This is a genomic window from Atlanticothrix silvestris CENA357 (genome assembly GCF_016056295.1).
GTDB lineage: Bacteria > Cyanobacteriota > Cyanobacteriia > Cyanobacteriales > Nostocaceae > Atlanticothrix > Atlanticothrix silvestris.
In genome coordinates, this window is record NZ_JAECZB010000093.1 from 57,672 (window position 1) to 101,843 (window position 44,172).

Genomic DNA, 44,172 nt, shown 5'->3' on the forward strand with positions numbered 1-44,172 from the left:
GGACCGAAACGATAATCGATCATTTCGCGCTTGTGATAATTCTGCGCTACATTGGTGTATTCTGTCCAATTTATACTTCCATCAGCATTGAGAATCCTCTCTTTCCAGGAAGTACTGCTACTAGGTGTTGGAGTCGGTGTCGGAGTCGGTGTCGGTGTTGGAGTCGGTGTCGGAGTCGGAGTCGGAGTCGTTGTTGATTGGGCAACAGCAACAAAATTGATGTCACGAAAATAGTTGCTATTACGGTAGGAGCTATTCGGGAAATTTCCGCGAGTTGAGTTATACACTCCATTGTTAAGGTCAGCAACTGAGCTAAGATTACCATTGACTATGGAACTAGCTAATTGATTTTCTGTGTAGGCATAATGGCTATTCGCGTTCACAGAAACCACATAAGTCGTATTAGCTCGAATATTCAATGGTGTACTTAGAGCCTGTTTCTGCCAACCAGAAGCAGTTTCGTTACTAAAAGTGACGCTGGACAGGAGAGTTCCTGTTGCTGACCAGATTTTACCAATATGAGTTCCTGTCTCGCTGGCAGGTTTCCAATAGCGAATGGAGCTAATCTGTCCGTCTGTGGTACTGCGGAATTTCATCCCTAATTCGTAGGGAGCTCCATCAGTCTTGGAAATACTAGGAACTTGAGTTGTAAAAACTGTGCTTGTGGATGAAGTTGTCTGTGCTAATTTTATGTTGGTTAAAAATTTCTTTAGACTACCACTCTCAACAGAGTTAGTGTTCTTGTCTTTGACTGTGATTGAATAGGTTGCTATTGGGGATGTATTCGTTTGAGTTAGAGTAGCTGCATTGGTTGTAACCGCACCAATGAAAGCAATACAAAATAGAACAGCAGGAGAAGATACTGCTGTCAGAACGTTATTAAAAAGCTTCATAAGAACCTCATCCGCCGATTATCTATGATGTTGCGAACACACTTCTATATCCAGAAGTTCAGAAGTATTTAGGGGTACACACCGAAAACTTGAATTGCATGAAAAAGTTAACTACTTTTGGTAGCTTTTTAACAGTAGGCCAATTATGGTAAGCCGTAAAACTTACCTACAGAACAAACTTGAACTAAACCTTAAATTGTGGCTAACACTAAGTTAAATCGATGAAAAAACTAGGTTTTGGGAGAGTGGTTTTGAATCTGATCGCACAAATTCAAGAAATGCTATGAACAGTTAACTGCTACCTCCTCAGTAAAACTTGAAAGTTTTTTATTCCGCATGGGTAAATTTACCATAAATTCACATAACGTCAATAGTATTACAGTAAAATTACGTGCATTTAATCGCATGAAAAAACCGTAAAAACTATAACTAGCAAGATTTTTGACAAAAAATAAATTTAAATTTATCGTGCTAAACCACTGATTATTTCGTATGTAACACATACTTCAATAGGAAATATTTTGTTTATTTAAAAAGACAATAGTAGAGTTTTTGTAAGGATTTACATCATTTTAATATTGCCCAAACTGTTGCCATGTAAGCATTGGCATCAAATTTTGAAAATCCAATTATTAATAACTTGCGGAAAATAGCTTGACTTCCTAGCTGATTGCAAATAAGATTTAAATCCAATGATGAAATAAAATTAAAAGCCTTTCTGTGACTCACTTTTAAACATCTGAATCCTCAAGACTTTTTTAAAAATCATAAGTTAAATTTATGAGAGGATGGGTAAAATTATCCAAGTGTCAACTTACAAAATATTTGATTTTGGCTCCAGTAATTTTTATCCTGACGATACTGCTTATCATTCCTGCACGTCTAGCGATCGCCTTTTATCAAGCACCACAACCCCAAGCTATTCTTATGCTTGGTGGCACCACCCTAGGAGAACGAGAAAAATTTACTGCCGAATTTGCTCGTTGGTATCCATCCCTAAAAATTTGGGTTTCTTCTGGTATCCCTTCCAATAAAATACGCAAAATTTTTAAAGATGCAGATATTTTAGATAGCCGTCTTTACTTGGATTATCGTGCTGTTGATACAGTTACTAACTTCACTACCCTCGTTCAAGATTTTAGACAACGCAAAATACAGCACTTATACCTGATTACTTCCGACTTTCACATGGCCAGAGCTGAAGCGATAGCTACTCTTGTCCTAGGTAGCCGAGGTATTGCCTTTACTCCACTTTCTGTGCCATCAGACCAACCCAAAGAAACCACCCTTCATATAATTCGTGATATTGCTCGCTCTCTACTTTGGATTTTTACCAGTCGTACAGGTGCGAGTTTTAATCCGAATGTTGATTGAGTATAAATATGCGTTTAGATAGCTACACTTTAGGTACTTATACTCCAGGCGCACCCTATTGGAAGCAACTTCTTTGGTATTTTGTGGGTTCGCCCTTCGTTGAGAGTTACTGGCTCCCGATATCAAGCTTAAAAGTTTGGATACTCCGTTGCTTTGGAGCGCAAATTGGTCAAGGTGTCCGTATCAAGCCAGGGGTAAGAGTAAAGTTTCCTTGGCGGTTAACTGTAGGCGATTATGTTTGGATTGGTGAAGGTGCCTGGATCGATAACTTGGCTGCTGTCACTATAGAAAATCATGTTTGCCTATCTCAAGGTGTCTATCTCTGCACCGGCAATCATGACTGGAATCATCCTGATTTTCAACTAATTCCTGCCCCAATTCATATTCAGGAGAGTAGTTGGATTGCAGCCAAGTCAGTAATTGGGCCTGGAGTCACTGTTGGTAAGGGTGCAGTACTGACTTTAGGTGGAGTTACTGGGCGATCTTTAGAACCAATGATAATTTATGCAGGTAATCCAGCTCAACCCATAAAAGAACGAAAACTTTGATATAAATTTTGCGATCGCATTGGCTGGCGCAGTCACAACAAGGCGTTTAAGGTACACTTTTGAGTACATTCAATTTTTTATTTGTGCCTTTACTTGAGAAAATAAACATGTATGCGACCAGCCTTGTAATCAAAATATTTTAAAATGGCTGAATTTTTCTCTACTTACGGCTCGCTGATTGTCTCAATGGTATTAGGGGCACTACTGGGACTATCACTTTATTTACCCTTGATGACTGGGCAACTATCATTAGCAAGTCCTGGCTTTTATGCTTTAGGTGGATATATTGCAGCAATTTTATCTACAAAAATTTTTATATCTAGTAGTAGTTTATATCCCATTCCATTATTATTATTGGAGATGTTAATTGCTGGTGTAATTTCAGGTTTACTGGGTGCAGCAGTGGGAATTCCGGCGTTGAGATTACGAGGAATTTATTTAGCGATCGCTACCATCGCTTTTGTAGAAATCCTGCGAGTTGTATCCTTAAATTTAGAAATTACAGGCGGTGCTGTAGGTATTTTTGGCATTCCTCAGCCCTTCGCAACTCAAATTGAATATTTGTGGATTGCTCTACCATTACTATTAATAAGTATGGTAGTGTTTTATCGTTTGGAGCGTATTCGCGTAGGCAGAGCGTTTACAGCTATCCGCGAAGATGAATTAGCAGCAGGAGCAATGGGTATTAACCCCACTTACTATAAAGTTTTAGCCTTTACCCTAGGAGCAATTGTCGCAGGGGTTGTAGGTGCTATTAGTGCCCATTTTCTCAACACTTGGAATGCTCGTCAAGGCACTTTTGATGCTAGTATTATATACTTAACTTTTGTATTAATTGGTGGTTCAAGAACTTTTTTAGGTTCTGTAGTAGGTGGTATGGTATTTACAGCCTTACCTGAAATTTTGCGAGGGCTAGCTGATACAGGTGGTTTACCTAATTGGTTAGCACAATTTTTACGTGATGGAAGATTAATTATTTTTGGCTTACTAATTGTTGTAGGAACAATCTTCTTTCCTCAAGGTTTGGTGACTCCAGATATTTTTAAAATAGTTAAATTTAGAAATAAGTCAAGCAGGTAAATTCCAAATATGTAACTTGTCAATAATGTCGCATAGTAATTCAATAGATAGCAACAATATAGCCTTAGAAGTAAAATCTTTGACTCGCCGCTTCGGGGGTTTGGTAGCGGTGAATAATGTTTCTTTTACAGTCAATAAACATGAGATTTTTGGATTGATTGGCCCTAATGGTGCTGGAAAAACAACACTATTTAATTTGATTACAGCCTTAATACCAGCTTCTAGTGGAGAATTGCGTTACCAAAATACATTAATTTCTCAGTTGCGTCCCCATCAAATTGCTGGATTAGGTATTGCTCGAACATTCCAAAATATCCGTTTGTTTGGGGAATTATCAGCATTAGAAAATGTGATAATTGCTCGGCATTTACATACTAAAAGCAACATATTTACAGGAATTTTGGGATTACCACCTGCTCCTGGGGAGGAATATAAAAGCAGACAGAAAGCTTTGGAATTATTAGATTTGGTGGGTTTAAGCGATCGCGCCAAAGAAAAAGCCAAAAACTTCGCTTATGGTGATCAACGCCGCTTAGAAATTGCCCGCGCCTTAGCCTTAGAACCACAAATCTTACTTCTTGATGAACCCGCTGCTGGGATGAATCCCAGTGAAAAGCAATATCTGAGTAAATTTATCCGCAATCTCCGCGATCGCTTCAACCTGACAATTATCTTAATTGAACATCATGTCCCTTTAGTTATGGGCTTGTGCGATCGCATTGCTGTTTTAGATTTTGGACAATTAATTGCCTTGGGTAAACCATCTGTAGTGAGAAATGATCCGGCTGTGATTGAAGCTTATTTAGGAAATGAGTAAGGTAGCAATATTTCATTACCTAATTCTGATCTTTTAGAATGTAAGACTTACTTTCTTGCTCTATTTGCTCACTAATAATTTCTGTTCCCATACTGGGTTTTTCTAGATTAACTCTAATAAAATTAATTTTATCTTCTGCTGTAAATTTTTTGTTATTATCAGAATCCTTAATAATTTTTAGGAAAATTGCATTTTGACTAGGCACTACAACCCAGTTGATAATTTTAGTATTATTTGGAGTAATTTGTTGGAGATTCTTGCCTGACAAATCGGAAATATATCCAATAATTGCATCTTTGTTATTGACTTTTTGATCTTTATTTGTGTCTTCATCCAGGATTTTATATAACCAAACTCTAATAGGAGCTTTCCCTGTAGTCTTTACTTCTAATAAATCGAAGGAACTAATAATAGCTTTTCTATTTAATAAAAGGTGAGACACGCCATCTTGTTTATGGTAAAAAATAATATTGTGTAGTTGGCTATTATTTCTTTCATAAGAACGCGAAAAATCCCAACTTTTATCTTGCTTTTGATTTTGCACTGCAAGATTAACTGGAATCATCAAATAATCTGATTGTTCTTTAATAACCAAGTCACCATAAATAATACTTGGTTGTGGCTGTGGCTCGCCAGTCGCCTTTGCCTGTTCTACTTTTTTGGTAACGCTTGGCTCACAGGAACAAGAAAAGGTGGCTATACTGACAGCTATAAATATTTTCTTCCACATAAGACAGTTATTCATTAAATTATTCCACTCTAATATGTAACCGTCCTATTGTATTCGCTGCGGAACAATCGTCCAGAATCATATTGAAAATCAAAACTCTTATAAAATTTAAAAACCCGGTCTAGGTTGACCAGGTTTCTAAAAGTTTAGAGATTTCAAATTGTTAAACTTGTTAGTTAATTAAGAGATTCAACAACTAAGGTGGACATAACAACTAGCAAACTCAGCATTTTTTGTTTTTCCGCTTTGGGATTTGGCGTTGCCTTGAAAATCAGGCTTTTTGCCACTTAACTATTGGTATGCCGATATTTGCTTGGGCTGATGACAGGGGACACAAAGTCATTTACCCGTTTAGTTTGTTTACGCTTTGTTTGGTGTCCTGCTATTTAATTTAGCACTCACTTGCAGATGATCAACCCTCAGTTTACTAAAGTTGACGTTTTGTAGAATTTTGCAATATACATGCTGATATTCTATAAAGCATCAACGCTTTGATCCCCAGCTACCTTTTAAAGATATTAAGACTGATATTCAAGAGACAACACTGCTAAATATACGGAATTTTACCAGTTCCACATAACTGGATTGTCATCAAGATGGTCGGTTACAATGCGCCCGATCGCATCTATTTCGGCAATTTCATCGGCAGAAAGTTTCAGATTGCCTGCTAGGGCGTTGTCTATTGCTTGTTGGGGATAACGCGCACCTGCGACCGCATTGGTTTGAGGTTGAGCAATTAACCAAGCTAACACCAACTGAGCCAATGTAGAATTATGTCGCTTAGCGATCGGACGTAATTTTTCTAAAGCTTTTTGGGCGCGTTCAAAATTTTCGCCTTGAAACAGTTTATTCTTAGCACAGTTATCTTCTGGATCAAATTTCTGATCGGCAGCAAATTTTCCTCCCACCAGTCCAGCATTGCTTGTTCCCTTTAGCACCCAATTTCAATTACTGTACCGTATTTGCTGTGCTGTTTCTTAAACCCTTTGCCAGCAAGTCTTTCAAGGCTTAACGGGAAAAGTCAGATCGCCTGCCAGCTAAAAATACATGGCATCCACTTGCAGATGTGGTTTCTGTGCCAGGAACATCTTGGTCAGGTCGAATTATTTGCTTTGTGACTAATCCAGTTGAATGTACATTGCTTGCCCGTTGGGATATTGGCTACAAAAACTCTTGGTTGATTCTGACTGACCTTGAGCCAACGCGCGCATCTGCACTCTGGTAAGGTTTACGTCCTTCTACAGAATGTGTTTATCGGGATGTGAAATCTGATGGTTGGGATTGGCATCATACTCGTTTGCTTGACCCACAACGTGCTGAACGTTTGTGGTTAGCTATCGCTGTTGCCACACTTTGGATGGTGATGCTAGGGCAGGGCTGATTCATTCGATCTCTTAGAGATTTTGTCAAGAGTATGAATCAGAAATTTGCTTGAGTGGGAAAAAGAAAAACTACCACCTCAACCAGCAAATTTAAGTGCGTTCACCATTTTCTTGCCCAATCAGATTTTTTAGTCACCTGCTTTTTTTGCTTGAAACGCTTGTAAATCAGCGCCTTTTAGGGAATGAAACAGCCCTGGATGCTAGGGGGCGAAGCTGAAAATCAATCTTCTCCCCCAAGTCTCGAACAACTTCCTGCTCAACATATTGTATTTTCTCGACCTTTTCACCTTCATCCTAACCGTCAGATTTCTTGTTTTCTGTTAGGCTTATTGACCTTGATTGCTGATTTACTCAACCATTTTCCTCTTCGTCTTCCGAGTTGGAGTGCTTTTCCTCATACTCCTGCTAACGATTTCTATTGCTTCAATTCCTCCTAATTGTAAAAAACCTACACCTGTCAGATCGCGGACACCCCTTGAAGAAGTGGGCTTGCCGCCCCATTGGTGACTATTGACGTGTCAATATGCCCATACACAATATTTCACAAATCATTTCAGATTGCTATACAAACGGAAACAATTAATTATGATTGTTCTGCCTGTAAGCCAAAGTAGGTAAGAACAAGTTCAGTTGCACCATTATTAATCACTTCATGAACTTCTCCTGGTTCTACCGCTACGCAGTTACCTGGAACTAGGGGATATTCTTGACTATCAATACGAATTACTCCCGCACCAGTTTCCACAAAGAATACTTCAAACATATCTTGATGGGCATGTGGTATTGCTGTTTGTCCAGGGGCAAAACGTGCTTGAGAAAAGTTGGTCAGGTGAGGTAAATCGCCACAGCGTAACATCACCTTTTTGGTAATTTCCCTATTGTGAGAACTGACTCTTCTGGTAATTCATTGAGGGAAGTAGTAATCATACCAAATTAAGATTCGATTTATTGTTTGAGAATTACGAATTACGTTAGCGCAGCGTAGCTTGCTTCCCCGCAGGGGTACGCTTAGAGCGACGCAGGAGCGTCATTACGAATTACGAATTACGAATTACTATCATTCTGGTCGCAAATCGTTAGATAATTCCACAATCCCCCTAGAGCCATCAATCCGTACCCGCTGACCATCTTGTAATAGCCATGTTGCACCTCTGACATCCATGACAGCGGGAATGCCGTACTCACGAGCGACGATCGCACCGTGAGAAAGTCGTCCACCAGCCTCAGCGATGATGCCTCCAGCCCTGACTAATAAAGGGGCCCAACCAGAATCTGTATAAGGTACTACTAAGATTGTCTCGCGGCCAATCTCTGGCAAGTCTTGTAAATTTCGCACCACTTTGATCCGTCCTTCAGCTTGTCCGTGGCTAGCGGGAATACCCTGTAAAAATTGGTCAGCATAGAGTTCTGAGGGAGCTAGGGGATGAGGCGGTGTATTGCCATAGACTAAAATGGGAATTTGAGAAATTTGACTATCTTGAATAAATTGCGATCGCCTTGATTGCACTAATTCCCATAAACCGTCTTTTAATTCAGCATCAGACTCTGCAACTAAACGCCGCACTTCATCCAACTCTAGAAAAAAGATATCTCCAGTTTCTTTAAGTAAACTAGACTGCAACCAAATCTTTTCTAAAGCCACAAATCTCCAGCGCAACTCAGCTAATAGCCTAGAATAAACTTCGGTGACTCGTCCTTTGATGTCTACACGTCTTTGCACCATTCCCCGCTGGCGTTTTCCTGATAAAGCCCGATTTATTGGGTCTATACCGCCTGTCTGGGGTTGGTTCCCCTGAATCAACTGTACAAACAATTGCTTGATTGGCTGGGGGTCTTCCTTCCAAGTAGGAACGGCAATATTAGTGCCGACATCACTTAAATAACCGTAATCTTCTAAAAGTTCGTTAAATTCATACAAAATCTTTTCTCCTTCTGGGCTTTGCGCCAATTGCTCAAACACTTGATCTGGTTCACACTCAGGTAATAATTGTTTGGCTTGTGCGGCTACAGCACTCAGCGATCGCAATGCTGCTACTTCTGGAGTAACACTATTATCAATTTTTCCATCTTTGACGCGAAAAATGGCTTGTCTGAGGGCTGCACTCAATGGAGCTAAAATGCTGTAGTAAGTCCCACGATGCAATAATTCCAAAGTGAAATCTACCCTTTCTAATATTTGGGGTGGTTCTAGTTCATCTATCGATTCGTGAGCTAATTGCGACAGACCTGGAATAAATAGATTGCTGTAGTCTTGTTTAAAGTCTTTTTCTAAATTCATTTCTTGCCGCAATAGCCGCAGCAATCCTGGTAAATTCTGCAAAGTAGACTTTAACGGCGGTTTACTTAATTTTGCTCCTCTAGTTAAAAATTCCAAACTTTCCGGCGGTAATCCCATCCGCAGGAAAATTTCACCTAAAAGCGATGCACTAAAATAAGCTCTGGAATAATGTAATGTCGCCGTTTCTGTAAAATCTAACCCAAAAGCGCGATCGCCTAAAACAACACTAAAAATATCTCCCCAAACTCCACAAGTTAAAGGACGATTAATCGACCAAGTCAAGGGGTGAACTACGCCAGGAATCACTTCAGCGGCAATTTTCCGTGTCCAGATGGGTAGCAAGGTAGTAATTGGTCTAGATTGCAATACCCAAAGCGTTTGACCGTCGTAACTCCATTCAATGTCTTGGGGAATACCATGATATCGTCTTTCGAGGCGGCGGGCTAAATGTGCCACTTGTTTGATAATTGCTTGTGGTATTTGCCCTGTACCTTCTAATTGCACAGATGATATTTTCTCGGTTTCGACAACAAAAGCGCGATATTGTTCTGGGGTAACGTGTCCAGAAACAACTTGAGTGGGGCTACCTGGAAGGGCTTCAATGACAATCGCATCGCCCTGCTGAGTAATGGGATCACGAGTAAAAGCTACTCCCGAATAGACACTCTGGACTTGTTGTTGCACGAGTACAGCCATTGCTGTATCTATTAAACTGCGATCGCGACGATATTGTACCGCAGATGGATGATTGTAAGAATCTCGAACTTGGGCGATCGCATCTTGTAATTGCTGTTTACTGGTAACGCTCAAAATTGTTTCATATTGTCCAGCAGCGGAAGCTTGTTCCGAGTCTTCCCCAATAGCAGAAGAACGCACCACCAAAGGAGATAAATCCGAAGGCTGGAGAATGTCAATCAATTCTTGGGGATCATCAACTGGAGAAACTACCCATCCCTTTGGTACTGGGTAGCCCCATCGCTTAATTTGAGCTAGTGTGGCGGCTTTTTGACCGATTAAGGCAGGATCTAACTCTTCATCTAAAGTCAGGATAGAGCGATCGCCGCGTAAATATTCAAATGTTGCTTGTGAGTCTGTGGCTGCGTCTTGGGCTGGTAGATTTAAATCATCACGAATTTGTGTATAAATCCACCCTATTAAGACAGCTAAGGCAATAGCAGCAAGTATTCTGGGAAAATCGTCAGCGTGCAGGATAATCACAAACAAAGGAAATAGAAATAAGACTCCATATTTTACCAGCCGTTTGGATTGCAGGACTGTGAAGCTGATCAGTGCAAAAAAACTGACGAATGCCGCTACCAGTGGATCATGTACCACAAATCCCCAGACGACATTTGTTGTACCTGCTCCTTTGGCAATCCAGTATCTACCAAGCACTAAGGCAATTAAAGCTACTATTTCCCAAGGCGAACCGTTAGGAAAAAAAGCACGGGAGATGAAAACTGCCGCGATTCCTTTTAAAGCCTCTGATAATACTGCCAAAACTCCTACCAGTGTGCCACCGTGGTAAAAAGCGGCGGAGACACTGATATTTCCCGTACCAATTTTTGCCAATTGCTTCCGCTTCAGGGCGTAGGTAATCCAGGCAATTAGCGGTAAGCTGCCCAAGAGAGGGCAGGCAATTAAAATAACTAAAGCACCCCAAAGTTCAATCATTGTAGATTTTAGAACCACTGCATTGCTTTGATTCCCAAAGTTGTAGCAAGTGGCGTGATTTTAGATTCATCTTCCACCTAAAATCTCAAATCTCAAATTCTAAAAGTTTTCTGAAATTTTTTGATGGTTGTGAGGGCGCTTTTATTTACGCTACGCGAGTCAGTTGTCAGTTGTCAGTTGTCAGTTGTCAGTTGTCAGTTGTCAGTTGGTTTTTGATCTGGTTTAATACCTTATCCCCTTTGGGGTGGTCTTAAAAATATTTTTGCTACTGACTACTAACCACTGGCGGTAGAGTTTTTATTTAGTGGCTTGATGGACACTTAGCTTATGCGGAAACCGTTTTTGCCAGTGTCCCTCTAAAGCTACTAATGGTTTTAGTTTAGCGCGTAAGCGGCTTGTAGTGCCCAAATAATCAGTGCAGCAATAGATCCCAACAGCAACACGGTAGAGATAGTGACTACTTTTGGGGAATCTGCACCCTTAAATTTCATAATGCCTCGATTTAAGTCGGACATAGCTTCCTAATCCTCCTCTGTTACAGGGCTAATTTGTCCGTTTTGATTGTAGTCCTTCTATTTGCATATAGAGCGAAATTCCTGATTATATTTTGTTTAAGCTTTGCAAAAATTACATGCTTAAATTTGCTTATTGTTCCAGACATACTATCTATATTTATACAAGTGTGCAACTCACCCTAAGTTATATTCATTTGCTGATGTGGTAGATAAATTACCGTAAATTCACTGAATGTGCGAACATCTATTTGCTAGTTAATTACAGTTTAAGAACTATAGTATAGTTCACAACTTAATTTTTAGTTAAATTTTTCCAAATTATGGGAGTTTTAGCGGGTGAGAGTAGCACTGATTGCAATTTTGGCAGTGGTTATTGGCTTGTTATTGGCAATAGAGGTAGGACTGCGATCGCTATTTGGTTTTGGTAATCCCTTGATTTACATTGGCGATCAACAAATTGGTTATTTATTAGCCCCTAACCAGCGCACCCGTCGTTTTGGTAATCGCATTGAGATTAACGAATATTCTATGCGGAGTGCGGCAATCTCGAAAACGCCTGCACCTTCTACATTGCGAGTGCTGCTTTTAGGAGATTCTATATTGAATGGTGGTTGGTGGACAGATCAAACAAATACAATTTCTAGCCTGATGATGCGTGATTTAGCGTCAGTTAGAGCTGATAATTATCAGGAAGTAGAAGTATTAAATGCTTCAGCTAACTCCTGGGGGCCAAGAAATCAATTAGCTTATTTACAGAAGTTTGGTCATTTTAACGCTCAGGCGGTGGTGTTATTAATTAACACTGATGATTTATTTGCGACTGCTCCCACAGCTTTACCAGTAGGGCGCGATCGCAACTATCCAGATACTAAACCTCCCCTGGCATTAGTGGAAGTTTGGCAGCGTTATGCCAAGCAGCAAAAGTCAATTCCCGAACTACAAGCCGTACAAAAAGAAGCAGGCGATCGCGTGGGGATTAATCTCGAAGCAATTAGTAAAATTCAAGCGCTAACTCGTCAAAACAACAGTAAGTTTCTGCTGGCTATGACTCCCTTACTGCGAGAAATTGGCGAACCAGGCCCCCGCGATTATGAAATTACAGCCCGTCAACGCTTAAAGGATTTTACCAACGCTCAACAAATTACTTATATTGATTTTTTACCTATATTTAATGCAAATACTAATGCACGCAGGTTATATCAAGACCACATACACCTCAATCTACAAGGAAATCAACTTGTAAGTGAAGTTATGAGGCGATCGCTTTTACAAATATTGAGTGAGTCTAATACTAATTCGTAATTCGTAATTCGTAATGACGCTCCTGCGTCGCTCTAAGCGTTCGTGTTAGCGTCTCGTAGAGAAGCTATGCCGCAGGATTTATGCTGCGCTAACGTAATTTGTAATTCGTAATTAAGAAACTCAGATTATATGGGGGTTTGGAGTTGGTCTAGTTGATTCATCTAGACTACCATAATTCCCCACACCGCTGAATTAGGTATAGGGAAGTAGGGTGTGAGATTAACCCGCACTTAAATTTGCAGTGATAATTTGTTGACCTCCAATGTTCTCTTCGTTAGTGGTATCAAAAGGTTCTGGAGTGTTAATATCAACGTTTGCATCATCATGAACAGAGTCATTTAAGTCATTGATATCTTCAGAAGTTGCTTGCTGCGAATTAGGATCAATTACGCTTGGATCAGAAGATTCATGGACTGATAAGTTAATAGGTTTACGTGACTCTTGAGTCATAGTTACCTCTTTATTCGACTAAATATAATTTAATACTTGACAGGTAGCAGTTTCCTCTAACAATTGATATATTCTTTGAAGCTAGGATGGTAGAAAAATTATTGCTGATTTTTTAATTTTCTCGAATCCAGAGTGCTAACCCTCCCCCACGACCACGAGCTGCAATGAAATTTTCATTCACTAGAAAGAAGGCAAAGAAGGGTAATTTAGCTATGGGTTGGTTGTAGAAATCCTCAGATTGAACTTTACCAGAGCGTATTGGTTTTTCATAAACTACCCGACTAAATAGACTTATGAGCATCTGGGTAAAATCAAACGCCAATAAATTTTTCTTGCCTAAATATTGTGCTGGCCCTGTGAGTTGCAACGATACTGAGCTTAATTGAACCTGATTCCCAATTTCACCTCTGCCTAAATCTTGTTCTAAAGCTGCAAAGGAAAGATAAATTGCTATAAATTTAGGTACATATAAACCCTTTCCTAATACAATTCCCCCACGCTCTCTAGCTTTTTTAGTACCAGTGGCAAAGCAAAGCCGCCATTTGCCTATAAGAGACTCAAAGCTATAAGTTAGCCGTTGCTGTTTGGCAGCTTTTTCTGCTTGTAGCAAGGCATTTACTAATATTTCGGGTTTAGGACGTGTGCTTACTTGTCCTTGAAATGCATTTTTAGCTTGGGATAGCACACTTACAAAATCAGGTATAGCTGTAGATGTCAAATCAGCCGTCATGAGGAATTAACTATATTTTCTGCTTTTCTGATAGATTGTAGCGTTCATCGCTCTGGTACTGTGTAGTGATGTTTGAACAGTGCGTAGGCGTAGCCCGTCGTAGACATCGCTTTATCCTAAAGTTAGTAATTTTTTTGGAAAATCTACCACTAGTCGCCGAGTTCTCAACCAAGGCAATCCTAATATAATTTCTCGGAATGTTCGGGAAATAATCTACCTCGACAAGGTTGGCGATGAGAATTCAGTTGAGTCATAACTAGTATTCTCTAAGTAATATCTATCAAATATATCATAATTGTAGTGTTTATTTAATTTATTTAGTGTCAAAAATTAGATAAAATTATGTCTTTTTATTAATAATTTTATTGATTATGTTGAAATAAATTTGAAAAATATATTGATTATATATAATATTTTTTTGCAATAAAATAAAATAGTAAGAAGATTAGGTATTAATTATTTATGTCCCGCCTAGTAATTAACTTTATAGCTAACTAATTAACAATTGTCAGTATTCTAACCTGACTTCAAAAATGTTCAATTTTTAACATCAACAAGTTCTGAAGTTGGAACATGGGGTTATATGCTTCTGATGTAGCAAAGGTATATTTCCATTAAGTTAATGTTCCAAATGCAAAAAAACATAGCACAATAAACTTACAAGCTTTATCTAAAATTTCATTTACTGGCAAATGAACTAATTGTCTTTTGGTGTGGTTTGGGTAGTGTGAATCTACAACTAGACTTGCTTACCTAATAGACATGGCGAGGTGACAATATGGATTCTAACAGACTCCTGAATTTATATGCAGCAGGAGAACGAGAATTTAATGGAATAAATCTGCATCAAATTAATCTTTGTGATGCTGACTTGAGTAATGCAAACTTTGCTGAAGCTGACTTGAGTGGAGCCGACCTCAGTCAAGCTAATTTAAGTGGATGTAACCTCAGTCGAGCCAATTTAACAGACGCAGACCTGAGTGGAGCTAATTTGCGTGGTGCAAATTTGAGTGAGGTAAACTTGATTGGTGCAGATTTGATTAGAGTTAACCTAGAGGAAACTAACCTGAGTCGTGCAGATTTGCGGAGTGCCAATTTAGTTATGGCAAACTTGTTTGGCGCAAACCTCAGTGAAGCAGAACTTAGTGGGGCTGATTTGAGAAATACCAATCTCAGAAAGGCTAACTTTATTGGTAGCAATATCAATGAAGCAGAACTTAGTGGCGCAGATTTCACAGAAGCAATGATCACAGAACAAGAGATCACTGGTGAAATATGGCATGTAGGCTTATCTCATAAATGGATAACTTGGGCTGGTGCTTATTAAATCAGTTATCAGTTATCAGTTATCTTGGTTGTTAACTGTTTACTGTTAAATGCATACACAATACTTAAGGGTACAACAACTGTTGTACCCCTACAAAAAACTAGCTTCTTTGACAGGTAGTTAAAGCTTAGTAGACCAATGGTGCCGCGCCACGCATTTGGCGTAAAGAATTTATACAAGCGGGACAGTCGCAGTTAAATAAAGTGACTGCCATGTCACTTTCTTCAACGTTGAACGCTAGCATAGGAACTTCATCGTTAGAAAATTCTATTTCGGTCTGATAGTTAGGAATTTGAGCCAATACAGAAGCTCTAGCACAAACTAAATTCGTTTTATGGTAGTTTTTAATGCAAGAGAATTTATCTATGGTATTTGCTTCTGGTTCTACGGCTTGTGCTTGATTTCCTATTACTCCCATAGAAAGAATAGAGCTAATTAGCACAGGTGTAGAAAGCAAACTAAGTATAATTTTGTTCATCTTTTTCCTTGTAAAATAATCCCGAATGCTTAGATTATCCGATTAAGTCTTACAGTTCAAGTGAATGCTCATCAGGAATATACTGATATGCATCAAATTTGCATAATTGACTTCCTAAGTGAAAGGGTATTACACAAAAACAAGAACCGCTACATTTTTTTAGGATGGGTCAATGCTGCTAAGAGTTCCAGAACGACTCCATTAGTCCAGCCGAAGCCAACTTCGTTGGAACTGTATCCAAAGCAGATTTCGTCGGAGACTTTAGCAGAACAGCGTTCTACGTCGTATTTCTCGACTAGATTACCGTGACGCTCGAATTCCTTAAAGACCATAGCTAAGAATTTATGGGCAATGCGATCGCCTTCGGTATGATATCCATAGCGGTGCAATCCTTGGACGGCAATTAATGTTAAAGGTGCCCAACCAAAGGGAGCATCCCACTGATTACCAGTAACGCGAGTACTTGTGAAGATTCCTCCTGGTGCTTCAAACAAGGAAAGATTTTCTACAACTCTTTGAGCTTGGCTTTGGGAGGCTAGTCCCATCCACAAAGGATAAAACGTGGTGGCAAATTCATAAGGGCGGCGATCGCCACTTTGCAGGTGATAGTCTAGATAAAGTCCCTTTTCTTCATCCCAGAGGCACTGATCAATGCGATCGCGGCGGATATCTGCACGATCGCGCCATTGTTTTGCTAATTGTGCATTCCCCAAAATCTCGTTAATTTGCATCAAGTCTTGCTCTGTTTGATAAAGCAAACTGTTAAGACATACAGGCGCGTAATGCAGAATATCAATACTGAAAGGCCCAAAGCGATTGGTAATATCAAAACCAGACTCACGCATGGTGCGATCGCCTTTGTAAAAAAGACTAGTCAGTTGGTCTTTGTCGCGTTTGTAGTAAAGATTGACATTATAATCTTCAACCTCAAAGGTTTTATAGTACTCCTTGACGCGATCATAATGGCTGCGTCCCTCCTCATCTCGCTCAGAGAACAAGACTTCTGGGGCAGGGCCTTCCCCAAAAGCATAGTATCGAGACAAACCCGTGGCAGCATTCAAGTGGGGCGGCACTACCCAGTAATAATAAAATTGTTCTAGTAGTGGTACAGCTGAACACAGCCATGCTTCATCCTTGGTATGCTGAAATAGCGCCAGCACCATCATGCTGAGTACAGGCGGCTGCGATCGCGACAACATGTAAGTCCGGTTGGAATTGAGGATCGTGCCGTAATGTTGCACTTGGTATAGTAACTGATCAACTTGGCTTTGAGCTAAATCCCATTCTTCATCTCGCAGTAGCCCCAGCAAAATAAAGTAACTGTCCCAACCATACATTTCATTAAAGCGACCACCAGGCACAACATAAGACCCCGGTAAATACAATAATCCATGCTCATGATCTTGAATAGCCTCGACTTCAGTTGGGAGAGTGCGAATTTCGATTTGTTGCATCTCGTCTGGAGAAAGTGATCGCTCCAAGATAGATTGAACGTTGGGACAGTCTTCTCGTGGTGAAATGTAAACTAGCCAAGGATTTCCCGGTTTATGTTCTAGCTTGGTATCCTTAGCAGATTGCAATAAATGTTCGTGCGATCGCATTAACGTTTTCCACGTTTTTTTGATGTGGGCTTGTACAGCGTTAATCTGCTCGGTACTGAATGGCAATGTTGTTTGAGTAGTCATAATTTGGATTCGGAATTTTTTTAAACGCAAAGGTACGCTAAGGTAATCGCAGAGGTACGCAGAGTTTTTCTGGCGTTCTCTCTGCGCCTCTGCGTGAGATAGATTTATCTTTTCACTCAGCACTATTAACTAACAGAGCAACTGGGAAATGAGCCAAGGCTGCACCGATAGCTAAAGTATCTGTAGTTTGTAAGGGTTGATTAGTTAAGATGTTTTTCCAACTGGGGGAAGTTCCTGGGGGTAATTGCAGGTGGGTATCTTGCCACACAGATTCACCTAGGGGATAGTCTTTGGGCTGGATAAGGCGCGTCAGAAAGCGAGGGACGATCGCGATCGCTGTTTGATTTTCTTGTCGCCGTGCAAAAGCAATAATGTGATTGGCGTGGGTTCCCTCAATTTTTAACGGTAGATAATCTCCATTTTGGAATAATTCCAGATATTCTGTTCTGGCTTTGAGGACTTGAGCCGTTAAAAATAGTTTGATTCTGCCATCAGTTTTATTTGTCAGCAATTCCTCAATTAATGCCAAAATACCGGTTTTAATTTGCTCTCGAATGTCGCTCAAATAGCCACGTCGCTGCTCAAAATCTACAGGACGGCGGTTATCTGGATCAACTAAACTCAATTCCCAAAGTTCTGTTCCTTGATAAAAGTCTGGCACACCGGGCGCTGTCGCTTTTAATAAAGTTTGGGAAAGGGAGTTAAAAATCCCGTAGTCGGCAATTCGCTGCTGAAAGGGTCGAAAAGCTGCTAAAAATTCTTCTGAGCTAGTGGGATCTAAGATTTTCTCAATAAAAGAGATACATGCCTCTTCATATTCATTATCAGGACGCAACCATGCTGTATGCACTTTCGCTTCTCGTATTGCTTTAATCATATAATCTTTGACGCGTTGGACAAAAGATGAATGTTCTTCTTCAGCAAAGGGAAAAGCCCCTACTAAAGTTTGATAGAGAAAATATTCATCATTGCGATCGGGCATGGCGAATTTGTGGCTGACACCGAAGGGATTAGCAGAGCGATCGCGGCGATGCTGTTGATTCAAATGGCTCCAAATATTTACTTGCTGTTCCCATTCTTCGGCCATTTCTGAAAGTACATTCAACCTAGCCCGCATATCTTCGCCACGCTTAGTATCATGGGTGGCTGTAGCATTCATCGTGTGAGGCCAGCTTGCTTGATGCTTTTGATTAAATTCATGGAACTGGTCTACAGAAATTCCAAAATGACTAGGATTACCTCCTACTTCATTTAGCGAAAGTAAACGGTTATAAACATACAGTGTGGTGTCTTCTACACCTTTAGCCATGAGGGGGCCGCTGTATTGCTGCATCCGTTGCACAAAATATACCCACTGTTCGCGTTCTGTTTGAGTTAAAGAGTCATCAAACTCTAGCAGCATCAACTTTTCAATAAAGGTCAATTCATGCTGCAACAAAGGTGTTTGCTCTCTAGCTTGGCGCATTACTTCTTGAATGCAGGCGCGATCGCTTTCTTGAATACCATCCGGGGTGATGTAGGTGCGATAAACAGGAAACAAAATCAAAACTTCTACGATCGCCCGTTTCAGTCCATTCAGAGTAAAATCATTGCCATAGCGATATTTGCTAGAAATATTTTTTAACAAAACGGCTAAATTATCAATGTCGCCTGCGAGATTTCTTTCTAATATCAGGTGCTTTTTATCTTTTACCAGCGATGGATAGTCAACTCTTGCACCAATAAATCCCTGATAAATATTATTAAACCATGATTCAGTTTCCGGTTGACAAAATACACCATTTACATAATTCAAAAAATCATATCCAGATGTGCCTTGAATTGGCCAACTTTCTGGTAAATCTTCATTGAGTTCTAAGATTTTTTCCACGGTGATATAAACATCACCCATCTTTTCTTGTAGTCGTTCTAAATACTGTATGGGGTTATAAAGCCCATCAATATGGTCAATCCGTAAACCCGTAAATTTGCCTGACTCAACTAACTTGTGAATCAGAGAATGAGTGTTATTAAAAACGCGCAAATCTTCAACTTTAACGGAAATCAGTTCGTTAACAGTAAAAAAGCGGCGGTAGTTCATTTCTTCAGCCCCAACCTTCCAGAAAGCGAGACGATAAAATTGGTCTCTTAATAATTCATCTAAAAGGTTAAAGCTATCGGAATTACCCACCTCTCCATTGAAGATTTTCAAATTTTCTTCAATAAATTCATAGATAGCATCATTTGTGGTGTAAAGTTCCCAAATTAATCCTTTGATAAATGCAATTTGGTCTTGTCGCTGTTTGCCCACAACTTCTGAGGGAACGTTTTTTAGAATGTAGAGAATCCCCAATAATTTGATGAAATCAGGGTGATTCCGTCCTAAACTACGGGTGATTTTGCCCAAATTATGAGTGAGAAATTTTGTGTAAGATTCTAAGCGTAGTGGCAGCTTCAAACTGTAATAATTTACAGAGATACCATTCTGTGCATATTGCAGTTGAATATGTCCGTTTTCTAAAGATGCACCATAGAAATCTCCCAACAGAGGAGCCAAAATTCGCTCTTGGCGATCGCCAAACGGAGCATTCCAGCCGAGATCAAAATAGTCGGTATAGCTAGAATCTGGGCCATGTTCTAATACATCCATTAAGTAGTGGTTTTCGCTACTATATGCCATGTGGTTAGGTACAATGTCTTGCAACCAGCCCATACCGAAAGATTGGAGTTCACTAACTAATGCTTCAAAATCTTCGGTACTTCCCAATTGGGGATTGAGTTGAGCCGCATCTACAACATCGTAGCCATGCGTACTCCCAGAGCGAGCCTGAAAAATAGGGGAAGCATACAAATCAGAAATACCCAAGTCTGCTAGATAAGATGCGATCGCTTGGGCATTTTCAAAGCCAAACTCAGGTGTGAATTGAATCCGATAAGTGGCGGTGGGAATTCGCATGTGTTTTTTTATGGAAGTAGAAGTCAGGAATTGAAAGTTTGAAGTTCTAAGCTTGAACTTTGAACCTTTGGGGTCGAAACTTGAAGCTCTGAGGTCGGAACTTGAACCTTTGAGGTCGGAACTTGAACCTCTGAGGTCGGAACTTGAACCTTTGAGGTCGAAACTTGAAGCTCTGAGGTCGGAACTTGAAGCTCTGAGGTCGGAACTTGAAGCTCTGAGGTTGAAACTTGAAGCTCTGAGGTCGGAACTTGAAGCTCTGAGGTCGGAACTTGAAGCTCTGAGGTTGAAACTTGAAGCTCTGAGGTTGAAACTTGAACCTTTGATGGTTAGAGCTTGAGCCTTGAACCCTCCCACAGCGCTGTCTCACCATGCTTGGCTCAATTAAAAATTAAATTGATTTAATTTTTAATTTTTAATTTTTAATTTTTAATTCCCATAAGGAATGCCCAATTTTCATTTCCCTTCATACAGCACTATACTCGTAGGTTGCAGTCTTAATTCTTCCCCCGCAGACAAATACTCTGGTGCTTGAGAGCCTGGCCCGTTCCATGACATATCCGCAGAATCTAATAATTTTTGAGCATCATGCAGAATTGGCAAAGTTGTTATCACTGGTGAAGAATTGAAATTCATCGCAAATACTAATTCAGTTGATTCGCACCAACGACGCACAATTACTAACTGCTTATCTTCATCGCTAGTCGCGTGGATGCTGTTACGGTCTTGATTGAGTAGTACTGGATGGGACTTGCGTAAATTAATTAACTGGCGATGCCAATCTAGTAATACCTTGTGCTGACCTTCGTTGCGTAATTGCCAATTTAATTTACAACGTAAAAAGGTTTCTGCGGATTCGGGATCTGGTGGATCTTCGTCGTAGTGAAATGCGGCAAATTCTTCTTTACGTCCGGCTCTAACGGCTTGAATTAAATCAAAATCGGAATGACTGACAAAGTACATAAAGGGTGCAGTTTCACCGTATTCTTCCCCCATGAACAATAGCGGTAAGTAAGGTGACAACAGCACAGCACCCGCGGCTAACTTCAACCCTTCAAATGATAGACGTTGCCAAAGGCGATCGCCTTTCATTTGATTGCCGATTTGATCGTGATTTTGGATGCATATCACAAACTGTGATAAAGGGCGATCGCGGCAGGTAATACCATGAAAGCGCTTGCGGTGGGGGGCATATTTCCAATCGTAGACAAAGGTATCTTGATATGCTTTGGCTAAATCAGCACATTGCCCATAGTCTTCATAATATCCCTGGCGATCGCCTGTTAACAGGGCGTGCAGTGAATGGTGAAAATCATCACTCCACTGGGCATCAATCCCGTAGCCTCCCAATTCTGGCGGCCGAATAATTTGGGGGTTATTCAAATCACTTTCGGCAATTAGATGACGTTTCCATGTTTGTCCTTGTGAAAAACTATGAACTGCTTCGGCTAGTTCCCACAAAAAATGCTTGGCTCCCAGGTCATAAATTGCTTGAATAGCATCAAGGCGTAATGCATCAATGTGAAATTCTCGCAACCAATACAGCGCATTCTCAATGAAATAGTTTCGCACACCCTGACTCAGGGCATCATCGAAATTCAGCGCATTGCCCCAGGGCGTTTTATAGGTTTTGGTAAAGTAAGGAGCAAACTGACCCGTGTAATTACCTTCTGGCCCAAAGTGGTTGTACACCACATCCAGCACTACAGCAATACCATGTTCATGGCAGGCATTCACTAGTTGCTTGAGGTCGGCCGGGCTGCCGTAAGAATTTTGCACAGCAAAGGGGTAAACACCGTCATAGCCCCAGTTGCGGTAAGCTAGGCTAGCTTCAATATGGGTGTCTCCCGGAAACTGGGAGATGGGCATAATTTCAATAGCATTAATTCCCAATTCCCTCAAATCTGCCAAACGGGGAATAATTGCGGTGAAATTTCCTTCTGGCGTAAATGTCCCAACGTGAAGTTCATAGAAAATCATTGATTCTAGTGAAATACCAGTCCACGCTGTATCTGTCCACTCGAAGTGATGATCGACAACTTGAGAAGGCCCATGCACTCCTTCTGGTTGATATTGTGAAGCAGGATCAGCAAAGGCATTTTCATCATTAACAACATATTTGTAAAGCGTGCCGGGATACACATCACTCACTTTTGCTTGCCAGTATCCCTCTGCTTGAGGTTTGAGGGGAATGACTTGCTGTTCTGGCGTTAAAATTTGCACAGCAACGCTATTTAAGGTTGGAGACCAAACTGTAAACTCGCACTCTCCGTTACCCAAGTAGTGAGCGCCAATTTTCATGCAGTTTCCTCCAATTAGATAATATGTTTTGCGAGATCATGGCATGACCGTAAAGGCGATCGCCTAGTGTTTACAAACACACCAGCTTGCATCATGGTGGTTCTACCAGACTATTCGCTAGCACCAGAAGGCGTATTTTTTTAATCTCATCGAGAGAACTTTCCTCACTGAGACATAGTTATGGCGCGACTCGTTGTTGATAGTACTTCTTCAAGGGTTCTAGACAATTAATTTTAATTAAGTTTAGAGATTTGAAAATTTATTATCTATTTTTACTGTTGTTTATCTTTCATATTTATTAATAAATTAAAACTTCATTTTTTTAAGCAATGCTTTAATACATGTTAAAAATTAAATATTTTTCTTGGCATATTACAGAATTTTTTTCATACATAAAAGAAACAAATATTAAATATAAAACTCAACATAAACTAGCGGCAGAGAATATTTTATAACTTTTTTAAAAAAGGTTTATGTATTTGGCTAATAAGCGTTTATAGCAGTTTGTAATGCTTTTATGATATACAAAAATAAAGACATAAGCCTTCACACATATAATGGTAAAACAAGTGCTATATTAAATTACAAATAGTTATTTTATTTACCAAAAGATACTAGATTTTTCTATGAAATAATTTACAATGTTTTGCAATATTTTCATAAGAGCTAATTTGTAAACTAAAGTAAAATACTTACTCTGTAAGAGTTTCAGTCATCTAGGTTAATACAGCACTTATTCGCTGAAACATAAACCTAGCAATGAATTGAGTCATCTTAAGATTTTCTTTACGAATCAGCTCTAAAGACTTTCTAAGGAATATTTATAATTATGCAACAAAGACAATAAAATAAAAAAATATATTACAGATATCAAAAAAATAACTCTAATAAGGCTGTATCTAACCTTACTAGAATTTTATTTTGATAATGTAGAATTGAAAGCCCAATCACTAAAACTAAAACAGCTTTTTGCTTCTGCTCTGACGTTGCCTCTAGATAGAGGAAAAGTTTGTAATATATACAATTACCATTTTGAAATATTTGAAAATTAGCAGTCTAAAATTACTGAAATAAATAATTGACATCTTCTAGCTTTTGAAGTCCTCTTTCTTTAAGAAAAGTATTATCACTTAATCTTTCAGCATTTTTAAATATCCATTTATCATCTTGAAAAACATATGTAGCTTTAATATAAGTATCGGTAATAACTTCTTCCTTTACCTTCCAATTTAGATAATACTTAACGATTCCTATATATGGAGAAACTATTGAATCACTTTTTTGAATATCGTAAAGATTTTTTCCACTATACTCAGCTTTGACAAAACTTAAGCCTGGATCTTTTGACGGTTGTTTTTTTATATTTTTGTTTAAAGTTTCAATATCTTCCTTGATTTTAAAATTAAAACTATTTTTTATGTCTTCTACTGTATTAACAGGCTTTTGCTCAATCAATGTAGATATATCATTAGTGTTTTTTTGTCCGCATCCTGAAATTAATTGATAACAAAATACAATAACAACAAATTTTAAACTCTTTTTCATAATTTTCTAAAGTATTAAAAATATATAGTATTCAATTTTTAATATAAGCTTTTGATTGACTAACATGAATTGAGAATTATACTTAAAAATATTTATACTTAATTTTTTAAAGCAGTAAATATACGTAATTTTTACTGCTTATTTATATTATTCAGTAGAATTTATAAATTAAAATAGTTTAGTTCTGAAGAAACCTAGTAAATGGGGATGGCAGTCTCATTGCTAGCTGGTAATAGTGTCCCTTTCACACAATACAAATTGTTCAAAATTGTATATGTTATGGCAGACACCTTAGTTAGATGGGTATAACTTTTTAACTATTTCTAAGTGCTAACTCTGTTGTTTGTAGAAATTGTTCTAGTTACCTTTGAGATACCGCTAGGAATATCCCACATATAGCAGGTTTGAAAAACCGCTTATCAACAACGTTCTCCCAGGAGATATTCAAATGAGTCAACAGTTACGTAGAAACATCTTGGCGGTCATCGTAGTTCCGATGTTTGTTTTAGTTTTTTCAAAAGCTCTTAACGATAAAGCGTATATAGAAATGTTTGGTTGTTTCACAAATATTGTTGCCATCATTTACAAAGACTGGGAAAACTCCCCTACGCAGAAAAAGTTACCAAAAGAGTCTGATAAAAAGGTTAAAAACAGTTGAGTGTACTAGGGAGAGCGATATCTATTAAGTTAAATATCGCTTTGTAGACTTAGAACGAACTAAAGACGAGTGAGTACATCACTCGTTTTTTTTATTTCTCACCGAATCTGGTATCCGCTTTACCGCTTCACCAATAATTTCAATCGCCCTTGAAACGGCAAACACTTTCTCTAAATTTTGTGAAAATGCTTCAAATTCAGTGTCTGTTGTAAACTGCTCAATGGCAGCAACAGAATCCAAAATATCCTGTAAATAGTCCTCCACTTGGCGCTTGATCACAGGTAAACCACCTCTGCCAAAATTCGCTCTCCAATGCGAGGCTTCAAACCAGACTTATGAACCAGATCGACTTTGACCCCTAAATTATCACTGAGATAGTTCTCTAAATTGACAAACTTCAACAGGCTTGGTGTTTCAGAAAACTCCACAAGCACATCCACATCACTGGTTTCTGTCTGCTCTTGCCTGATATAAGAGCCAAAAATCCCTAGTTCCCTGACCTGATAACGTTCCTTCAACATGGATTTGTTTAGCACAAACCATTGCTTAATTTCCTCCAGGGTTTTCATACCTCCAATCTCCCTTTAGTATAATCACACTGCATAATCTAGCTTACCCTGTACTGTTCAGAAGCTGGATGGAGTATTAATAGACACTTAAGTCCTTCTATTTTCTACTGGATTTAGTAGACAATCTGGCAGGTACTCAACTTAAATTTAGAACAAAAGGTGCGATCGCCGACCACCAAAACTGCACATCAATTTATCAAGAATGAAAAAGGCTGTTACTTGCCTATGGAATGAGGGAAGTCAATTTATGCGATCGCGGCCGATTGCAACTTAATTCAAGGTAAAATAAACAACAGTTTTTCAAACAAGTTCAATCTGCTGTATAAACCCTTTGCTTTCTGTTGAGAAGTTGGTAAAAATGGCTTTATGCTTTTTGCTTCTACTGTGTGCTTGTTTAATCTCTGGCTATTTATTTTTGAAAAAAAATAATGACGAAATTTCGCATTTAGTGGCTGTATTCGCATCGCTCAGCCTGATTTTGGGCATATTTCTAGCTCCTTGGCAAATCCTATTTTTACTATTAATTCCTATCTTGCTCAGTACAAGTTATGAATACTACACAAATAAGCTAGTCAGCAAAAAAATAGAATATCCACAACAGCCAGTTCAGAAATTTGAACCGAATTCTAACTTGATTTACCGTGGTGTTTCTTATTGTTCTGACTCCAAATCCCACTTATCTGGAGTAACTACAGCACCAGTCACGTATAAATTGAGCTTTAGGGGAAGTAGTTATTTTATTTGTGTTGATCCTAACGCCCAATCATCTGGAGTAACTACAGCACCAGTCACGCATAAATTGAGCTTTAGGGGAAGCACCTATTCTGTAAACAGAACTGTGCAGAGAGAAATTAAAGAGCAAAATAGTTAATCCTCTTAAGATTACTGTCCTTTACAGCCGCTTACCCCTTGATGTTGTATCTCTTTTTTCGTCGTCAGAGCAATCGCGGCGAACAGTTGCGTATTATACCGCAAAACTTAATTAAATTTTGGAACGTCTACACACGCCTCAATGCTTCTCGGTTGAAGGGGAAGGGGGAAAGCGAAAGAAAAAACCTTTAACCCTTCCCCTTTAACCTTTTCCCAAAACCCGATCCGAATTAAAAATACTTAAGCGAGAAGTATTGACACACGCCTAACCAAGCGAAATCGTTTAGGGCGTAGTGTGTCGATAAATAATTGACGAATAAATTTCCTGTAGAGATGGCAATTTATCGCGTCTCTCCAACCGTCAAAATCATTTTGACTACTGAGACAGTCGCCAAATCTTAACAATATTCTCAGCACTACCCCCACTGGCAATAGTCTGTGCATCTGGGCTGATGGCTACAGAATAAATGTAGCCAGAATCCTGTTTCAATGTGCGGATTTCTTGACCAGTTGCCGGATTCCATAGTTTAACTGTGTTGTCATTGCTACCGCTGGCTAGGGTTACACTATTTAAAATCTTGCTATAAGCGACGGAATTAACTTTATCAGAATGCTTTTTCAGAGTGCGAATTGTCTCTCCTGTCTTCAAATCCCAGAGTTTAATTGTCTTGTCTTTGCTACCACTGGCGAGGGTTTTACCATCAGGACTAAAGGCGACAGAAAGCACTAAATCCGAATGTCCTTCTAAAGTGCGGATTTGCTTTCCTGTCTCCAAATTCCATAGTTTGATTGTCTTATCCCAACTACCAGTAACCAGAGTCTTGCCATCTGGACTAAAGGCGATCGCCGCCACTGCTTTAGAATGTTCTTCTAGGGTGCGAATTTGCTTTCCTGTTTCCAGATTCCATAGTTTAATTGTCTTATCTAAACTACCGCTAGCTAGAGTCTTACCATCGGGACTAAAGGCAACGGCTGCAATTCCCTCATTATGTCCTGTCAAAGTCCTAATTTCTTCTGCGGTTGCCAGATTCCATAGTTTGATGGTTTTATCTTTACTCCCACTGGCTAAAATCTTGCCATCTGGACTAGAGGCAACAGCCCAAATCCAGCTAAAGTGACCTCTAAGGGTGTGGATTTCTTGTGCGGTTGCTAAATTCCACAGTTTGATTGTTTTATCATCGCTACCAGTGACAAGAATCTTACCATCTGGACTGAATGTGACAGAATTCACATCGCTGGAATGTCCCTTAAGAGTATTGGACTGATAAAAACTTTCTGAGGACTTAGGAGTAGTGAGTGGTGGAAAAAATTGTAAAGACCAAACTCCTCCTAATCCCAGCAGGGCAATGGCAGTATTTAGCAGTAGCTGTTTTTTAAACTTATCTTTGAGTTTGAATGGAACTAGTTTATGATTTGCTGTCGAGACTGTCAGTAAAGTTGCAGGTAATGGCAATAATGATGGCTGACTTGTCAAGTCTCTCATGACTTCATCGGCCGATTGGTAACGCTTTGAAATATCTGTTTTTAGTAGTTTATCCAGAACTTCACTCAGTTTTACCTTTAGGGCTACCCCATTTTTATGGGAATTATTCCAATATTGCTGCCAAGAATTAACCCAACCATAGCCTTGTTGCATCCACAATTGGGACGGGCGAATCCCAGTTAGCAAATGAAAACAAGTTGCACCCAAACTAAATAAATCACTGGCTGGGTAAGCTTTTCCGTCTTGCATTTGTTCGATTGGGGTATACCCATGTGAGCCAATAGTTGTGCCTAATTTAGTTTGTACTGTGGCTGTCAATTGCTTTGCAGATCCAAAATCAATTAGCACTAATCGCCCATCACTTTGACGGCGGATAATATTTTGTGGCTTAATGTCTCGATGAATCACGCCGCGATCGTGAATAAACTTGAGAACAGGTAGCAAATCTAGCAAAAGATCTAAAATTCGGCTTTCGCTGTACGTTTTTCCTTGTTGTAATTCTTGTAATAAATTCTGCCCATCGATAAACTGTTGCACCAAAAACAGGTAATTATCTTGCTCAAAGTAAGCTAATAGTGCAGGAATTTGGTCATGTTCTCCCAAATATTGCAATCGCTGAGCTTCTTCTTTAAATAACTCAACTGCCTTCTTCAAGGCTGAAGTTTCTTGAACTTTTGGTGCAAATTGCTTGACAACGCACCACTCATTGAGTTTATCTACATCTTCTGATAAGTATGTTCTGCCAAATCCACCTTCGTCAGATAGCACCTTAACAACACGATAATGACCCCTCAACAGTAGGATTAATGGTGTATTGCAACTCTGGCAATTTTGGTTGCTATCCTCATTCTGAGGATTGGGGCAATCGGGATTCAAACAGCAGATCATACTGGGAATCCATTTGCAATTTGGGTATATATGAATTTATGACGTATTAATCTTACTATGAAGTTGCCAAAATTATGATGTTCCAATGAAGAACTAATTTATAGGTAACTCAGCATTTTAAAATTAACAATGAAATTCTCTAGCTGATAACATTTCACCGTTTATAGCTGGAAAAAGATAGTTTTCCTATTTGTCTTTATCATTATAAAACAGATAAAAGTATCTATCTAAAGAAAGAAAACTAGCTACAACTGACAACAAGGAAGAGTGAAATTATGGTAAGAAAAAGTAACAAAAAATATCGATTGAGATTTGATTGGGCTTTAATTTTTTCTGTAAGTGGTAGTCTAGCGATCGCAAATTATGTCCTGCCTACAATTGCCTTAGAAGTTCCACAAAATGCTGGATACATAATTGCCAAAACACCAGATGAAAGACAGCCTGAAGCAGTACAACAAGGAATCGAGCAAATCCCAACTTCTCAACCACCCGTATCTCCGCAACCTAAACAACCTATTGATTCACCAATACCAGTTCGTGAAACGCCTAGCAATTCCAACCCAACGCCCCCACCTTCAGAAGGTAGTTCTACTCCTCAACCAGTAAATTCCAGCCCAACGCCCCAGTCTACAGATGGTAGTTCTACTCCTCAACCAGTAGATTCCAACCCAACGCCCCAGCCTTCAGGTGGTAGTTCTACTCCTCAACCAGCGAATCCTAACCCAGCACCTCAGCCTGCAAGAATTAGATCTAATCCAAGACCAGCGAATCCTAACCCAGCGCCTCAGCCTGCAAGAATTAGATCTAATCCAAGACCAGCGAATCCTAACCCAACACCCCAACCTTCAGGGGGCGGTTCTGTATCTCCACCTCAAGAAAGAGGTCGTCAGCCCATTATTAACCCAAATAGAGGTACTAACCAAACTCCTAAGAATCCACCTGTTTCACCATTGGGAACAACTAATTACAAAAAGATTAACTTTGCAGATGTTGCATTTGGTATTTTGTCAAAGGGCGACTTTCAATCTCAAGGTAGATATTTCCATTTCTACCAATTTGAAGGCAGAGAAAATCAATTAATCCAAATTAGGCTGGTTGGGAGTGCAGACCAACGCCGTTCAAACAATTTAAGTTTAAATCCTGTTATGTTGCTACTAGATCCCGATAATAAAGTTCTCTTAAAAAGAGGTAGTTCGGGAACAACTAAGGATGCATTTGTATTTGTGCGATTACCTGTGAAAGGTACTTATACGATCGCAGTTACTAGCCGTAATTCTGGTGATACAGGCCGCTATAGTTTGGCTCTTAGAAATGATAGAGCCAGTTATAGCTTAGATGAATCTGGCGAACTGACTGCCCAAAGCTCAACTCTTAGACAAAATGGCAGTCCTTACAACGTTTCTCAGTTCCAAGGCAAAAAAGATCAACTTGTGAGCATTCGTGTAGATAGTACCAATGAAGAGTTTTCTCCTTATATAGTCTTATTAAATTCTCAAGGAAAGAGAATCGCTATCAATAATGACAAAGATGGTATGTACAGTGCTTTAATTGACCGAGCCAGATTACCTGAGGATGACACTTACTATATAGTTGTGACTTCAAATAATCCACAAGAACGTGGGACGTATAGATTGACTATTTTTTGAGCTAATAAAAACTCTATCAACAAGAGGATAGAGTTTTGTCAGTGGTCAGTAGTCAGTCGTAAGAATGTTTTTAAAACCATCCACTCTTGGGTTGGGGTATTAAATCAGGTCAAAAGCAACACTTCTATTCGAGACGCTCCGTGAACGACAAGCTACTTCGGCTGCGCTAAGTACAAATCAATGCATCGCTGACAACTGACAACTGACCCACGCAGCGTGAATAAACTTGTCCAAAGATTTTTTGAACTAATTAAGTAAATCAGGCTGATCGCGCACAATTCTGTCATACAGTGGTTGGAAATTGAACCATCCACCAGAGTGTGTTCCGAGTTGGTTTTGTGTCAGGCGAGCTGTTTCGTGGCTAAGAAAATTAGGTCTACCAGCAGCCTCTGCCAAAAGTTGTGCTTGGCAAGATTGCTCTAAACTAATATACCACCAGGCAGTTTCGTCCACGGTATGTCCTACAGTTAAAATGCCGTGATTACGCAAAATGACTGCTTTCTTTTTGCCCAAAGTTTTAGCAAGTTGCTCAGCTTGGGATGTATCTAAAACAACATCTGCGTAATCATTAAACAAGGCATGGTCTTCGTAAAAAGAGCAGGCATCCTGATTCAGGGGGTCAAGGAGGCGACCTAAGTTAGACCAAGCTTTAGCGTAAAGTGAATGGGCATGAGCTGCGGCTATTACATCAGGTCGAGCTTGATAAATTTGGGAATGGATAACAAAGGCAGCTGGATTTACAGGTGTATCACCTTTTACTACATCGCCGTCTCCATTGACCAAAATTAGGTCAGAGACGCGGATATGACCGAAATATGTCCCTAATGGATTCACCCAGAAATGGTCTATAAATTCCGGGTCACGAGTTGTAATATGGCCTGTAGTTCCCTCGCTAAAGCCAAACTTGGCAAATAAGCGAAAGGTGGCGGCTAGGCGTTGTTTGCGATGCAAACGTTCGTCTTCAACTTGCTCAAATATGGGGGGTTGAGGTCTATTAAATTTATACATAATGTTTTTTTTACATGGGTAGGGAGCGTTAGAATATCCACAACAAAATTATTTAATAGCGTGTAATTTTAGGTTGAACTGGTGATACCAAATACAGCCAATATTATTACTTAGGAGATGAGTGGATACCGATGCACTGGGGATATAGTTTTGACAACATGAATAACTTCATCTAAAAGCAAAAGGCGATAACTATCATTTGATTGCAGCGATCGCTTTTCAACCACTTTTAATTGTGCATGGTCTTCTACATTACCGATATTTACACGACGGTAGACTGTTTCTTCTTGGTGGCGTTTGTATAAACCAATCAATCCCCAAGCTAGATGGTCATAGATAGAAGTTGTTAATTTTTGTGGAATTACCAAACTAAAAACTGTCAAACAACGATCTTTTGTGCAATTAAGTAGCCATTGACCTATACCAACACCTATCCTACTTTCCGGATTAAGTAGGGCGAATTTCTCCACTAACCATTGTCTGTGGGTAAGCAGATTTTGAAAATAAAGTTTCAATCGGGCTAAAGTGTGCGTGTGCTTTAGGGAACAGGTAACAAGGAGCATAGAGAATGTGTAATTAATTTTGCGTAGTATTTATTTCCTCTTCCTTGCTGCGGGAAGTGACTAAAACTAATACCACGACGTTATTTGCTGTTGGGTTATCACTTTTGGGATATGATTTTTGAGCTTGTAATCTTTAAATTTAGTATTTGAAGTGTACTTTAAATACAAATTTTGAGGCAACAAAACAATGACTAAACTATTTACTGATATAGATTTATCTCTGCATGATCTGACTCCAGTACAACTAGAAACTTTGCTAGGAGGTTATTGTCAGTTTGAGGAGAGGGTTCCCCATGCAAGCATAATCTCTATTAAGAAAGGCGTGAATAAAGTAGAAACAAAAATTAAAGGTGTAGGCAGTGACAACTACAGCAATAAAGACGTTAATAGCACAGATAATTCTAAAAAACTTTACATCAATGGATTATTAGTTGAGGACAAAGACTAGTACCGCTGGTTTGGAAGTCAACAAAGAGGCGGTTAAGGCAACAGAAAAGACGGATAAATAAGAATTTGAGAGTTATTTTGCGTAAGCCTTGCTATCAAAAAATCTTAACTTAACCGTATTGGGTGCAAGGGAGAAAATCTCAAATTCTCCCCCTTGCTTTTTGTGGTCAATTATGCAAAATTTTGCAATAATCGCTGCCAAGATAGTTCTTTTGTCTTTTCATCCCAATGCCAGCGTAATAAATTGGCGGGTTGACTTGGGGCAATTCCTGGTAAATTAATTGCTTGTCTGGGTGCATTAGTGGCCAAGGCGATCGCGTTTTCTACGTCATAAATACCCCACCTTACCAAATTCTGTACTCCCACCAATAAAGGCAAAGTCGTCCCCGATAGAGTGCCGTCTGGTAGTCGTGCTGTACCGTTTTTAACTTCTATTTGCCGATTGTCCCAAGGATACACCCCATCGGGCAACCCTAAGGGAGAGAGAGCATCACTCACGAGAAACAGCCCTTTGGTAGCCTTGAGCAAAACTTGTAGCATCATTGGTGAAACATGTTCACCATCAGCAATAAAACCACACATTACACTAGGATGGGTAATTGCTGCCCCTAATAATCCTGGTTCACGGTGATGTAACGGAGGCATAGCGTTGAAGGCATGAGTTACCATCGTCGCACCAAGTTCAAAAGCTTGTTTTGCTTGGGTAGCTGTTGCTTGAGAATGTCCTAAACTCACGGTTATACCCAAAGAACGCAAATATGGAATAACTTCACCTGTAGGATCTAGCTCTGGTGCTAAGGTGATCACTTTCACTACATGAGCATAATTACCCAAAACTCTTTTTACTTCGTCAACTGTTAAAGGTAGAAGATACTCCGCTGGGTGTGCGCCGCGCTTTTGGTAATTTAAAAATGGGCCTTCTAGATGTACTCCTAAAATCTCTGCACCGGCTTGTTGATTTGGGATGACATCAGCAATTACAGCCAGCGATCGCTGTATATTTTCTACAGAAGTTGTCACTAGTGTTGGTAAAAATCCATCCACCCCAACATCCCATAAATATTGTGAGATTTTCTCTAATAGGTAAGAATTTGCGGTTGTTAAATTGGGAAATGCTAAACCCAATGCGCCGTTAATTTGCAAATCAACACCACCTAAAGAAATCCAGTCGCCAGCAACATCTAATACTTGTAAATCGGGTGCTGAAAATCGCTGCAATACTGTATCCATTGGCAGGATTTGCTCAATTATGCCTTTCTGATTAACTAAAAGCATTTGCAAATCTTTGTAACCAGGGACTCTAGCATTGATAATATCTATATTTGTAGCAATAACCCTTTGTGTTGCTTGTGTCATCACATTGGCGAGAAGATAAATAAGTATGACCCGATTTTAGATGAACAATCGGTGATTAATCCAAAATCCAAAATCCAAAATTCTATGACTCCTCTTGTCGGTATTATCATGGGTAGCGATTCAGATTTGCCTACCATGAAAGATGCGATCGCAGTTTGTGAAGAGTTTGGGGTAAACAACGAAGTGGCGATCGTTTCTGCCCATCGTACCCCAGAACGTATGGTGCAATATGCCCAACAAGCCCATCAACGCGGTATCAAGGTGATTATCGCTGGTGCAGGTGGTGCTGCTCATCTTCCCGGAATGGTAGCATCTTTAACTCCACTGCCTGTAATTGGTGTGCCTGTACCCACTCGTAATTTGCAAGGCATTGATTCTTTGTATTCGATTGTACAGATGCCAGCAGGTATCCCAGTGGCAACAGTCGCCATAGGTAACGCTAAAAATGCCGGACTTTTAGCAGTGCAGATTCTTGCCACTCACCAACCAGAATTACTCAAAAAAGTGCAGCAATATCGCCAAACTTTATCTGAATCAGTAATAGCAAAGCAAGCAAAATTAGAACAACTAGGCTACGAGCAATATTTACAAAATGAATTTTAAGTTTTAAAGGATACCAAAAATTCAATCATCCGATATTTAGGGAACAGAAAATTTAAGTCTCCCATCAACGCTTACTAATGCTTTTTTCCTATTAAGCCTTCTCTATTCCCTATTACCTACGCTAAAAGGTGAATTGAAAGTTTTTTGATTTTAAGTTATTGAGACCAATATAGAAAATATTAATTAAAATTTATGAAGATTATTTAGCTGTATTCTTGCTATATATAGCGATAAGACAAGCATTGAAACAGAGATTAAAAAGCCAAATAATTGTTCTGATATAGATTCGTAAATCGTTTCTACCATGAGATTAACTTTTTGACGTTTCTGAATAGAAACATGATTGAGGTTTTTTGAAAAAACTAAAATTCTTTTCTCACCCTTGCTTGCCTTATTCCTACGCTGATTGAGCAATCTCAATTTTTTATTACTCACTCTAATTAACTTTATTTATAAAAATTTAATATTCTCTCTATCTCTCTCTCCTGAAGTCGGAGAATGATTATTCCATATAAGTTACAGCTTTTTTTGCTCAACTACTTCGAGACTATTATTAAGAGCTAAGCTCAGAAAAAAGTATCTATTGATACAGAATTAGGTTTTTGGTAAATAGAGAATCAATCAAATTTAATCGTGTATTTACCAAGGTTTGTTGCAGTCACACTGGCAATGGTTACTGTCAGGTAGCTTTTGGGCTTTAGAAATGAGGAACGTTGCGGCAGACAAAGTTTTGCTGTAATTTTACTACTTACTTCCTAATATGTTTTTGATATAGATATTGACAATCTTGAGCATTTATACTTCCAGAGTCTAATTAAAGATTAAGTGAAGGAGGCTTGACTGTTTCGGAAACTACATAATAAGTTCTTAAGAACATCCGCAAAAATATTTACAGAAGCACCACTAATTTCCTAAACTCCTACTTGGGTTATTTAAATTTCTGGTTGGCAAACAAGCGGTCTAAATGAAAAATATCAAAAACCACTAAATTTAACCTTAGTCGTTGGTTTTTTTCTGGTTAACCTGTTTTTTACCATTTTTTGAAGGAAGATGTTCAGATTCATGTACAAACAGAAATCGAAAATAAGAAGTAGGCATCTATTAGCAAAGAATTACGCTAAAAATACACAATTTAACTCAAAATTCCGGATATTTGCTTCAGCAATTAAGCGGCTCTCTCCTAGTTGGCAAGCTTGTTTACCATTAGCTTGTCTGATTGTGCTGGGTTGGGGTTATGTAGCAGTTGCCCAAACTCCAGCCGCAGCGCCAACAACAGCAGAACTCAAAGTTGCTACGGATAATCTTAAAGTCGCTCTTGACACACTATGGGTAGCGATCGCTGCTTTTTTGGTGTTTTTCATGAATGCCGGTTTTTGTATGTTAGAAACAGGCTTCTGTCGCCAGAAAAATGCTGTCAACGTTCTTGCTAAAAACTTGATTGTATTTGCTCTGGCTACCGTGGCTTTTTGGGCGATTGGTTTTGGCTTGATGTTTGGTGATGGCAATGACTTTATTGGATTAAGTGGATTTTTCCTCAAAGGACTAGATAATAGTCCTGCAACTGGAGATGCTTATCAAGGTGTTTTTAGTGCTATTAGTTGGGCTGGTGTACCCCTAGCTGCCAAGTTCTTATTCCAATTAGTGTTTGCCGGAACAGCAGCAACCATCGTTTCTGGAGCAGTAGCCGAACGAATTAAGTTTGCTGACTTCCTCATTTTCAGTCTTTTACTTGTAGGTATTGCTTACCCCATTACCGGGCACTGGATTTGGGGTACTGGCTGGCTAGCCGACATGGGTTTTTGGGATTTTGCTGGTTCGACTGTGGTTCACTCAGTTGGTGGCTGGGCTGCTTTAATGGGAGCAGCGTTTTTGGGGCCCCGCATCGGCAAATATCAAGATAAGCAAGTCGTAGCTCTGCCCGGTCACAATATGAGTATTGCTACCTTGGGCTGTTTGATTCTTTGGTTGGGCTGGTTTGGTTTCAACCCCGGTTCGGTAATGGCTGCTGATCCCGGTGCGATTACCCATATTGCTTTAACAACTAATATGGCTGCTGCTGCGGGTGGAATTGGAGCTACTGCTACAGCTTGGTTCTACTTGGGTAAGCCAGACTTGTCAATGATTATCAATGGTATTCTGGCTGGCTTGGTTGGAATTACAGCATCTTGTGCTTACGTCGGTATTGCTAGTTCTTTAGTAATTGGCTTAATTGCTGGAGTAATAGTAGTTTTCTCTGTCACCTTCTTCGATAAACTCGGCATTGATGACCCAGTAGGAGCTACCTCAGTTCACTTAGTCTGCGGTATCTGGGGAACTCTTGCAGTTGGGTTGTGGTCGGTCGGCCCTGGTGTTTTTTCCTGGTATGGTGAGGCACTTGGCCCAGCAAGAGGTTTATTTGCTGGTGGTGGACTTGGACAGTTCTTTATTCAGCTAATTGGTGTTGTTTCGGTAGGTGGGATGACCGTTCTCCTCAGCACCATCTTTTGGTTAATACTGAAGGCAACTTTAGGTATTAGAGTTTCAAGAGAAGAAGAACTAGAAGGTTTAGATATCGGCGAACACGGCATGGAAGCCTACAGTGGATTCGTCAAAGAAGGTGGTGGTGCAGGAGGATTTCCTGAAGGACATGGTTCTATGGGAATGTCACCAGATAAATTTTGATCTGTTTGATTTTTGATTACTGAATTAATTTCCGCCCTTTTGATTTTTTATCATCAAAGGTGGCGGTTTTTTTATTTAAAAGTGATTATATACTAATGACGTGACAAAGGTAATTTAGTACATTAGATTGGATAAAATAAACTGCCAATAAACGTCGATAGTCGATAATAAAAATTTTATTAATGCAACATTTTAGCATTGTTAAACCACCCTAATGTCAGCTTTTAGTAGTCTATTTTATTAATTATGATGGGTTTGTAAAATATAAACACTTTAGTGCTTGAAAATGTAGGACTAAAGTATTGACTACTTATTTTATTTTCATCATTAATGCGATGAACCACTAGAATTTTGCGTCAACCTGCGATAAACCTTCTCTAGTATCCAATCCTTTACAGCTCCGCCAAATTCTTTGTCATCTATAATTTTGGCAAAGATATCTTGGTTTAAATCCATGCGCTCAATCAGCTTTGTCAAAAAGATATTTTCAAAGCCATATTTAAAGTTTTGAATTGAGTTGCTTTTGGCTTGTTGTGATAATATTTCATCCTGAACCAGTGCTTCCTCAATTTGGCTAAAAAAGTATTTATCTGCTTCCGTAAAATCGGTGCGAAATCTTTGGTTGAGGATGTCGATAATTTCTGAGAGTTTAGCTTGTGTTTCTTTTTCTCTGGGTATGCCTGCTTCAGTTATTGGTTGTAGATGTGATTCTGTACTTTTTTCTAAAATAATTCGACCTTCTCGGATTTTTTCTAATCGATAATATTCTAGTGCAACTTCATCAGTGAGTTTAAAAACTTCGCTTTGGCTACGTTTTGGTAACTTAGTTTGTAAGAGGCGAGTAAAAGCATAGAATTTCTCTAGCGCTTCATCAACAAAGGGCATAATTTGGGACAAGAAAGCATACAGTCTGATAAATGCAGTTAAACTATTCTTAAATTCATCTTGCTGTTCTTCACTCAAACCTTTAAAACGGTCAACGGCAGGATCAACTAAAGAATGAAGTCGGCTGTGATCTCGTTTATTTGCCTTCGCTTGAGATTTAAAAAATACCTGTGCAAAAGCGTCTACCTCACTAGTCCAGATAATTTGGTAGCCATCTAATCTATTTTTTAAGTCATATAATCGGTTAGGATCTGTAGTTGATGCTAGTGTTGTTTGTTCATAATAAGGCTGGAAAGCATCAATAATTTCTTGCTCTTCATTAGCAAAATCTAAAACAAAAGTATCTTCTTTTCCTGAACAAGTGCGATTTAAGCGAGATAAAGTTTGTACGGCTTTGACTCCAGAAAGTTTTTTATCCACGTACATGGTGTGTAACAATGGCTGGTCAAAACCAGTTTGATACTTATCCGCGACAATTAACAGTTGATATTCACCAGTTTCAAACTTTTCGGGTAATTCTCGTTCACCAAAGCCATTGATATCATATTCAGTGTATTTAATAGCTGTTTCTCTATCGGTAAAACTGGTAAAAGCTACCAATGCTTTAATATCAACGTAACCTTGTTTCTTTAAATAGTTGTCAAATTCTTCTTTATAGCGGACTACGTGAGGGCGAGAAGCAGTAACTACCATTGCTTTAGCTTTGCCACCAATTTTGTACATGACACATTGGCGAAAGTGTTCGATAATCACTTCGGTTTTCTGCGCTAAGTTATGTGGATGTAGCGATAAAAACCGGGCTATAGCTCTACTAGCTTTCTTTGTATTAATTTTAGGGTCATCTGCGATCGCTTTAGAAATTTGGAAGTAAGTTTTATAGGTTGTGTAGTTCTGCAACACATCCATAATGAACCCTTCTTCAATTGCTTGGCGCATGGAATACAGATGAAAAGGTTCTGGTTGACCTTGGGCGTTCATGTGGCCGAAGTCTTCCAGGGTTTTTGTTTGGGTGTGGCTGTGAAAGCAAAGAAGCTCAAGTTCGGTTGTTTACCACGAATACGCATCTGTTTGCGGATATTATCTTCAATGTCCTCTTCTTCATCAGCCGTGCTTTCTTCTTGGGCTGAACGGCTGAGGTCATTGATAGAAAGGACTTCTTTCATTTTTTTGGATGCTTCGCCACTTTGAGAACTGTGGGCTTCATCCACTATGAGGGCGTAATTGCGTTTTGGTAGTTGGGCAATGTTGTTTTTTTCTAAGATTTCCCGAATTTTATCTAAGACAAAAGGAAACTTCTGCAAGGTGGTAATGATGATATTAGTTCCAGAAACCAAGGCTTCAGCTAGTTGTGCCGAGTTTTTATCAATTTTCTGCACGACACCTTGCTTATGCTCAAATTGATAAATCGTGTCTTGTAGTTGCTGATCTAATACTCTTCTATCGGTGATGACGATGACTAAATCAAAAACTCGCTGATCTTGGTCGTTATATAAACTAGCAAGTTGATATGCTAACCAAGCAATGGAGTTACTTTTACCACTACCAGCAGAATGCTGAATCAGGTAGTCATGTCCTGTTCCTTTAACTTTGGCATCTGCGGTTAGTTTGCGAACAGCATCTAATTGGTGAAACCGAGGAAAGATGAGGGTTTCTTTTTTGGCAGATTTACCGTCGAGTTTAATGTTTTCTTGCTCAAGATGTAAAAAACGACCCACAATGTCTAGCCAACTGTCTTTTGTCCAGATATCTTCCCAAAGGTAGGCGGTTTTGTAGCCGTTGGGGTTTGGTGGGTTGCCTGCGCCTTTGTTGTAACCTTTGTTGAAGGGTAGAAAACGGGTGTTACTGCTATGAATGCGGGTAGTCATCCAAACTTCATCTGGGTCTACAGCAAAATGTACTAAAGCACGTCGTTTGAATTGAAATAACAAATCTCGGTAATCCCGGTCTTCGATATACTGGCGCTTGGCTTTATCTACATCCTGTCCGGTAAACTGGTTTTTTAATTCTGCTGTGGCGACTGGTAAGCCATTGATACTTAACAATAAATCTATTGAGTTGTCGTGTTGGTCACTGTAGCGCACCTGACGAGTGACGGTGAGGATATTTTGGTTATAAAGTGCTAGAGTATCGGGGTTTAGACCACTGGCAGGTTTGAAAAATGCCAGTTTGAAGCGTACACCGTAGTCAGTGATGCCATAGCGCAGTACGTCTAGCATCCCCCGTAACTCTAATTCTACATAGAGCCTTTGAATGAACTTTGGTTCTACAGCCAAGCCATGAATATCTGAAAGCCTTCGCCATGCTTCTGGTTGAGAAGTTTGAATAAATTGGAAAATGGTGGCTTTATCAAATGCTAACTCGCGGCTAAAGTTGCCAGCATTGCCTAATTGATAGCCGCCATTGTTAATGAGGAAGTCAACTATGGCTGTTTCAAAAGCGCGTTCAGTAGTTTGGCTTGTCATTTTGTAGAAATTCCTCTGTTTTACTTTGTCCAATCCTCCAGCACCAAATTGGGAATTTGAGAGAAATCCTTTTGGTTACGAGTAACCATCACCGCACTTATGGAAATAGCAATTGCAGCTATTCGCAAATCTTTCTGTAGTCTTTTTTTATTTAGTTGCTGGTTTTCTCTAAGTAAACCCTGGTAGCAAGTATAGGCAGCAGTATCAAAATTGAGTATTCTGACTCCTTTGAAATATTCTTGAGTAGTCCACAGTTTAGTATAAAGGTTTACTAAATTACCAGATTCAGCCCGGTCATTAATTTTGACTACCCACCCGTTAAAAATTTCTTGAACTGTGACAATAGTGATGGCTAGATGGGGATAAACTTGAGCAACTTTAGATATAACAGTTTGGTTTCCTTGAAGTAAAAACGAAACATGGTCTGTGTCAAGTATATAAAGACTCATACTTTTTTCTCAAGCTGGCTAGAAACCTCAGCCTGTTAATCTTCATCTATTATGTTACGTTCTGCTCTCAGATTATCCGCAATTTCCGCAAAATCTGCGTCATCTTTAAACACACCCGCAAACTTCATCCAGGGATTTTCTGCTTCGCTTTGAGGTAATTGAATTTCTACTGGAATAATTTCTATTTTCTCAAGACGAGTTGACAAAAGTTTTTTCAATTCTTCTACAGCTTGTTCTTGAGTAGATGCTTCAACCTGAGTATTAGGAAATTCTAAGACAGAAGCTATTACATTTCCTTCACTATTACGTTCTACTAGGATATGTAACTTTAGATTTTCAGATTGAGGTAGCGTTACGGAGGAGAAATTGATAACCATAAATTTAATTATTACCAAGCCTTTTTTAATAATAGCAATCAGAGAGTATAGCAGATTTAAAAGTTCATTTGGCGATTTATGTGGTCATGGTGTTGAACTTTCTTTGATACCAAAATGCGCGATCGCAATTGCTTTGCAGGTTGAAGCAAATAGATGTCAGGAATACCCAAACGAATTTTATGCTTGCCAATTCTCAGAGACTTACCTGCTAATGGATAAACCAAACGTACTTGATTTACTGGTATCCAAATACGAAGCCTAGAATTTTGGGCCAGATTAATTACGCCATCCTTGGAAATATCTGCAAATTCGGATTTAAACGATTGCTTTGGAAGTTTCCCGAAAGTGCGATCGCCAAGTAAAACTAGAAAACCAGATTGAGCAATGGGAAAAATCATCGCAAAGATTTCTGGAAAAAGTAGTAGTAGACAGGGCTAATTTTTTATTTATTTAAAAACCAATAAATTCTGTAAATTTAGCACTAACAAAAGCCCAGTATACAGGCTGTGCTTTTAATTGCAAGAGCGATCGCTGTCCGACAGTAAAGGATACAAGGCTTGCAAAAAGCCGAAAATCAGAAAAAATTTACGTAAGCCTAACTACTATCGTAGATATACTGCTAGTGCTAGTATCAATCTAGAATCTAAAATCTATACTTATTCATTTAAATCAATTATGTGGAGACCATAATAATGATTGGTGCAATGATTGGTGCATGGGTGGGAGAATTAGTAACAGTAGAAGTTTCTAAAGCGTTGCTGAGTGGTGTTACGAGCAGGCTTAACCCTAGTGATTTAGATAAGGCTATTAAAACTGCAACTATAAAAGCTTGTAATCAGGAAAACCGATTATTTTCTTCTTGCCCACCAGACTTTATACCAAAATTTTTATGTAATTTTTTTAAAGAACAAGGATTGTCCGAGCTACAGAAGCCTTTAAAAGATGAAGGAAAGCCTGATTTAGATTATTTAGTTGAAGTGTTCAAAAAAGCAGCTTTAGCTGACTCAAAAATCAAAGAAATTAAAATTGACTATGTTTATTCATGGATGAAGGTTTTTGTTACAACTTATTTTCAAAATACAGATAATTGTATAAGGTTTCAGATTGCTAAAGAAAACTATTGTCAGCAGTTAGTAAATTGGTTTGATGATGTTAAATTTGCTGGGATTGCTGTACCAGGACAAGAAGTAGAAAAATCGGAGAAGCTAGTCAATATTTTTGTGTTACCAGAAGTGCAGGAGGATAACCACAAGGATATAAATAATTTTAACTCCAGCATCGAAACAGAGTTGTTATCATCCAATTTGAGTCAAAGTCAGCAACAATTACTTTGGGAACAAAGACAGCGTGCTTTACGCAACTCCTCTGGGAGAAAATTGTTAGCTTCCCAAATTTTAAGTCAAAGCAACTGCCAAAAGTTTGTGCTTTTAGGTGCGCCCGGTTCTGGAAAAACTACTTTACTGAGTTATTTTGTAGTGATGATAGCTCAGAAGCAAATTGAACAACTGAATATAACAGCAGCAGCAGACTATTTACCTCTTGTAATTCCTATACGAGATTTTGCTAGGCAAGAAAATACTAGCGTTATTGAATATGTTAAGCAATTTGTTGAAAAAAATCTATGTGTTAAAACCTTACCTGTCGGTTTTTTTGAATATTGGTTAGAAGATGGACGCACTTTTATCTTTTTTGATGGTTTGGATGAAATTGCTCAAGAAAATAAACGATATGAGGTAGTGCGGAAAATTGAGAATTTTTTAGGGCATTTTCCGAAAAATTGTGCAGTTATTACCTCTCGTTTTGCTGGCTATAAACCTGATTTTTTTAATACTCAAGAGTTTGCCCATTACGAACTTTTAGCTTTTGATGATGAGAAAATAGAAAAGTTTATTAACTGTTGGTATGACAGCCGTATTCAGGATAAATCAGAAGCAGAACGACGTAAAACAACTTTACGAGAGGCATTAGATAAAAATGATCGTCTCAAATTACTAGCGCGTAACCCTTTGCTGTTGACTATTATTGCTCTGATTCATCGCTATCAAGCAGTTTTACCTAAAGGTCGTCACAAACTTTATGAGAAAGCCGTAGAAACTCTCTTAACTTCTTGGGATGCGAATAAAGAAATTAACGTCAACCATTTCTTACAAGATATTGATATTGAAGATTTGCTATTTTTAATGCAAAAAATAGCCTTTTGGATTCATGGACAAGGTAGTACAGCAGATAAAGAAGGAGGAACACTAATTGCTTGTGAAGATTTGCTTGACCAATTAAAAAGAGAAATCAAATCTTTGAAAGAAATTGAGCTTTATAAAGCAGAAGAAAAAGCGAAACGTTTTTTAAGTTTGATTCAGGAACGTACTGGACTGCTTAATGAACAAGGCCAAGATTGCTATGCTTTTGTGCATAAAACCTTTCAAGAATATCTGTGTGCTAGAGAGATTAATTATCAAGCAGATGATCAAGACGATTTTGATATTATTTTACAGTATATTGATCGGCATCTCCATGACCCTCATTGGCGGGAGGTTTTACTGTTATTGATTACTCAGCAAGCACCAAACAAAGCAGCTACAGCTATTAGAAGAGTCCTTAACAGAAATAGTAAATATGAAAAATGGTTGCATCGTGACTTATTCTTTGCTGGGAATTGTCTTGCTGAAGATATCAAAAATTTAAAAAATGCAAAAAATTCTCCAGCTAAAGAAATTTTACAAGATTTACTAAATCTTGAAGTTAGCGATTCTTTGCAAGTGAGTTCTAGAGTTAAATCACAAGTATTCCAAATTTTGTGTAGCCTGAACGAAACAGCTTTTCAAGCTCAAGCTTTGCAATTGCTAAAAGAGAAAAAGGCACAAATAGAAGAAGTAAGATTTCAAGAATATTGTGCTGCATTAGGAGATAAAGAGGCGGCAGTTGATAGATTACTAGAACTCCTCAAAGACTCAGAATCTAATGTGCGGTCTAGTACCGCAGATGCGTTAGGTCAAATAGGTACAGAAGCAGCAATTCCTGGCTTACTAGAACTCATCAAAGACTCAGAATATGATGTGCGTGTTAGTGCCACGGTCGCTCTGATAACAATAGGTTCAGAAGCAGCAATTCCTGGCTTACTGGCACTCATAAAAGATTTAGATGATGAAGTAAAGTTTTTTCCCCAATATGTGTTAGTTCAAATAGGTACAGAAAAAGCAATTCCTGGC

The 44,172-nt window shown here is 39.0% G+C and carries 38 protein-coding genes and 2 pseudogenes (1 of these 40 cut by a window edge); 16 read left to right on the forward strand and 24 right to left on the reverse strand.

From position 1 onward, the window contains the following. Window positions 1-893, reverse strand: the beginning of a protein-coding gene (locus I8751_RS23625; protein WP_225894370.1) for a DUF4082 domain-containing protein. 1,717 nt of this gene lie to the left of the window's left edge; 893 of the gene's 2,610 nt are visible here — the first part of the coding sequence; its start codon is at window positions 891-893; its stop codon lies beyond the left edge, outside the window. An 831-nt stretch (window positions 894-1,724) separates the two neighbouring features. Between I8751_RS23625 and I8751_RS23635 the strand changes: the two genes are divergently transcribed. From I8751_RS23635 to I8751_RS23650, 4 genes are all read left to right on the forward strand, one after another. Further along, the gene (locus tag I8751_RS23635; RefSeq protein WP_318780361.1) at window positions 1,725-2,267 is read left to right on the forward strand and encodes a YdcF family protein; all 543 of its coding nucleotides are present in this window, start codon (window positions 1,725-1,727) and stop codon (window positions 2,265-2,267) included. Between the two features lie 8 nt (window positions 2,268-2,275). After that, complete coding sequence (locus I8751_RS23640) at window positions 2,276-2,815, forward strand: WcaF family extracellular polysaccharide biosynthesis acetyltransferase (RefSeq protein ID WP_214441540.1); 540 nt, start codon at window positions 2,276-2,278, stop codon at window positions 2,813-2,815. Between the two features lie 144 nt (window positions 2,816-2,959). Next, window positions 2,960-3,895, forward strand: coding sequence for a branched-chain amino acid ABC transporter permease (locus I8751_RS23645; RefSeq protein WP_214441541.1), 936 nt, complete (start codon window positions 2,960-2,962; stop codon window positions 3,893-3,895). Between the two features lie 25 nt (window positions 3,896-3,920). Next, window positions 3,921-4,712 carry an ABC transporter ATP-binding protein gene (locus I8751_RS23650; RefSeq protein WP_214441542.1) on the forward strand — a complete coding sequence of 264 codons (792 nt, stop codon included), beginning with the start codon at window positions 3,921-3,923 and terminating at the stop codon, window positions 4,710-4,712. A 19-nt stretch (window positions 4,713-4,731) separates the two neighbouring features. Here I8751_RS23650 and I8751_RS23655 read toward each other — a convergent pair whose 3' ends face one another. Together I8751_RS23655 and I8751_RS23660 are read right to left on the reverse strand one after the other, a co-directional pair. After that, complete coding sequence (locus I8751_RS23655) at window positions 4,732-5,457, reverse strand: hypothetical protein (RefSeq protein WP_214441543.1); 726 nt, start codon at window positions 5,455-5,457, stop codon at window positions 4,732-4,734. A 548-nt stretch (window positions 5,458-6,005) separates the two neighbouring features. After that, window positions 6,006-6,356, reverse strand: a pseudogene (locus I8751_RS23660) (aldo/keto reductase); the annotation flags it as partial. A gap of 161 nt (window positions 6,357-6,517) precedes the next feature. On the opposite strand from I8751_RS23660, the gene I8751_RS23665 reads away from it, so the two are divergent. Both I8751_RS23665 and I8751_RS23670 read left to right on the forward strand, forming a co-directional pair. Continuing rightward, window positions 6,518-6,667 carry a hypothetical protein gene (locus I8751_RS23665; protein WP_214441545.1) on the forward strand — a complete coding sequence of 50 codons (150 nt, stop codon included), beginning with the start codon at window positions 6,518-6,520 and terminating at the stop codon, window positions 6,665-6,667. Between the two features lie 339 nt (window positions 6,668-7,006). Further along, window positions 7,007-7,261, forward strand: a complete 255-nt coding sequence (locus I8751_RS23670) for a hypothetical protein (protein ID WP_214441546.1) — start codon at window positions 7,007-7,009, stop codon at window positions 7,259-7,261. Between the two features lie 146 nt (window positions 7,262-7,407). On the opposite strand, the pseudogene I8751_RS23675 reads toward I8751_RS23670, so the two are convergent. The 3 genes and pseudogenes from I8751_RS23675 to I8751_RS23685 all read right to left on the reverse strand — a co-directional run bounded on the left by I8751_RS23675 (window position 7,408) and on the right by I8751_RS23685 (window position 11,291). Further along, window positions 7,408-7,751 (reverse strand): annotated as a pseudogene (locus I8751_RS23675) (cupin domain-containing protein). 130 nt (window positions 7,752-7,881) lie between these two features. After that, window positions 7,882-10,776, reverse strand: coding sequence for a glycerol-3-phosphate acyltransferase (locus I8751_RS23680; RefSeq protein ID WP_214441547.1), 2,895 nt, complete (start codon window positions 10,774-10,776; stop codon window positions 7,882-7,884). Between the two features lie 374 nt (window positions 10,777-11,150). Beyond that, window positions 11,151-11,291, reverse strand: coding sequence for a hypothetical protein (locus tag I8751_RS23685; protein ID WP_214441548.1), 141 nt, complete (start codon window positions 11,289-11,291; stop codon window positions 11,151-11,153). 336 nt (window positions 11,292-11,627) lie between these two features. Here I8751_RS23685 and I8751_RS23690 point away from each other — a divergent pair, with 336 nt between their 5' ends. Beyond that, window positions 11,628-12,593 (forward strand): SGNH/GDSL hydrolase family protein, encoded by a 966-nt coding sequence (locus I8751_RS23690; protein WP_214441549.1) that lies wholly within the window; start codon window positions 11,628-11,630, stop codon window positions 12,591-12,593. A 219-nt stretch (window positions 12,594-12,812) separates the two neighbouring features. On the opposite strand, the gene I8751_RS23695 is transcribed toward I8751_RS23690, so the two are convergent. Then, window positions 12,813-13,043 (reverse strand): hypothetical protein, encoded by a 231-nt coding sequence (locus I8751_RS23695; RefSeq protein WP_214441550.1) that lies wholly within the window; start codon window positions 13,041-13,043, stop codon window positions 12,813-12,815. Window positions 13,044-13,155: 112 nt separating this feature from the next. Continuing rightward, complete coding sequence (locus I8751_RS23700; protein ID WP_214441551.1) at window positions 13,156-13,773, reverse strand: hypothetical protein; 618 nt, start codon at window positions 13,771-13,773, stop codon at window positions 13,156-13,158. Window positions 13,774-14,551: 778 nt separating this feature from the next. Here I8751_RS23700 and I8751_RS23705 point away from each other — a divergent pair. Then, on the forward strand, window positions 14,552-15,100 hold the full coding sequence (locus I8751_RS23705) for a pentapeptide repeat-containing protein (RefSeq protein WP_214441552.1): 549 nt from the start codon (window positions 14,552-14,554) through the stop codon (window positions 15,098-15,100). Between the two features lie 127 nt (window positions 15,101-15,227). On the opposite strand, the gene I8751_RS23710 is transcribed toward I8751_RS23705, so the two are convergent. The 3 genes from I8751_RS23710 to treY form a co-directional block, all read right to left on the reverse strand. Continuing rightward, the gene (locus I8751_RS23710; RefSeq protein ID WP_214441553.1) at window positions 15,228-15,578 is read right to left on the reverse strand and encodes a hypothetical protein; all 351 of its coding nucleotides are present in this window, start codon (window positions 15,576-15,578) and stop codon (window positions 15,228-15,230) included. 149 nt (window positions 15,579-15,727) lie between these two features. Beyond that, window positions 15,728-17,263, reverse strand: coding sequence for a trehalase family glycosidase (locus I8751_RS23715; RefSeq protein WP_214441554.1), 1,536 nt, complete (start codon window positions 17,261-17,263; stop codon window positions 15,728-15,730). A gap of 112 nt (window positions 17,264-17,375) precedes the next feature. Next, the gene (gene treY, locus I8751_RS23720) at window positions 17,376-20,198 is read right to left on the reverse strand and encodes a malto-oligosyltrehalose synthase (RefSeq protein ID WP_214441555.1); all 2,823 of its coding nucleotides are present in this window, start codon (window positions 20,196-20,198) and stop codon (window positions 17,376-17,378) included. A 52-nt stretch (window positions 20,199-20,250) separates the two neighbouring features. On the opposite strand from treY, the gene I8751_RS23725 reads away from it, so the two are divergent. After that, entirely contained in the window at window positions 20,251-20,535 is a 285-nt protein-coding gene (locus I8751_RS23725) for a coiled-coil domain-containing protein (RefSeq protein ID WP_214441556.1), read from the forward strand. Between the two features lie 116 nt (window positions 20,536-20,651). Here the strand turns inward: I8751_RS23725 and treZ are convergent, their stop codons facing one another. Both treZ and I8751_RS23735 read right to left on the reverse strand, forming a co-directional pair. Next, window positions 20,652-22,496, reverse strand: a complete 1,845-nt coding sequence (treZ, locus tag I8751_RS23730; RefSeq protein WP_214441557.1) for a malto-oligosyltrehalose trehalohydrolase — start codon at window positions 22,494-22,496, stop codon at window positions 20,652-20,654. Window positions 22,497-23,558: 1,062 nt separating this feature from the next. Further along, window positions 23,559-24,041, reverse strand: a complete 483-nt coding sequence (locus tag I8751_RS23735) for a DNA/RNA helicase domain-containing protein (protein ID WP_214441558.1) — start codon at window positions 24,039-24,041, stop codon at window positions 23,559-23,561. Window positions 24,042-24,489: 448 nt separating this feature from the next. On the opposite strand from I8751_RS23735, the gene I8751_RS23740 reads away from it, so the two are divergent. Continuing rightward, a complete protein-coding gene (locus I8751_RS23740) occupies window positions 24,490-24,699 on the forward strand; it encodes a hypothetical protein (RefSeq protein ID WP_214441559.1) in 210 nt (69 codons plus the stop codon). 78 nt (window positions 24,700-24,777) lie between these two features. Here I8751_RS23740 and I8751_RS23745 read toward each other — a convergent pair whose 3' ends face one another. Together I8751_RS23745 and I8751_RS23750 are read right to left on the reverse strand one after the other, a co-directional pair. Then, entirely contained in the window at window positions 24,778-24,978 is a 201-nt protein-coding gene (locus I8751_RS23745; protein ID WP_318780362.1) for a HepT-like ribonuclease domain-containing protein, read from the reverse strand. Beyond that, window positions 24,975-25,268 (reverse strand): nucleotidyltransferase family protein, encoded by a 294-nt coding sequence (locus I8751_RS23750; protein WP_214441560.1) that lies wholly within the window; start codon window positions 25,266-25,268, stop codon window positions 24,975-24,977. Before I8751_RS23750 ends, I8751_RS23745 begins: the two co-directional genes overlap by 4 nt. A gap of 415 nt (window positions 25,269-25,683) precedes the next feature. On the opposite strand from I8751_RS23750, the gene I8751_RS23755 reads away from it, so the two are divergent. Further along, entirely contained in the window at window positions 25,684-26,139 is a 456-nt protein-coding gene (locus tag I8751_RS23755) for a DUF4278 domain-containing protein (protein ID WP_214441561.1), read from the forward strand. Window positions 26,140-26,514: 375 nt separating this feature from the next. On the opposite strand, the gene I8751_RS23760 is transcribed toward I8751_RS23755, so the two are convergent. After that, entirely contained in the window at window positions 26,515-28,509 is a 1,995-nt protein-coding gene (locus I8751_RS23760) for a serine/threonine-protein kinase (protein WP_214441562.1), read from the reverse strand. A gap of 272 nt (window positions 28,510-28,781) precedes the next feature. Here I8751_RS23760 and I8751_RS23765 point away from each other — a divergent pair, with 272 nt between their 5' ends. Further along, window positions 28,782-30,155 (forward strand): PPC domain-containing protein, encoded by a 1,374-nt coding sequence (locus I8751_RS23765; protein WP_404800452.1) that lies wholly within the window; start codon window positions 28,782-28,784, stop codon window positions 30,153-30,155. A gap of 246 nt (window positions 30,156-30,401) precedes the next feature. On the opposite strand, the gene I8751_RS23770 is transcribed toward I8751_RS23765, so the two are convergent. Together I8751_RS23770 and I8751_RS23775 are read right to left on the reverse strand one after the other, a co-directional pair. After that, window positions 30,402-31,163: a class II aldolase/adducin family protein gene (locus tag I8751_RS23770; protein WP_214441564.1), complete on the reverse strand. Its 762-nt coding sequence runs from the start codon at window positions 31,161-31,163 to the stop codon at window positions 30,402-30,404. Between the two features lie 110 nt (window positions 31,164-31,273). Then, window positions 31,274-31,546 carry a hypothetical protein gene (locus tag I8751_RS23775; RefSeq protein ID WP_214441565.1) on the reverse strand — a complete coding sequence of 91 codons (273 nt, stop codon included), beginning with the start codon at window positions 31,544-31,546 and terminating at the stop codon, window positions 31,274-31,276. A gap of 367 nt (window positions 31,547-31,913) precedes the next feature. On the opposite strand from I8751_RS23775, the gene I8751_RS23780 reads away from it, so the two are divergent. Then, entirely contained in the window at window positions 31,914-32,174 is a 261-nt protein-coding gene (locus I8751_RS23780; RefSeq protein WP_214441566.1) for a hypothetical protein, read from the forward strand. Between the two features lie 170 nt (window positions 32,175-32,344). Here I8751_RS23780 and nagA read toward each other — a convergent pair whose 3' ends face one another. Next, complete coding sequence (gene nagA / locus I8751_RS23785; RefSeq protein ID WP_214441567.1) at window positions 32,345-33,529, reverse strand: N-acetylglucosamine-6-phosphate deacetylase; 1,185 nt, start codon at window positions 33,527-33,529, stop codon at window positions 32,345-32,347. A gap of 84 nt (window positions 33,530-33,613) precedes the next feature. On the opposite strand from nagA, the gene purE reads away from it, so the two are divergent. Together purE and I8751_RS23795 are read left to right on the forward strand one after the other, a co-directional pair. Continuing rightward, window positions 33,614-34,132, forward strand: a complete 519-nt coding sequence (gene purE, locus I8751_RS23790) for a 5-(carboxyamino)imidazole ribonucleotide mutase (RefSeq protein WP_214441568.1) — start codon at window positions 33,614-33,616, stop codon at window positions 34,130-34,132. Window positions 34,133-35,194: 1,062 nt separating this feature from the next. Further along, entirely contained in the window at window positions 35,195-36,793 is a 1,599-nt protein-coding gene (locus I8751_RS23795) for an ammonium transporter (protein ID WP_214441569.1), read from the forward strand. Between the two features lie 327 nt (window positions 36,794-37,120). On the opposite strand, the gene I8751_RS23800 is transcribed toward I8751_RS23795, so the two are convergent. Genes I8751_RS23800 through I8751_RS29850 form a run of 5 tightly spaced genes read right to left on the reverse strand, consistent with a single transcriptional unit; the run spans window position 37,121 to window position 41,364 of the window. After that, window positions 37,121-38,656: a type I restriction enzyme subunit R domain-containing protein gene (locus tag I8751_RS23800; RefSeq protein WP_214441570.1), complete on the reverse strand. Its 1,536-nt coding sequence runs from the start codon at window positions 38,654-38,656 to the stop codon at window positions 37,121-37,123. Continuing rightward, window positions 38,653-40,140: a type I restriction endonuclease gene (locus I8751_RS23805; RefSeq protein WP_214441571.1), complete on the reverse strand. Its 1,488-nt coding sequence runs from the start codon at window positions 40,138-40,140 to the stop codon at window positions 38,653-38,655. Before I8751_RS23805 ends, I8751_RS23800 begins: the two co-directional genes overlap by 4 nt. 20 nt (window positions 40,141-40,160) lie before the next feature. Further along, window positions 40,161-40,589 carry a type II toxin-antitoxin system VapC family toxin gene (locus I8751_RS23810; protein ID WP_214441572.1) on the reverse strand — a complete coding sequence of 143 codons (429 nt, stop codon included), beginning with the start codon at window positions 40,587-40,589 and terminating at the stop codon, window positions 40,161-40,163. A gap of 35 nt (window positions 40,590-40,624) precedes the next feature. Further along, window positions 40,625-40,966, reverse strand: coding sequence for a hypothetical protein (locus I8751_RS23815; RefSeq protein WP_214441573.1), 342 nt, complete (start codon window positions 40,964-40,966; stop codon window positions 40,625-40,627). Between the two features lie 56 nt (window positions 40,967-41,022). Beyond that, window positions 41,023-41,364: a type I-MYXAN CRISPR-associated protein Cas6/Cmx6 gene (locus I8751_RS29850; protein ID WP_225894371.1), complete on the reverse strand. Its 342-nt coding sequence runs from the start codon at window positions 41,362-41,364 to the stop codon at window positions 41,023-41,025. 294 nt (window positions 41,365-41,658) lie between these two features. Here I8751_RS29850 and I8751_RS23825 point away from each other — a divergent pair. Beyond that, window positions 41,659-44,172: NACHT domain-containing protein (locus I8751_RS23825; protein WP_225894372.1), on the forward strand; the 2,514-nt coding region annotated here is incomplete at its 3' end.

Coding starts and splice junctions, on each gene's coding strand:
- treZ (WP_214441557.1), bottom strand. CDS start 22,496: ATGAAAATTGGCGCTCACTACTTGGGTAACGGAGAGTGCGAGTTTACA.
- I8751_RS23810 (WP_214441572.1), bottom strand. CDS start 40,589: ATGAGTCTTTATATACTTGACACAGACCATGTTTCGTTTTTACTTCAA.
- I8751_RS23750 (WP_214441560.1), bottom strand. CDS start 25,268: ATGAAAACCCTGGAGGAAATTAAGCAATGGTTTGTGCTAAACAAATCC.
- nagA (WP_214441567.1), bottom strand. CDS start 33,529: ATGACACAAGCAACACAAAGGGTTATTGCTACAAATATAGATATTATC.
- I8751_RS23680 (WP_214441547.1), bottom strand. CDS start 10,776: ATGATTGAACTTTGGGGTGCTTTAGTTATTTTAATTGCCTGCCCTCTC.
- I8751_RS29850 (WP_225894371.1), bottom strand. CDS start 41,364: ATGATTTTTCCCATTGCTCAATCTGGTTTTCTAGTTTTACTTGGCGAT.
- I8751_RS23695 (WP_214441550.1), bottom strand. CDS start 13,043: ATGACTCAAGAGTCACGTAAACCTATTAACTTATCAGTCCATGAATCT.
- I8751_RS23715 (WP_214441554.1), bottom strand. CDS start 17,263: ATGACTACTCAAACAACATTGCCATTCAGTACCGAGCAGATTAACGCT.
- I8751_RS23685 (WP_214441548.1), bottom strand. CDS start 11,291: ATGTCCGACTTAAATCGAGGCATTATGAAATTTAAGGGTGCAGATTCC.
- I8751_RS23710 (WP_214441553.1), bottom strand. CDS start 15,578: ATGAACAAAATTATACTTAGTTTGCTTTCTACACCTGTGCTAATTAGC.
- treY (WP_214441555.1), bottom strand. CDS start 20,198: ATGCGAATTCCCACCGCCACTTATCGGATTCAATTCACACCTGAGTTT.
- I8751_RS23650 (WP_214441542.1), top strand. CDS start 3,921: ATGTCGCATAGTAATTCAATAGATAGCAACAATATAGCCTTAGAAGTA.
- I8751_RS23805 (WP_214441571.1), bottom strand. CDS start 40,140: ATGACAAGCCAAACTACTGAACGCGCTTTTGAAACAGCCATAGTTGAC.
- I8751_RS23670 (WP_214441546.1), top strand. CDS start 7,007: ATGAAACAGCCCTGGATGCTAGGGGGCGAAGCTGAAAATCAATCTTCT.
- I8751_RS23655 (WP_214441543.1), bottom strand. CDS start 5,457: ATGAATAACTGTCTTATGTGGAAGAAAATATTTATAGCTGTCAGTATA.
- I8751_RS23740 (WP_214441559.1), top strand. CDS start 24,490: ATGAGTCAACAGTTACGTAGAAACATCTTGGCGGTCATCGTAGTTCCG.
- I8751_RS23735 (WP_214441558.1), bottom strand. CDS start 24,041: ATGAAAAAGAGTTTAAAATTTGTTGTTATTGTATTTTGTTATCAATTA.
- I8751_RS23780 (WP_214441566.1), top strand. CDS start 31,914: ATGACTAAACTATTTACTGATATAGATTTATCTCTGCATGATCTGACT.
- I8751_RS23800 (WP_214441570.1), bottom strand. CDS start 38,656: ATGAACGCCCAAGGTCAACCAGAACCTTTTCATCTGTATTCCATGCGC.
- I8751_RS23640 (WP_214441540.1), top strand. CDS start 2,276: ATGCGTTTAGATAGCTACACTTTAGGTACTTATACTCCAGGCGCACCC.
- I8751_RS23770 (WP_214441564.1), bottom strand. CDS start 31,163: ATGTATAAATTTAATAGACCTCAACCCCCCATATTTGAGCAAGTTGAA.
- I8751_RS23705 (WP_214441552.1), top strand. CDS start 14,552: ATGGATTCTAACAGACTCCTGAATTTATATGCAGCAGGAGAACGAGAA.
- I8751_RS23815 (WP_214441573.1), bottom strand. CDS start 40,966: ATGGTTATCAATTTCTCCTCCGTAACGCTACCTCAATCTGAAAATCTA.
- purE (WP_214441568.1), top strand. CDS start 33,614: ATGACTCCTCTTGTCGGTATTATCATGGGTAGCGATTCAGATTTGCCT.
- I8751_RS23645 (WP_214441541.1), top strand. CDS start 2,960: ATGGCTGAATTTTTCTCTACTTACGGCTCGCTGATTGTCTCAATGGTA.
- I8751_RS23760 (WP_214441562.1), bottom strand. CDS start 28,509: ATGATCTGCTGTTTGAATCCCGATTGCCCCAATCCTCAGAATGAGGAT.
- I8751_RS23795 (WP_214441569.1), top strand. CDS start 35,195: ATGTACAAACAGAAATCGAAAATAAGAAGTAGGCATCTATTAGCAAAG.
- I8751_RS23700 (WP_214441551.1), bottom strand. CDS start 13,773: ATGACGGCTGATTTGACATCTACAGCTATACCTGATTTTGTAAGTGTG.